Raw genomic sequence first — 47,652 nt, forward strand, 5'->3', positions numbered from 1 at the left:
GCGGGCCTCTCCGGTCGTTCTCGCCGCCCACCCCCGCCTCGGGGGACCCATGGGGTTTTGGGCAGTGCTGGAGGCACCGATGGTTTTTACCTTCCAACCGCCACTTTTAGCTGGACTGTCAGGATATGTCGCGGAGATGACATCCGCCCTGCTCGGTGCGGATCTTGGCCTCCCCACCACCCATATTGACGATCACGCGGCGTATATCGGCTCGTGGCTTGCGGTGCTCCGCGAGGATTCCCGTGCGATCATGACGGCTGCGGCAAAAGCCGAATCTGCTGCGGGCTATCTGCTCCGCGCGACCGGCCTCGCCGCCTCGGAGACAGCCGAGGAAAAGATCCGTGCCGCGGCATGATCGCGCGCGGCTCCCGTTCCGACCTCGCCGCCTACCGGCGGATCGTCATGGAGTTCAGTGGCGGCAAGGACAGCCTCGCCACGCTCCTGATGCTCCTCGACCTCGGCGTCCCCCAGAACTCCATCGACCTGCCGGTGCGCTGGTGAAGCCTTGCCCTCAAGATCGACGTCCTCGCAGGTGCGATCCGCAACTAGGCCGGTTTCACGACGGAGCACCCTGATCAACCCCGCATCGCCGTCAGAGGAGAGGGAGCCTTCGGCCTATTGAGCGCACCATAGCGCTCGAAAAGGAGGTCTTTGTGCACTTTGACACGCTCTATCGCCATAATCAGGCGCTATGCCCTTCAGGCTTGGAAACCCTGCCGGCGGCTTTCCACGCACTCAACGCAGCGATCGATGACTGCCAGCGATCGGGAAAGGCGCTCGCAAGCGACGCCGCCGTCCTGCTCCTCATTCGGAACCTGGCCGATATCGCCGACCGTGATGCTCCGAGCCTGACCGATCTTCGGCGCCGCTGCCGCGAAGATCGCTTAGCGGTCATCGCAGCGCCAGCCCTGCTCGATATTGCGGGAAACGATATCACCACCGATATGCCGGCCAAGCGCACGTTCCATTACCAGGCACGCCGCGCGCTTGCCCGGCTGCTCGCAGCGATCGGCCTCGATCCGGATGATGCCCGGATCAACACCGTGATCCACTCAGATCTGGATGAAGGCATGACTGAGGCGCGCCATGTCGACATTGCCATCCGCGTCGTACCGCGCGGTCTGGTTCCGGGACTTGAGCTCTCCTTCCACCGCTGCCGTGACGGCCAGGACTCTGGCAGGGTCCACCGTGCTCCTATCGCCGAATTGCTGGACGCTCCGGCGTTCGCGCGTCGGCTTGCCGCCACCATCGGTGATGTAGGCGCGATCCGCCTCGCCGCCGCTGCCTGACCCCCAGAGACAGGAGATCAGCATGGCTGATTACTATTCCCAGTGCGTCGTGTCGCCGATGCTTCCTTTGGGCGACCTAACGGCCGCCGAGCGGTTGATCCTGTGCAATGTCTTCGAGTCCGAAACCGAAAACGACGAACTTTACCTGTTCGCCGAGATCGGCCGGAATTCCATGATCGACCTCGAACTGCCCGATATCGTGGCGGCACTCCCCACCAGCACCGAGAGGTCAGTCGCAGCTGATCTGCTGTTAGGTGCCATAGCCAGGTTGCCTGACGATCAAACGGTGGCGGGGATCGATCTTGACGATCGCTGGATCGACATCCTGCAGGAGATCGTGCGCCGCTCACCAACGCTGACATTCATCGCGATTGAGACAGGGTTCAACTGCTCCAAGATGCGCCCGGACGGCTTCGGTGGGTCTGCGCTCGTGATTACGGCAGACTCTATCGATGCGATGTCGACCTCCCAGTTCATCGATGAAGCGCTGGCCCTGCGGCTCGGCACCGCGACCAAACTTTCGAGCAAAGCGGGAGGGACTGATGCCTGAGATTATCAGCACCACCGTTTATCGGCTGAGCGAATTGTCCGGCGCGGCTGCCGAACACGCTCGCGATTGGTATCGGCGCTCGGCGCCCGATGACGGGTGGCAGGAGTTCGCTTTTGACGATTTCGCACAGATTTGCGCGATCCTCGGCGTCGATCTCGCAACCCACCCTGTTCGGCTCTTTGGCGGGGGAACCCGTCAGGAGCCCCGCATCTGGTATTCCGGCTTCTGCAGCCAAGGCGATGGAGCCTGCTTCGAAGGTCGCTATCACTATGCGTCCGGCGCTTCGCGCGCGATCCGGACACATGCCCCGCAGGACGCCGAGCTTCATCGGATCGCCGATGGGCTGGCAGCGATCCAGCGGCGCAATTTCTATCAGCTCACCGCCGGCATCCGCCACGAGGGCCGCTACTATCACAAATATACAATGGCGATTGCTGTCGAGCGGGAAAGTGCCACGATGCAGATCATGACCTTGGGTGCCGAGGATGTGGTCATCGAACTGCTCCGTGATCTTGCGCGCTGGCTCTACCGACAGCTCGAGCAGGAATATTGGTATCAGCTCTCGGATGCCGTCGTCGATGAGGCCATCCTGGCCAATGAATATAGCTTTACCGAGGATGGCGCCTGTTTCCCCTGATTGGAACAGGCTCTCCAATGATCGCCTGTCGATGGAGCGGTGCCCGTGCTCATCATCCGCAGCCTGCTGGCAGACTGACCCGACCCTATCGTCACGGAGTTCATCATGGCCGATCGCGTAGCCGTCGCGATCCGCATCGGCGGAGCGCTGTCCCCTGTCCTCCCTCCTGCATTTTGCGCGGCGATCGAAAGCGACGGCGCATGCATCGACTGGGAGGGGACACCGTTCGATTCCAACGTCCTTGACCAGGGCACCTTCCTTTATCTGGCCGACCTTGACGGTGCCTGGGTCAATTCGAGGCAATCGAGCGTTTCTGTGTCGATCATCATCTCCTGTTTGCCCGCTGGGCAGGCGGCTCGCCGGGTAGATTCGGCCCCAAGCGGGTCGTCTTCGATGGGATGCGCGTTCGCAGCTTTGCCGCATCGGATGACGACGAGTTCCTGATCTCGGCGGAAACGGTGCGCGGCCTCGGCAGCTTTGCGGCGGTGATGGCGCATTTCGCGGCAGCGGAGTTAGAGATACCCCCTTTGCGGATGGAGGGCAGCTACCAGGATCATAGCTAGAGCCAGTCCGTGCCAACACCTCGCCGCCAGAGGATGCCGCATATGGGCGCCCGCGAGGCGCTGGCAACCCGCGAACGGCGGGCCGAGTTGCCGTGTGCCACGGCTGCCCGCACCACCCCTTGTTCGCGGGTTTCCCTCGGCTGCGCCTCGGTGCCAGCGCCTCTTTTGCGCGCGCCCAGAGGATGGGCATCCGGCGGAGAGGCCGCCGGCACAGACAGAAAGGCTCGCTATCATGTCTACATCGCTTGCAGCCGCACTCGCGGCACTGGAGCTAGGGCACCTCGAACCTCGCGCCGAAGACTTGAGCGGCATGGCACCGCCGCCGACTGAGGCCCTGGAGCAAACCGTCACCGCCATCTGGAGCGATCTCTTCACGACGATGGGCAACACGTCGCTGGAACGCGACATCGAAGATCTGGGCTGGGGCCTAGTAAACCTCTTCCACCGGGCCGCCGCCAAGAAACACGGCCTGGTCGATCGACTGACCGACGACATCCGGCTCTTGCTCGCCGAACAGGATGGCTCCGAAATCAGCACGGCCAATCTGGAAGAGAAGATTGATCTCGCCAAGAAGGTGGAGGAATCCGCTGGCTCCTTCGAGGTCATGCGCGACATCGCGGCCGCGCACTATATTCGCGAGACTGGGAGGTCCTGGGTGCCATCATCCGGCAATCGGATATCGCTCGGTGTCACCGCCGGGATCGTCGATGGACATGCCTTCCTGCGCGCGCGCCGCGAGCGGGCGCAGAACGCCAATATGGCGCAGGGCACGCCGGTCGTGTTTGCCGGTGGCCGGCTGACCTTCGCGAACGACGAGGATATGAAGACCTTCGCCGACAACCTCCTCGCCACGCTCAACAAGGTGCGTGCCCATGTTGGTGACATGTATCTGGTCCATGGCGGCGATATGAAGGGTATCGAACGGCTTGCAGCTTCCTGGGCCGATCAGAACGGGATCCAGCAGGTGCGCTTCGGCCTCGATCGCAAGCTGGGTGACCGCGCGGGCTTTCGCCGAAACGAGCAGATGCTCTCGCTCAAGCCGCGGTTCGTCATCGCTTTCCAGGGTAATGGTGTCATCGAACGCCTCGTTATCGAGGCAAAATCGCGGAACATCCGGATCGTCGATCGCCGTGGTCCGCTGGGAGCGGCTCCGGCATCGCTGGACCCGGCTCGCAGGCAGCGAGCGCGCTGATCGGTAGCGGGCACCGCTTTGCGGTGCCCGTCTCCGCTGTACGGCACGAAGCACCAGTCAGAGAGAGGAAAGGTGGCGATGGGGTTGGTGGCCTTCGGATGATCGGAGGCCTGTCATCCAACATTATGAGGGAGATTTTTCATGGCTCACCCCGATGCGACCCCGCTTGCGCCCATAGACTGGAACATCGTCATGGCGCGACATGCCGCTTTCGAAGCCAAAAGCGCGTCGCTCGTCGCTGTGAACAAGGCTTGCCTGTTCGAGGTGCTTGCAGCTGCGGGAATATCCAGTGTGCTGGTCCAGTTCGATGGCGGCGGCGATTCCGGGCAGATCGAAAGTGTCGAGGCCTTTGCTGGTGACGCGCCCGCCGATCTGCCGGGCGTGGACGTGGCCATGATCATCCCCCTTGCCGACGGTATGGATACCAGGTCCGAAACAACACCGATCGCCGATGCGATCGAGAGCCTGGCCTTCGATCTGCTGACGGCTACCCATGCGGGGTGGGAAAATAATGACGGTGCCTATGGCGAGTTCCGGTTCGACGTCGCCGCCGGGACGATCAGCCTCGACCACAATGATCGCTACGTCGCGGTCGAATCCTACGAACATCAGTGGTGAGGAGGGCGAGATGGGACATTGCTATCACCACGCGCTTTCGTCGGTCCGTAAATGGGGCGGCTCGCCGGAAGACTATCTGCCGCTCCACCAGTGGTTCGACGAATCCAAGGCGATCACCGCCGATTATCGGCACCGGGCGCTGCGCCATCATGCCGAGGGCGTCTTCATGCTGGAGCGCTTCTTTGGCGCGACGATCACCGTGTCCTCGGGCCGGGTCGTACCCGTCCGTCTGGTCGGCGAGCAGCATGTGCTCGAGGATCTCGGCTTCATCCCGAGCTTTGCCGACTGGGTCCGGTGCATCCAGCCCAAGCCCTGGATGGGGCGCGCCCAGCCTATACATAAGCTGGTCGATCCTTTTGCGGCACCGGCGGTCAACATGGCCGACCCGGCTTCAGCGGAGACGCGCGGGTCTTCGGTACCCTGATTGTCCTTGCGCGTTCACTGCATGGCGATCGCAGGATGAAGGCCTCCCGGTATGCTCGGCGTCGCAGGCTTGAGGTTTTCCGGAGCGCGCGCGCGTACGGCACGGGCCTGAACCATCACCTTCATGCATCAAGCCGTATACTGGTCAGGTCTTGCCGCCGTGCCTTGGACAGGCAGGAGCCATCCGGTGTCCTCGACGCGGTGATCGTCAGGCTTGTGACGTGACCTGCGGATGCGTCTGGACAGTGACGCAAAAGGCAGAGGCGATCATGGCACCGCCGCGGGAACGGTGGGGCGGCCAGGGACATTGGCTGGAAGAGCGGTGTGTTCTGCACGGTTTCCTGGAGTCTCGTGTCAGCACGAAGAGATAATCCCTCCTTTTGATCTGACCCCTAAGTCGGCCGTCCGCCGCCTCCAACCCGCGAACCTTCGGGCCGAGTTGCCGTGTACCACGGCTGCCCGCACCACCCCTTGTCTCGGGGTTTCCCCTCCGGCGCTTGCGCGCCTCTCGGTGGAGGCACCGTCCTGGCCGCCTTTTTCGGGGATCAGTCGAAGGGATCATCCTTCGGCCGACAGATAAGGAAACCTCGACATGCAGAACATCGTCATCCTCGCCGGCCACGTCGGCGCCACCCCGGAAGCCCGCACCACGCAGGGCGGCACCAAAATCACCCACTTCAGCCTTGCGACCTCGCGGCCCAAGCGTGACAGCGACGGCAAGGTCATCAAGGATCGCGACGGCTACCGCGTCGAGGACACCGAATGGCACCGGATCACCTGCTTCAACGGGGTCGGCAAGACGGTGGAGGACTATGTCACCAAGGGCATGAAGGTGATGGTCCGCGGCCGGATCCACTATACGAGCTGGACTGATCAGGACGACATCAAGCGTTACGGCACCGAGATCATCGCCGACGAGGTGACCTTCCTCACCCGCGCCAAGGCTGCGAGCGGCGACCAGGGCGGCAATGACAGCTCGGTCGATGACGACGAAATTCCCTTCTGAGGCCGGCGAAGGCCCGGCGGCTCATGCCGCCGGGCCTTTTTGCTGTTTTCCGCAGCACGCTTCGAGATCGAGGAAAGATTAGGAAATGGATCTGGAAGATCGCGGCTAGGATATTGCTCTTCCGCGTCCTCTCAGCGGCAGTGGCCCGCCGCATAGCGGCGCCATCGCAGCACCGTGCCGGTCGCAATCATGGCGCAGCTGATGTCGCCGATCGCTGGCGCGGCGCACCAGGCACCGGTGCGATCTCCTTTCGCATTACCAGTCGATCGGCATTGGAGTGTCGGACCTTTGACAAGGATATGGCCTGTGGCGCTGCGCCCCTTCGCGCCGCCCAGCAACCGCACCAGCGTGTCGCGCGCGACAATCCCGCTGGCGCGCGGGCAGGGGTGTCCCGTGCGGCACGAGCCATCGATCTCTCGCGCCGCTATCCCAGCGAGCCGGATCCGTGGTCCCTCGCGGCACCAGATCGGGCCATCGCCGTCCCAGACCCTGACGGGTGTGCAAGCGAACAACTGGCCGTTGGGCACGACCGCGACGGCAAGCAGAAATACAGCGAGCATCAGCGCTCAATCCGAAACGTGGCGGGCGTCATCCTTCAGGGAAGAGCGGCAACGTATCCGACCTCGCAGCGGGCTCGTCAGCGAGGATATCGTAGCAGCGCAAACGCACTGCCAGGTGTCGCGCCAACTCCGCCGTTGCACGGCGTCGTGCAACGGTATCGCCACACCCAATATCGGTGACGAGGGCCGGTTCGGCCGTTGCGAGCGACACCTCGAGATGGAGGGCCAGGCTATCTTCATCGACTCGGAGCATGGCCACAGAATAGAACAAAGAACGAACATCTATCAAGTGTCGATATCCAGTGAGTCACCCATATAGGGGCCTGGGTAACGCCGAGCATGATTGTCTGGACATCACACGGCGTCCCCAACAGCGTGCTGATCGCCAAGCCCTTCGCGATCGGCCAGATCGTCACGGTGGTTCCGCAGTTGCTTAACCCCGTCGGACGAGCTGTCGGCGAATAGGGCAATTTGGAAGGTCTAATCCAAATATGCCGGTCAGGCAGGATCAGCCGTAGAGCCGGTCATCCCACCAGATTGGTTCGGGCAGATCGAAGCTGATTGCTTGCGCGTCGGGATGTGCGGGATTGATCAGGATGTTGCGTTCCACCCGCGCCGGGATCGAAGGCACCAGCAACAGCGCCGAGCGTTGCGCGGTGAACCAGGACTCGCCAAAGGCCTTGCAGATGTCTTCGCGCTTGCAGTCCCACCCGGAGAATTTCGCGGTCGGGAAGACTTCGTAGCTGACGCCGTTGGGGATGGTGATGCGGATATAATGCTGGTTGGGCGGCATCACCGTGTTCGCGTGGACGAGCTTTTCCAGCATCGCCGTCGAATAATGTTCTGACGTGTAGATGATCGGGCTGGCCGCGGTGTTCCACCGTCCCGGATAGAGCCGAGCGCCCTCGCTGTCATAGATCGGATGCGCGCCATCGGGATCGCCGATCCGAAAGCAGGTCAGCACGCGGTCGGTGATCTGGGCGCTCACGCCCCGCCGCCATAGGCCGCCCGTCCCAGCAGGTTGATGACGACATCGGCTCCCGGACCCGTCGCCAGCGCCACGTCGAGCGGCGGCTTGTTGTCGAGCATGGGGTGCGCGCGGCCGAGAAAATCGCGGACCTTGGCAGGATCCTTATAGATATCGAGCGCGAAGCTGAACACCTTGGCGATCCGCGCCAGCTTGTCGCCTTCCTCGCTGGTCAGGCGCTTGGATGCCGACTTCTTGCGGCGATCAAGCGTCGCCTTGGAAATCAGGCGGAACTTGAAGCGGCTGTCGCCCGGCGCGACGGTATCGGCGAGATGGTCGAGCGCGCCGACCGGCAGCCCTTCGAGAATCGAATAGCTCAGCCCCAGGCGCGTGTCGCCCTTCCGGGGCGCAACGCCAAGCAGGGTCTCGATCGTCACGGGCTGGCTCGCCATCTGCTGCTCCTGTCTCATCTGATGCAGATATATGTCTCACATGAGGAAGACACAAGCAACCGGTGATATCCGTCCGGTGGGGCCATGACCTCTTCCGGCCGACAGCTTCACCCCGCTCTTTGAGGCGCAATCCTTGGTCCGGCGTGCGGCCTAATGCGATCAACCCGTAAAGGGTCCGGTCGCTTCGCTACGGCTTTTGGCCTGCGGCAAAAAGTGATCGCGGCCACCCACCGAACACTTCGGGCGCCAGTCGAGCGGGGATGAACCCGCCGGCTTTCAAGGAGCCTCGACATGTTCACCGACATCAAGATCGCCCGCCTGAATGCGCTCGGCCTCTCCAGGACCCTCATGATCGCCACGATGGTCATCGGTATCGGCAACCACTTCGCCGTCATCACCGCCGACGAATTCGACGGCGACGTGGTCGTCATCAACGAATATGATCCGTTCAGCTGAAACCTTCTGGCGGGGGCCTCCGCCCCCGCCCATATTGTGCGAGTGCCGATTGGACGATCTTACCGAGGAAGCGAACCCGCACTTCATTCACTCGACCCTGCGGGAGCGCATCGTCGAGCATGTCTTTGTCGGTGCAGCGCTGCGTCGGCTCTGGCAACTGGGTGTGACAGACGTTGAGGTGCTACGCTCTGAATTCGACGCAGGCGGCTATGATCTGGTCATGGCCCGCGGTCGCGTAACACGCCATATCCAGTTCAAGACCAAAATCGTCGGCGGCAAGACCGATGAGGTCAAGATCAGCCTCAAGCTGATGGGCAAGCCGAGCGGATGCGTCCTCTGGATCGTGGTGACGCCGGATCTCCTCTTCGATCATTATCTGTGGTTCGGAGCAGCACCGGGCGAGCCCCTGTCGGACATCAGTGCGTTCGCCGTCGCAAAACATAGCAAGGGGACAGCAGAAGGGGAGAAGAATGAGCGGCCTAACCATCGCAAGGTCCGGATAACCAGGTTCGAAAAGGTCGCCACTTTGGACGAGATATTGCTTCGTCTGTTCGGTGATCTCGCTGATTCCAAAGATGCCTGAGCGGTCAGGGCGGCTCCGGCTGCGCCGGACCGGGCTCTAGGCGAAACGCCCCGAGCCCCGTGCCGGGTCTCGGCCCATGCGGGTGACGATCCCTGCCGTGGGCAGGCCGTCAACAGCGCCCTGGAGTGGGCAGGCCTGCGGCATTGGCGACAGGGGCTGGTCTACCAAGGGCGAGATGCGCTGGCGGGCATAGGTTAAGGCCATCGCGGAGCGCCGCGTCATCGAGCAGGATGCGCCACGGTCCATCATAGCGCCGGGCCGCAAGATAGAAGGTCGCGCCATCGCAGGCGACCATTCGGCATCGCTCCTGCCGATCGATCAACGAGGCATTCCCGCCATAGCGAGCCACAAGCTCGACCAGATCGGCGCGCATCAGGGCGCCGCAGCGGCGGCACTGGGTGCGAACCTGGATCTGCAGCCGCTGCATCGCGCCGACGCTCGATGTCCAGCGTGGCCAAAGGGTAATGATCCGGGCGGTGTCTGTCATGATCGAAAGGATAGCGAAGACCTTGGTCGCGCGTCCAGCAGCACGTCCGAAAAGTCGGCCATGACGTTCCAAATATCCTTTCACCACCGCACCGACGGTCCCTTCCTGGCTTGGCGTCCTCGCCGCGGCACTTGCCAGCGCAAGCCCGGTACCGGGCTTCTCCACATCCGTTGCGACCCTGTCGGGTGCGCGGGCGCGCTATGCCCCGGCGGTCCGGTCGCCTGTCGGAAGGCCCCGATCGGCGGGGTCTGACACAGCTTGGAAAGTCAAACGTCATGGCCGACCCCCAGAATGACAAAGTTCTATCCGCAGACCAGCGCATCGCGACCATCGCGCGGCTCAATGATGCCCTGCGCCAGTCCATCCATAACCCGGGCGTCAACCAGGTGGTCATGACCGCCGGGGTCGCCGACCTGATCGGCGATATCAGCCTGTTTCGCGGGTTCCAGCGCCGCGCTGAACTGCTGCGCACGGTGTGCGACTATGACGCCTTTGGTCCCGACGTCGATCCGCATGGGGAGCGTGATTTCGGTCGCTTCGAGTTCGCGGGCGAAGTCCTGTACTGGAAGATCGACTATTATGATCGGGCACTGACCCACGGATCGCCCGATCCAACAGACCCAAACATCACCACCCGCGTGCTGACACTGCTTCTCACCCACGAATATTGAGCTATCATGGCCCCGACCCTGTCGGGGCCACCCTTTTACTGAAAGGATTCGCAGATGAGCGAGCCTGTCATCCAAGCCCTCGACCGGCTTTTCGACCTCGCCGCGTCCGATACCGGGCAAGCGCGCCGCGCCGCCAACTTCCTGCTCGCCTGGTGGAATGCGCAGGACAATGGCGGGTTCGATCTCGCTGACCTGTTCGGCGTCGACCATGCGGTCGCCGCCGACATGGCCGTCGTGTTCGTCTATCTGGGCGGTCATCACGGCGCGATCTACCCCGACCAACTCGGTTACGAGGACAAAATCGTGGCGCTGGTCCACCAGTGGCGTCTTCACGAGACCGCTGACTGACGTACCCGTTCGCAGCGCTGATCGCTTCGCGCCCGCCTTGCTGGCGCCGCTGGGTTGACGAAACTTCCCACGCTCAATGTCGAGTCCAGCCATCCCCCTGATCGGGGGGATGGCCGAAAAGTCTGCTTGAGCAGACTGTCGGCGGTGCCGCCTGACGTCCATTGGACCTTGCTCTCCGGCACGAGAGGGGAGGCTGCGCGGCTTGAGGGGCCGCGTCTTGCAGCGCGGTGCGGGGACAAATCGGTGTCCCTGGAACATGCCAAGGAGACCCGTCGTGGCCGACTATTTTTCCCGCCATCCCGACCATGCGTTCGTATTCGCATTCGTCTGCTTCGCGATCACCGTTTACCTGTTTCGCTATGTCGGCCCGGGCATCGGCGGCGGTGGCGATTGGTCGTCGCGCGACCATTATGAGCGCAATCTGCGCGATGGTCCCCACGATTATGAATCGTGAAGGCGCTGTGCCCATGAAGACGATCGTCGTCAGCCTGCTCAAGGGCGGGGTCGGCAAGACCTTTCTCGCCACGCATCTCGCCTGGTATCTGGCTGAACCAAGCGGCAATCGCGTCGCCTTTCTCGACCTTGATCCGCAGGGCAGTTCCACACGCCGGCTTGCCAGCGAGCGAACCGGGTGGTTTTCGGCGGACCTGTTCGATCCCGAGGCGCGGCTCGAGCTTACCGATGCGCCCGGCATCACGGTCTTCGCTGCCGATCCGCGCCTGCAGATGGTCAAGGCGGCCGCGGATGTCCGCGATTTCCTTGGCCGGTTCCCTGCGCTTGGTGCCCATTTCGACCATGTTGTCATCGACACCGGACCCAAATGGGACGAGCTGACCTTGAGTGCGATGGCGGTAGCCGACGCAGTGATCGCGCCGGTTCAGGTCGCCGAGGATTCGATCGAATGCGCCAAGATGCTACTTACCGCGCTCAAAAAGGCGGAGGGCGCGCGAGGCGGGCGCAAGGTTGATTTTCTCGGGCTGTTGCCCTCTATGGTCAATCCTTTCGACCGACGCGAAATGGACAATGCGGTCAAGCTCGCCCGCGCGGTTGGCGAGAAACTGATGTTTCCTGCCTTCATCAAGGCGCGGCCGACCTACAAGCATTCGGCCGAACAGCATCATCCGGTCTGGCGCGAAACCGGCAGCGGCGCAAAGGCGGCTGCGGACGAAATCCGGCCGATCCTGGCGGAGATCGTTCGCCGGATGGACGTTCGCCCTCTGAGTGCGGCGTGATGGGCAAGTTCGATCAGCGCGCCGAAGAGTTCGGACTGCTTGTCGGTCTACACGACAGCGCTCGGCGCGTCGAGGATCTGCCGCTCGACTGGATCATGGCCGATCCCGAAAATCCGCGGCGCGTGTTCGACGAGACGGAACTCAAGGATCTTGCTGCCTCGATCGCCGCGCGCGGCGTCCTGCAGCCGATCATCGTCGCCCCGAAAAATGGTGACGGCCTTCACGTCATTCGCGTCGGTGAGCGGCGCTTTCGGGCATCGCGCCTTGCCGGGCGCGAGACCATCCCGGCGATCGTGATAGCGGTGGTGAACCGCGCCGACACGCTCGCCGATCAGATCGTCGAGAATGACCAGCGCGCGGGTCTGACCCCCCATGATCTGGCGACCGGGATCGAACGGATGCTGGGTGCCGGCGTCACCCAGGCGGAGATCGCCCGCGCGCTCGGCCGCTCGAAGCAGTTCGTATCGCTCTATGCCGCCTGTGCCGACATGGCGCCCTGGCTGCGTGCCGCGATCGACCAGATGCCGATCCGGTTGCTCTACGACCTGCACCGGGCTGCCCGCGTTCATGGCGACGCGGTGCGCGCCTATGTCGGGGGGCTTGGCGATGAGAGCGTGACCCTGGCTGAAGGCGGCCGGTTTATCGCGGGACTCAAGGCATCCGAGACTCTGCCCGACGCCGGTTTGCGCAACGTGCCCGCGTTCTCGAACGCGCAGGGCACCGAGCGCGCTGCACCGAGCCGACCAGTTCGTGCCGGTGTCGGCCTGCGTTCGATGTTCGGCACGGAGTTTTCTTCGCAGCCCCAGCCCCTTGATGCGGTTCGGGTGACGGTGGACGGACGGACAGGACGTCTGGTCCTGCCCGAGCGGGTCCGGGTGATGTTCGACGACGGCGAGGAGATCGAGGCGTCCGTTGCGGACATTGCCGTGGGGTAGGCCATCGGAAGGGCAGGGCTTGCACCCACTCACCCCCTTACTCCGCGTAGAAACGATCGAGCTTTTCAGATAATTTTGACAGCCGCGCCCCTTCTTCAGGGGTGCGGCTGTCTTCATTTTTCCAGGACAGAGGGGATTGTTTCGTTCGGGCATTCTTCTTTCTGGAGATGCCAGGTCAGGTTGGAACGCTTGGCGTGAAGAGGGCCGGAGTCTGTTCAAGCAGACTATCAGATGAGTGGTGTTAGGTGAGGGCCGGATAGGCTTGGCGCCGTCAATGTATGACAATAGTCTTGCGGACATGGCCGTCTTCAACGTCCGTCTGCCCGATGATCTCGCGGCGCGCTTCGATGCTAAGGCGACTGCGGCCGGCGGTCGCTCAGCGCTCCTGCGCAAGCTGATCGACGGTGCGCTTGAAGACGCCGGGGCCGCGACGGCACCGCCTCGGACGCGCACGACTGACCGGCTGCACCTTCGGCTCCTGCGCGAGGATATTGTCCAGCTCGATGCGGCGGCTGATGCGCGTGGCCTCAAACGGACCGAGTGGTTGGTGATGCTGTTGCGCCGACGGTTGCACGCGACGTCGCCGCCGCCGCGCGCAGACCGGGTGGTGATCGCGCAGTCCTGGCGCGAGCTCAACCGGATCGGCATCAATCTCAACCAGGCGGTCCATGCCCTGCATGCCGCAACCATGGTGGACTCGCGTCTCGACCTGGCGCGCGAGGCCGCGCGGGTCGCTTCCTTCCGGGATGAGGTGGCCGATCAGTTGCGCGTGCTTGGCCGCGCTCTCAAGGGTGACATGGCCTATTGGGATACGGCTGATGAATGAGGATGACGACGGCGTCCTGCCGCTTCCCAGCCTGATGGAAGCCTGGCGACCGCCGACCGGAGGCAAGCGCAGCCTGCGCGGGGGGACACTACGGATCCGTTCGGGCGGCAAGGGCAGGGGCGGGAGCAATGCTGCGCCGGTGCTGTCGCCTGCCGAGGCGCGGGCCAAGCTCGAGCGGATCGTGCGCAAGGCCCCTGAGGTCATGGTCAAGATCTCCGGTAAGCAGCGTGGCGCCAGGCATCTTGCCGAGCATTTCGGCTATATCTCGCGGCACGGGAAGCTCGAAGTCCGCAGCAGCGAGGGCGAGATCATCACCGATGAAAAGCGGTTGAAGGCGATTGCCGCCGACTGGGACATGCTCGATGAGGCGATGAATCATCATGGCAAGGACCGGCCGACCTCGATGTCGATGGTCTTGTCGATGCCCGGCGGTACGACCGATGCCGCGACTATCCATGATGCCGTCCAGGCGTTCGCGCGCGTCGAGTTCGAAGGGCAATTCAGCTATATGGTGGCGCTCCACACCGACACCGCTCACCCCCATGTTCATCTGACCGTTGCGACCCAGGGTGCCGATGGGACTCGGTTTAATCCGCGCAAGGCCGACCTCCATCATTGGCGTGAGAGCTTCGCCCATGAATTGCGCCAGCGCGGCATTTCCGCCGAAGCGACGCCGCGCCGCGCGCGCGGCCATGTGCAGAAGCGGGTGCGTTCGCCGGCGCACCATCTGGAGGCCCGGACAGCGGGGCAGGGGAGGGAGTTGGAACTCAATCGGCTGATCGAAGAGCGCGCGCAGGAGTTTGCACGATCACAGAATCCGGAGCGTCGGGTGGAGGATGTGTTGGCGCTGGGCCGACAGAAGCAGATCCGGGGGGCCTACGCAGATGCCGCGTCCGCGCTGGCGGCGACCGGGAAGGCCGAGGATCGCGCGCTGGCCAAGGATATCGCCGTGTTTGTGGCCGATATGCCGGCGGCGGTGTCGCGGCGATTGGAGCGGGCGCGGGAGATCATGATCGCCGATCGGGCGGAGGGTTCGGTGGGCAGTCGTTCTCGCGAAGCCGATGGAGATGTTGGTGAAGGCCAAACGCCGATGCCGATTGAACGAAAGCCTCGGGACCGCGATCGTTAGAAAGTGACTTTAGTAAAGGCATTGCCGCTCGTGATGCGGTGAAACGCTATGCGCGCCGCAGTGAGCTCGCTAAGTCAATCCTCAAGGGAATCGGGGCAAAAGGCGAGGCATGAAAATATCTCTGGTGAATGCGGCATCGACGGCGCGCAAACTTTCAGCGCTCATTCGCAAGCATGACAGTATTTCGATTGCGGTTGCCTGGGGCGGCATCACGGAAGTCGCTCAGACGCTCCTTGCCCATAGCGAAAAGTTCGAGTCCGTTCTCCTGGGTGTCGACTTCTCTGCAACCGAGGCCGCGCTCGTCGATTGCCTCGTTGATGTTCCCAACGCCTATGTCGCGAAGAATCGCCTGGGCTGCTTCCATCCTAAGATCTTTTACTTCGAGACGGGGGACAAGGCGGAGGCGATCGTCGGCAGTGCCAACTTCACCAAGGGCGGGCTGGGCCCGAATTTCGAGGCCGGTGTGCATGCGAAGGGAGCGACCGACAATCCTTTCTTCGTACAGGTCCGCAGCCAGATCAAAGCCTACGCGCCGCTCCGCCTCCCCATCACGCCGGAGCTTGCCGAGAGCTACAGGCGCCAGGCCAAGGCGGCTGCAGGCAAGCCGAGGCCGAAGAGTCCGATCCTGCCGGACGATCGCAAAGAGTGGGCACGGGTCAACTCGCCGCTCGCCACGATGGAATGGCCCGAATTCGTGAAGCTCGCCCGTCGCGATGAATATCATGACTTCGAGAAGCGCATGAAGCTCGTGCGGGCCATCCAGCAGATCTTCTCGCGCACTCCCTCCTTCGCGAAGGTCTCGGCTGCCGAGGCCAAGGGCATCGCTGGGGTACTCGGCAAGAATGAGGCCGAAGCCGTGGGTCTGGCCGATCTTGACTGGGGCTGGTTCGGCTCGATGGGCGGTGCCGGCACCTTTGCCGAGCTGATCGGTCTCGAAGACGGCGCACTTGCCGCCGCGCTCGATGCGATCCCGCGCCGTGGTGACGTGACCGAGGCACAGTTCAACGACTACGTCGCGGCCTTCACGGCCGCCTTTTCGAAATCCTCCCGAGTGGCGCGGCTGGCACCGGCCACCCGGTTGCTCGCCATGAAGCGACCCGATGTCTTCGTCTGCGTGAACGGTGGCAACACCCCGGGCCTCGCCGAGGCGCTCTCCTTCGCGCCGACGACGATCAAGCTCGAAAACTATTGGGGCCGCGTGATCGAGTCCATCAGGCAGGCGCCCTGGTACACGGCCGAGCGGCCCACCGGGCGCGACACCGAGCTCTGGGACGCGCGCGCCGCCATGCTCGACGCCATCTATTATCGGCCGACCAACTGATGAGCGGCGTTCCCGAAGCCGGGAGCGGGCTGGCGCGCTGGTTCGGCAGTTTTGCTGATCTGAGCCTTGCTGACCAGCGTGCGGTCGCCGAACTCGTCAAAGCAGGCGGTGCCATTCAGGGCAGCGTCGAGGACATCATGCCGAGGCTTCGTCGGACCAGAATTATGGCCCTGCTGCGCGAAGGTGAGAGGGGCCGCATCGTTGGCGCCGGCGCTCTCAAGGTACCGCTGCGGCGCTATCGCCAAGGCCGGTTCGCCAACGCGGGTGCATCGATCGCCGGCTTCGAGGAGGCACCCGAGCTTGGATATGTCGTCGTCCATAGAGATCGGCGCGGCCAAATGCTCTCTGGCGATCTCGTCGAGGCGATTGCCGCGGCAATCCATGAACCCGCTTTCGCCACGACCGACAGCAACACCATGCGCAATAGCCTTGAAAGGTCGGGCTTCATGAGGGTGGGGACAGACTGGCAGGGCAGCAAGGGCACCCTATCGCTGTGGGTCATTGATCCGGGCCGCGTCATGCTCAAGGGAAGGCTGAACGTGACGCAGATCCACGGTCCGAACTCCAGCCATCGCTGATCTGCGGCCTAGCGACCGTGACACCGTTTGTATTTCTGCCCTGAGCCGCAAGGGCAGCGCTCATTCCGGCCAACCTTCTTGTGTTGCTCAACGGACGGCGTTGCGCCTCTCCGCTGGTCGAACAGCGCTTGGAGCGGCGGAGGAATATCGACACGACGCTGGGGAGGCCCTCCATAGCGCCGGACATCACTGATGATCTGCTTCTGGTCCTGAAAGGCAGCGCGATGGTTGGGATCCATCGCTTCCTCATAGGGACGAAGGCGCTCGACCTCATGGGTTGCCGCCTGATGATCGCCGCAGTAGGCCAGCACCACCGCATAGAGCGCTCGCAGTTCGAGCACGTCGGAGGTGAGGCCGATGGCTTGGATGACCGGGAAGATGTTGCGTTCGATGGTGTACCGGGCGGACTCGAAGTCATTCACCCAAACAAGTTCGTCGACCAGGTCCATCCCGACGCGAACGAAGGATGAGTATGCCTGCGCGAGTTCGTAGAATTTCATCGCATGAATGCGTGCCATGGTGGAGCGCTGGCTCTTCCGGCCGGCTGCCTGCGCGAGGAGATCGAGCGTGTCAGCCAGATGTTTGAGCTGATCGGTATTATCACAGCCCTTGGGAAGGAGCGGCCGCAGCTGCGGTGGATTACGGCCCATGACATCCGCTGGTGTTAACCCCAGCACGTCGTAATATTCTTCCACCAACTTGCCCGCTTCGGCGACGGCTGTCGTGTTGTCTCCCAGCTTGAAAAAGGCGAGAGCCCGATTGTAGCGGAATACGCGCATATGCTCGGCCTTGGCGGGCACCCGGCCTTCGACGAGCCCAAGCATTTCCTGAACCCCGGCCGCATCACCGACCATGGACTTGAGCAGCATGCGCTTCATGCCCCAAGCAAGCCACTCATCCTCACCGAGATCATACTCGTCGAGAAGAGCTTTCATCGCATCGATACGGGCCTCGCCGGGCTCGAATTGCCCTGTGCGAAGATCGTTGAAGACAAGGCCATCGAGCGCCCAAAGCCGGATTCCGGCTTCACCATCGACATCGGCGGCGATCGCCAGCAGGTAGGGTTCAATCTCAGGCCAGACGCCCATTTCATGAAAAAGCTCGTCAGTCGCGAACTGGACCAGGATCATCGCATCCCCCAGTTGACCGAACAGACGAATGAGAAGGCCGAGCTTTCCGATGCTCCAGTCTTGCCGGATTGAGCGAATGATGATGCCGCGAAGAACCTCTTGCACCTTCTTCTCAAGGTCAGGACCGCGCGCCGCCAACTCGGCTTTGCCAAGCATCCTCACAGCGTCGTGGATCTTGATGCCCGTCATGCCAAACAGCTCGAGCGCCCCGGTAGAGGGTAGGGCTCGCAGGCGGGCAGCTGCACCCTTCGCATCAATACCACACGTCTCTTGCAGCAGCTGGGTCGCCTCGTCCTTGGAGAGGGCGACATCGGCAACGCTCAGTAGGGCAATGGCTTCGCGCGCGTCGGCGGGGAGACCGTCGAACGCCCTTTTCAGAATAATTTCCTGCGCCGTTTCGACAATGTGCGTCTGTGCCTCTACATCCTCGCAGAAGGCGCGGATCGCTCCGCCATAGTCACGCGCGGCGACGGCTGCCGCGTTGAGGACATAGAAGGGCAGGCCGCCCGTCAGCCGCGAAAGGCGCTCGCAGTCCGCGAAATTCACAAGGCAGCCAGCATCGTGCGCGGCCGCAGCAATCGTATCCTCATCCCAGCCGTTGAGCGCTTCGGCCTGGATGTTGAATCTGGCCTCAAGCGCAGCGATCCATGGGCCAGGCTGGCAGAGGAGCAGCAGACGCAAGTGCGGCGCGCGGCCGACGATGGCCTCAATGTCAGAGGCAGGGATGCGATGGGCGTTGTCGATGACAACGTCGGCATGCAGGCCCTCCTGGCCGAGCGTGACGCTCAAGGTCCCCAGCATGTCGAGACCACTGGCGCCCGGCAGCAGAATCTCACCGAGCTTGCCGCTCGAACGCCCGTACATCCTCCCGGCGACTTCACGCGCGACGGCAGAGGCAAGCGCAGCACCGGGCATCTCGACGACATCGATATAGGTGACAGGGAGGGGGGCATGCTGCGCGGCTTCTGCGACCCAGGCTGTCTTGCCGGCACCGGAAAGCCCTGCGATGATGCGGACTGGCTTCTCTGCCAGCAGCGCTGGCTCGTTCATCTGCGCGCGGTAGACTGGTGGGGGTGCTGGCAACTCCTGCATCTGAACGACAAGCTGCTCGAACAGGCCGGGCAGTTCTGCCCGTGAGAAGCTGTGATCCTTGCGTGGTGGCGATCCAGCCGATGCGAGCATGACGAGGCTCGCCAGCTTCCAGGTCAGTGTCTCGGGCCGTAGCAGCGCGAACGGGAGCTGGCCCGCGAGTTCCGAGCAGACCGATATGGCGTCAGCAAGATCGCGTGGCGGACAGGGCAAGCAAGACCGGGTCGGCTCAGGACCGTCGGGCCAGTGCAACTCGACATCTTCCGGCCAATCGGACGTGGCAATCTGCTTTTCCAAGGGATCGTTCGGCGCAGCATTGGAAGCGATCACGAAACTCGGGTTGCCCGGACGAGCTCCCTTGCGATGCTCCTCCCTGATTTCCTCGAAACGCTCCAGTGCGCCCGAAATGTCGCCCGCAGCGAGTTTACCGTTACGCGTCTTGACCTGAACATAGATCCGCCGGTCGGGCAGGACGATCTCAATGTCTTCGTCGCCTTCGACGACGATCCGCTCCACCCCGGCTGCTCCCGCAAGCAGCAGGCATGCCGCGCAATACAGGTGCTGATAGAGGAAGCCGCGGTGGACTGCCTCGATCCGAATGAGTTGCCTTTCGTCGATGACCGAAATGCCATCACCGGGAAAAATTTCGCCGCTGGAAGTCGCGGCCTCTGAATCTTCGGCCAAGCGAACCTCGCGATCGAACAGATGGTCAGCGGAGATTAGCGCATGACCCCGATCATGTCACGATCCCACGGGATTGTTGCGTCTTAGTCCCATTTTCAAACCTACTATTTTCGCAAAGCTATTTCCTTCCGTTTGGTCTTCGCGCTGGCCTTCAGTCACCGCAGTTTTTCATCGGCTGTCTTTCAAAGCCTCCTCTCTGTCCTACTTCGCACAGCAAAGGAGAACGCCGTGAATGGGTTAGACCGACACCTTGCGATATCTGTCGCCGCGCACAAAACCAGCCGCCAAGCACCACTCGCGCGTGAGGCCGGCGCCCGTGTTGTTCGAATAGGCGCCAGCGTTTGCCCGGAATCGCAAAAATGATGGCCATGAGGCAGGGCAGGGGTGATTGGTCTTGACGTGGACCATCGCCTTTTCGCCGTTCCGGATGTCCGTTATCGGCTTTACCGAATAATATTCCCCCCAGTCATTGGTCTCCTCAAGCACAAGGTGCGTGACGGTGTGGCGGCTTGAGGGGCGTCGATCCACGACGAGTTTCGCGGCCGCAAGATGGTCCTCTCTGCGGTCCCAATCTCGGAAATAGACGTTCGAGGCGCAGCCAAGGACCTGCAAGGCGTTGAGCGCTGCGATATCGGCAGGCTTCGCTGCGTCGATCCAGCGCTCGCGCCCATCGTAGCTGTAGACGGCGCCGTCATATAGGATCCCGCAAAGCTGCGAGTTCAGCGGCAAGACGAAAATCGCGCCGGCCGATTTCACTCCGAAGCCATTCAATGCCTTGTGCCGGCGTTGGAGATGCAGTCGGTTGGTCAGGATCGCGGGGTTGTCCGACGTAACGAAGGGCATATCCGTGTGATTGCGGACCAAGCAAAGTTTCAGATCATCGACGATCTTCATGGTCTCATTGAAGTGCAGCATCGCTGCCTGCACGGCTGCCAATATAGCCTCTCGCATCGGCGGCATCGGGATGTCGGAGCCCGGCACGTCCTGCAGCGCCAGAACCATTTCGCTCGCGGCTCGTGAAGCGGATTCAGTTCTAAGATACTGGAGATAGGCAAAGCGCTTCAGCACGATGTTTACTCGGCCATCGACGGTTGGGTGGCCATCCTCAAGCAGCCGGACCACTTCGCCATAATTGTTCTCGACGAAATTTATCGCACTCTCGAGCTTTGGGTCTCGTCCGTAGAAATAGTCGCTCGAACACTGGTTTTTAACCGGGGCATTCGGGATGGGCTTCATCTGGCGCAGATTGATCAGACTGATCGCCAGATTCTCGCCGTCGAGGCTGAACGGCCGCAGATGAACCTTCGGTACGAAATGTTGGTTTTTGTTGAACGCCATTTCTCCGCTCGCCGCTATTCAGACTGATATGAGTAGCACGGCATAGGTATCCGAGCCTATTCTGGTAAATCGGCATCGCGTAGAACGCGCATAACCTCGCGAAATACCCCTTCGAATGGTGGCAGATCGCTCATCTGCTGCTGCAACCGTCCAGTCCACAGTGTGCTCAGACGCTTCTCTTTGGCGGCGATTGCGGCGGCTATGCCGTTGGGCATGCGTTCCCGAAGGGCGAGCTTCTGGCTGAACTCGGCGAGATATTCCGCCGGTCGGATGTCCCGCTCCTCGAGCAGATTCCACAGGTCGTAGAGATCTCGTGGCTCGGTGCGGGCCTTGTCTGAAAGGGCCGCAAGTTTCTCGACGAATATCTCTGCCAGGCTGTAGGCCAGGATGGTCGGCCCTTCCGGCAGGTCAGCAAATTCCTCGAAGGTCCGGAGGATCGGGCGATCGGCCAACGGAAAGCAAAACACCTCATTGATCGTGATATCGACTTTCACGTCGCTGCGCGCGGGCAGGGGGCCTTTGTAGCTCAGATAGAAGGTGTGGGTGTTCTGATGACCATGCCGGTCGGGCCTGTCATAGGCCATGTTGATACCTGACGCTGCCTCGACGATGGCAAAGATCTCGTCCAGGCCGGAGAGGATAGTGTCCAGCTCGATCGGCTTGATCAGCGAGAAATCGAGATCTTCGGAGAAGCGGTAATTTTCGAACCAGCAGCGGCGCAGTGCCGTCCCGCCCTTGAAGGCGAGAAATTCGCGCAAAGGATGCTGGGCCAGACCGGTCAGGAACCAGGCCAGGCAGTAGTCGCGTTCGATCACCGCCTCAGGCACGCGGCGGCCGCGCGGCTTGAGAAGGCCGTTGGCGATACGGGAAAGATCGCGCTGGGGGATCATCAACTGCTCCGGATTATATCGAGTTCGTCGGGCTCGACGTTGAGTCGGATGCGCCATCGTGCCAGCATCCGGCCCTCATTGGGAAACAACGGATCGAGACGCTGGTAGGTCGGGGTCAGCCGCGCGCGCAATGGCTCCAATGCGGCTGCGTCGGCCAGCCCGTAAAATTCCAGCAGATAGCCTAGGCGGCGGATGACCGCGCCAACGCCGAGGTGAAGCGCATAGTCGATCATCAGTTCGACCCGCAGCGTGTCGCGCTTCATCCAGAGTCCCTTGGCGACCTCTGTGACGCCACCGACATATTGCGGATGGTCGAGACCATCGATGATGGTTCGCTCGGGATCGCTGACCCGGACCCGCTCTTCGGACGTAATCCAGATCTCGGTTATGCCGAAGAAATCCTGCGGTTTGACGTCGACGAAGCGGAACTCATACCCGTGAATGTGCTGCGGGCGCAGCCGTTTGGCGCAGGAGACGATGATGGCCAACTGCGGTTGGGTGACCATGCGGTGCAGTTCGAGGGCGCTCCCGTGAGAGATGAAGTAGTCAGCGTCGCCAACCAGCGTTCTTGCGATGAGGTAGGGATCGCTCACATGCTCGGTGTCGCGGCCCCGCTCGAAGGGCACCAGATTGTAAAGGCCGGGCTTGAGGCGCGTGACGATGCCGCGCGCTTCGGTGTTCGCGACGAGACTGCGTGCCGATGACGGGCTCAGACCTGTGATCTCCGTGACGTCAGCGAGCGAAAAGATCGGCTGACGGCGTTCGTTAAGTTCGACGATCAGCTGGGCGGCCCGAGGTCCAAGCGTCTTGAGATTATATCCTTCGCGCAATTTGAGCCTCGTTGAGCGATGTTCGGCACGGTCGATATAACAGTAATTATATTATCTGGCAAGATTGCCGCGCTATATGGGACGGTTCGCGCGCATAGTATATCCGACAGGTTCAAGTTGCACCGCTGGTGGTTTACCAATCACGATAAATGTTCGTCCAAGCCGAACAAATTTGCCTGTTCTTAAACTAAGAGGCGATCGCCGGACCCGTTTGTCGCAGAGGGGCTACGGCACAAAAGACTGATTCTCAGTCACCGAGAGCGGCTGCGTTCCTGGGGCTTGGGCTCGCGACCGGGACGACGGATGGGGGGCGTAGCTGGGTCACGGCCGCGAACCACATCCTGCCTGACGCTGGGGGAGGCGTCCTTGACCATTGCCGGTCGGATATTGCGTCCCGCCGCGATATGCGCATCGAGCTGTGTGCGGGCAACTGTCATCACCCGCGCAACCGCCTCGGGATTGTCGAACAACGTCCGTCGGATCACTGCCTCTATCACGCGCATCTGGCTGTCGGCCGCGCGATCATTCTGCGTGGTGCCACGATCGCCGCGCCGCGCACCCGGCCGTTCCAAACCACTGGCGTCGCTCTCGCGGCCCGTCCCAGTTGAACCACGGACGACATCGACGTCGCGGGCTGCCATGGGCGCAATCGTATTGCGGCTCGTCTCTCCGCGCAGCCGGTCAAGCTCCTGGAGATCGCGATCGTTGGGCTTGTAGCCACGTACCTCCAGCCCCTTTTGACTGGCCTCGATCCAGACCGATCGCCGAAATTCTTCCGATCCCGTGACGTGAATCCGATCCCAATTGCGGTGTTGTGCGATGGCCACCAGATCCTTGACGACCTCCTGGCTCTCTGTCGCCGTGACCAGGCGGCGACCTTGATCGCGAAACGCGGGATCCTTCGCTTGCGCCGTCGTAAAAAAGGCGGGTTCGCCCGACCATTTCGCCTTGTCGGTATAATAGCGCTTCCGCACGCTATCCGGCACATCGCCCGCCTCGAGGGAATGCACCTTGGGCTCCTTTCGCGACGTCCCCATAGCCCCGTCACGGCCAGGTGCTTCTTCGATGGGGTCATCCTTTTGCCTAACCGGCGAGCGTTTATCCGTCGAAGCCGACCCAGGAGCTGGCGCTTTGCGCCGCTCGTCGTCAATGCCAACGCTATTATTACGGGTACGGGTTGTACCCGGTTGCTTGCGATCATTCTCTGCCATGGTCATGCCTCGCTGTTACTAACGCTTCTGATGGGTCGTGGTCCTCGTCGGGCTCGGCGGCCGCGCGCCCGGTCATTGCCATCACGAAGGCGATCGCCGCCTTCTCGTCACCGGGCGGTGGTAGTTCCTCGAGTTTCCCCAGGACGAGCATGTCGTCGGTGATCTCGCCGCCACAATAGACTTCGTCGTGGGTCAGCATGCGGGTCATGACGGGCTCTTCCTCGACGGGTGGCGGGGGGAGGAGCGCTGCCTTCTTTGCCTCGATCGCCTGGGCGAGCACATCGGAGGGGCCGCCGCCGCTGTTCGGCGGAGATGTCGACTTCGACTGCGGAATGGTTATCGGCCGCGGCGCCACCTTGGGCGGATCGGAGATCCTCCTAATAAAGCGCTTTGACCGGAAATACTCGATTTTGCGCGCACGGACGGGCGGAATGCCGCCGCGCATCAGCAGAAGTTCGCCTTTGGGCATCTGCATCAGTTCCTGGGGCATCATCAGCGCGCGGCGTTGGTCTGATTCCGATACGCTGCGGTTGGCGAGCAAGCCATGAATCGTCCGGCTCTTCGATTTGACGTTCATTGTGAAAAAGCCGAGCCGCTCGGAAAGTTCGTTGGCGACCTTCAGCTCCTTGGGCGTGAACACGATCTCCAGCCCGCAATTGGCGATGATCTCGTCGGTGACATCCGCGCCATAGATGCCGCGGGGTTGCGATCGGCTCTGGATGACTGGCAACAGGCGAAGCCCGTAGCCGGCAACGTAGGAAAAGGCCGAGGCGATGACCGGCGCCTTGCCGAGGCGGGCGAACTCGTCAAGCAGAATGAGCACCGGCACGCGACCGCCATTCTCGGGCAGTTCCCGCGTATTGAGATCGATCAGCTGCTGGAGGAAGAGGTTATAGACGGGCGCAATGCGGTCGATATTGTCGGGCGAGACCCCAAGATAGATCGATATCCGCTCGCGCCGGACCTGACGCAGATCAAAATCGGTCTCCGACGTCGCGGCATCGACATAGGGGTTGAGCCAGAGATTGAGCTTCGAGGTGATCGTCTGCTTGACGCCCGAAAATGTGTTGTCCGACGCGGAGGTGAAGTCACTCAAAGCCGATACGCAGGCCTGACTTAGCCGCTGGCCGCGCTTCTGCGCCTCTTCGACGACCTTGGGGAGTTCAACCTTGGGATCACCCGCTGTCAGACGGCGGTAGATTTCGCCGATCGTGAAGGGGAGGGCGGGGTTAGCCGCGATAAGGGCGCCGACGCCAACAAAGGCCGCGCGCGCCGCTTCCGCCCAGAACGGATCGGCCTTGTCAGGGGCCGGAAACAGCATTCCGCCGATCTTCTGAAGTTCATTGATCACATCGGTGTCGTCGAGCCGATCGATGAAGCTCAAGGGATTGTAGCGGGCGCTTCGCCCTTCAGGATCAAGCGGATCGAACAGATAGACCGCCTGGCCATGCCGCGCGCGAAAACCAGCGGTGATGTCCCAATTTTCGCGCTTCACGTCGAGCACCACCACCGAGTCTGCCCAGCTCAGAAGATTGGGGATCACCACCCCGACGCCCTTGCCAGCGCGCGTCGGTGCCTCGAGTAGGACATGCTCAGTGCCGCCGAAAACAAGGTAACGGCCACCTTTCTGACCGACGATGATCCCACTGTTGCTGCGCAGATGTTCGCGCCGGATTTCGCTTTCACGCGCGAACCTGGCCTCGCCGTGGAGAGAGCGCCCTTGCTTCAGGATGACGAGCAGGATGACGAAAGCGATGGCGCCGCTGGCCAACGCGCCGCGCTCCAGCCACAGATGAAGCAGCGGATCGCCGCGATAATACCAGAGCCAGGCAGGTATCGCCGAGATCTGCATGCGCGGGCCGATCTGGTTCAGACCGACGAGGGCCACCATCACCGCGCACAAGGCGCATGCCAAAAAGGTCACCGCGAGCATCCCCGCGACAATCGCAAATTTAGTGAGCGGTTGTGCGTCCGACAGCCGGATCAAAATACACCTCCTCAACTTCGAATTTTCCGGCGCGCTTGCGGGTCTGGACGACGACGTCGACGAGCATGTGCAACAGCCCACGAATATCGTCGCGGGCGAGATCGCGTCCGCCCTCGGATTCTTTCACCAGCAACGTCAGCTGCTCGAACGCGCCCATGGCTGAACCGGCATGGACCGTCGTGATCGATCCGGGATGACCCGAATTCACGTTGCGCAGGTAGAAGAAGGCGGTGCCGTCGCGCAGCTCCTGCAAGAGGATGCGATCGGGCCGCATGCGGAGCGCACTTTCGAGCAATTGCTTGGGGCCGACCTTCGCCAAACCCTGACGTTCGCTCGAATAGACCATATGCACGACATTGCGATGCTCGACGACGAGCTCACGCGTGTCCTCGATCGTGAGCAGCCGCTCGTCAGGCGGGATCAACTGGATCAACGCCTTGGCGAAGGTGGTCTTGCCCGACCCGGTCGCGCCGCTCACCAGGATGTTCTTGCGGGCGGCAACGGCGGTCTTGAAGAAAGCCGGCCAGTCACCCGAATCGCGCTGCGCAACCAATTGCGCATCGACCTCGCCAAGACCGCGGGCAGCCGAGCGCGTGGCGGTGAACAAACCGGTCTGCGCGAGTTGGTCGATCGCGAGATTGACGCGCGAGGGCTTGCGCACCGTGAACGATGGCGACCCGTTCGGGGTTACCGATGGAATGACGATCTGGCACCGCTCTCCGCCCGGCAAGATCGTCGAGCAGATCGGCGTCTCGGCGTTGACGTCCTGCCGGGTGAAGCTCGCGGCGGCGACGGCCAGCGTCGCCAGCCACTCGCTGTCGAGTTCGGCGACGCTATGCCAATGCCAACCGCGATGATCCTCGATGCCGACTTCGCCGGGCTTGTTGATGACAAGCTCCGTCACCTCGACCGGCTCCAGCAGCGGCAGGATCGGGGCGAGATAATGGCGCAGGACGGCGGTGTCGCTCATCCTCAGCGCCGCAACTCGAGATTATAGACGTCGGCGAAATTGAAGTCCTTCGCGACGAAGATTCCGACCTCCTCACCCTGGTTCTTCTTCAGCACCGGACGGATGTTGATGCTGTTCTGGAGCGCGATACTTGCCCCCTCGCTCGGGGTCCGGGTCGTGTTGTTGAAGTTGTTGCTCCCGCCGGAGACGGACTGTCCGGCGATATAGGCGGCGTCGTCGACCAGCGAGAGCAGCAGTGCGCTACCGAACCGCGCCCAGAAGAAGGTGTCCACGGACCCGGCGATGCCTGCGCGGCCAAGGGCGTCCGACCCCGGCGAAGCCAGGTCGATGCGCACACCCTGCGGCGTGACGGCGCGCGTCCACAACACGAACAGGCGGTTCTGCCCTTGCTGGATGCCGCCATGATACTCGCCAAGGACTTTGGTGCCCTTCTCCATCAGCACGACGCGGCCATTCTCTGAATAGACGTCGCGCGGGATCAGGCACGAAGTGTACCCTGGCTGCGCCGAATTCATGGCGGTCTGAAGAATGCAGGGGATCAGCGTGCCGGCGGTGACGAGATAGTTGCGATTGGGCAGCATCGACGCGCGAGCCTCGCCAATGGCCGAACTCTGACGAAGTGCATCAAGCGCGTTGGGCGCGCTGCGGACGGCTGAATCGGTCGAGCCGTCGCCAGCTATGCCCGCATTGCCGGTATCGGAGCCAGCGCCGTTGGAACTCGCTGGAGCCTGGAGCGCGTCGCGGCCGCCATAGGCGATCAAGGTCGAACGACGTGCCTGATCGGCCAGGTTCTGGTGCGTGTTCTGCGGTGCCGCCGCTGGCTGCACTCCGGGTTGTATTGCCGGTACGATCTGTCCATCTGGGCCAACGGTTGGCGGAGGATTGAGGACTGGCGCGTTGGGATCGGCACCCACGGCGCCGAGCGGCTTGGGTTTGGCTGCGACAGCATCATAAGCGACCGTTTCGCGCGCCGCGAGATCCGGCCGATTGGCCATTGCCTCGGGCTTCCCCATCAAACTCGAGCTGGTCTTGTTCGGTCCCGAGTTGACCCACAAAATGCCGAGCACCATCGCCGTCCCGGCGAAAATCAGGGCGGTATTCCGCTTTGCCGGTGTCATCCCCCCGATCGGATCGATGCCGCGCTCGCGAATGATCTCGTCGCGTTCAGGTGTTGGATCGCCCTGCGGGCGGTGAGGGGCCTCGGCCGGAGTCTCGTCCATCGCACTCACTCCTTCGGGTCTTGTATGGTGCGCTCGACATGCGGCGATGCGGTGTTGGTGCCGTGATCGACGCCATAAGGTGTCGGCGCGAGATTATAGACGCACAGCACCTCCCGGTTCCGGCGTAGGCGCAGTTGAGCCGCCACGGCGTGGACGACCACGAATTCGTCCCGGACGTCGAAGGGGACCAACGATTCCGAGCCGTCCGGTCGCACGAGATAGATCGCCGGGATTTCATGGTTGCCGGGGAAACGCAGGACCGTGAACTGGCCATTGTCGGAGATTTCCGACGGCTGAAGGTGGCTCGCACCCTGGACCTTGTAGTTCAAATTGCGCGGTCCATCGATGACGCCGTGGTCAAGGGCGCCCCGAACGGCACTCGCCTGCAGCGCGGCGACGCGCTGCGCCTCCTGCGTGGCGCGCATGCGCGCGGCACGATCGGCTTCATCGCGCGGGTAGCGAAACCGAACCTGGAAGAATGTGTCACGGCTCCCGCTGCCGATCGGTCCCCGGCGCGCGGTCAGTTCGAAGGCGTAGTTGCGCAATTCGCCCCCGCGATTGGTCGTGACGATGAGGTTGGTCGCTCCCGCCCGCTCGCGGGGTTTCAGGAAAAGGATATGACCGGCAACCGCCACTTCCCATGAGACGGTGTCGCCGAGCGCGACATGTTCGATCGTCTCATCGGCCCCGAGCACCACCTGGGTCGCCGTCCGGAATGTGCCGACGATGCGGTAGACCTGGGTCTCCTGATACTCGACGAACTTCACGCGCGGATCGGCCGGCCCACCGCGCGGGGTGTCCTCCGCGAGGGCGGGTGCCGCCATTATGGCGAGCAGGCTCGCGATGGAGAGAAGGCGCTTCACCGCACTACCTCTGGGTCGGCGCGGTAATTCTCGACCTGGAACCCCAATGGGTTGCGATAGCGGTCGCCCTCCGCCATCGGCGCGTTCGTGTACCGGAAGGTGACGGTCGCGATCCAGTCGCTGCTCTGGGTGTCGGTGTCGGTCTGCACCGTCCGCGTGAAGCGGACGTTGGCCACACGATCGTTGATGAAGGCGATGTTGCGCACGCGGGCCTGGACGACCGCACCCTTGCCCCAGACGACCTGTGGGCTCGCGGCGTTGTTCGAGCTGAAAAACCGGCCCCAGCGCTGTTGCTCGCCTGGTTCGGACAGAATTGTGACAGCGCGAAAATTCTCTTCGGCCGCCGCCGGCAACCAGCTTTCCCGTGTCCGGACATATTGCGCGAGGAAGAATTTCGTGACCGCCTCGTCATAGCGCATCGGTTTCTGGGTGAGGGTGGTCTGCACATCGACCGCGCCTGTCGTCTGATTGACGCGAATAATGTACGGCATGACCGTCTTCAGCGGGGCAAGGCCCGCGAGTGCGAAGCCCTCCGCAGTCGCGGCAAGGAGCCCCAGGCCGGCCACGACCCAGGCGATACGTTCGGATCGTAACGATTTGCGCTGACGGTCCTGATCCCAGGATCGGGCATGCCCGAAATAGAGTTCGGCGTCCTTGGCCGGCACACCTTCGGTCTGGCTCCGCATGATCAGCAACTCCCAAAGGTGCCGGGGGTCGTTCGCGCGGACGTTTTCTCGGGAACGGGCGGGGGCGGTGTGCCGGCATCGACTGGCTTTTTGATCTGCGGCACGGGCGGCGGGGCAGGGGGTGTCACAATTGCCGGGAGCGGCGAGCCTGGCAGCACGCTCCCGTGGATGTTCACCTCGCGCAGATGTTTGCCGTTGCAGACGGGTAGTTTCTTTGGCCCCGATGCCCCTTGGGCGAGTGACGGGATCAGTGCAATGACGACGGCTGATCGCCGGAGCGCCCGGACTATCGTGGTTGGTCTCGTCAAAGGGTCTTCCTTCCTCATGCGCGGCTCACCGAACCGCCCTGCTGAGCGGCCTTTTCGAGATTACGACTGTTGCGCGAGATGCGACGTTGCTGGAACGGCGCCGCCACGGTTCCCCATGCCGAGCCGGCGAAAGCGCCGACACCGGCCGAAGCCCCGCCGGCTATGCCGGTTGCGATCGAGGGGGCCTGAAAGAAGAAGATCGTTCCCAAAAAGATATAGACGGCGAACAGTACCGCACCCAGAGCCGCATCTCCGACACCTTCCGATGCAGTGATCGCGGTCGCACCAAGGTCAGTAATCAGGGCCGTAATGGCGATGATCACGGCCATCAGAACGATGAAGTTGAACGCCTGCCCGAGCCAACCGTGGAACAGTCTGCGCGTGGTCTCAAAGAGAGAAAGCGCGATAAAGATCGGTCCGAGCGCGATGATGATGGCAAGCGCCACCTTGGCAAAAACCGTAATTGAGAACCCGATGGCCGCAGACAAACCGGCAAGTGCTTTTAGGCCGAGGCTCAGGACGTACAGAACCAACTTATAGGGATTTATATCGCTGTACGTCGCAGCTTCGGTCTCGATCCTTGCGATGATGACGTCGCACTGACTGAAATAGTCATCGAACACATTGCCAACGCTCGTGACCGTGTGCCCCGCCAAAGCCTGCGAGATCGCATCGGGCATGCCGTGGAAAAGCGGATTGGTCACCCATTCCGTGTAGGCGACCGTCGTGGCCGCTACGTAGAGCAGGCAGAGTTTCACCATCCGGTAGACAAGCTCGCCCCAAGGCTCGCTGACGATGCCCCGCATCACCATATAGCCGAACAGCGCGATATAGATGACCAAGCCAAGCGCGAGTGGGCCGCGCACAACCTCGATGACATTGTTCAGGCGCTCGTTGAGGAACATGTCGAGCTTGCCGTCGATGTTCGTGTAAAGAGTGGTGAAGAGTCCGTCGGCCATCTCATCTTCCCATCACGGTCAATGGGCCGCCGACAGCGAGCGCAGCTTCTGACTGAGCGTCTTCACACTCTCTGCGTTCGAGCATTCCTGTGCGTCGCGATGCGTGCCATCGGCGCACGCCTTCAGGACTTCCGCGAGTTCTTGCGGATGAGCTTTGAGGTAATCCTTTCCGCGGGCGGGCGGTTGGCACGCCACCAGGAACGCCGGGACCAAAAGCGCGAATGTCTTGAAGATGGTTGCCTTCATTGATGGAGGCTCCCAAGCTTACTTGCTAAGATTTGCTCGCTCTCCTGCTGCGATCGAATGCGCTGCTCCGCCTGCTGCCTCATTGAAAGAGCCTGGAGTTGCACTGCATCGTTCTGGATATGGGCATTTTCCACCTCGACACGGGCTTGAATATCTATCACGTCCTTTGCGTCAGATGCGGTGTCCAGCGACGAGCGCAGTTCCTCGAGACCCGTCGTTCGCTGGGCGGTGACGCCATATGCTGCCTCGGCAATGGCCGCGTCGCGCGCCGCCATGTTGCCATTGCGAGAGATGGAATCGCGGTTCGACCGCTCGAAAGCGGTCGCGTCAGGGCGAAGCGCGGGAAGATCGACCCGGTAATTGGTGCGAATCCGATCTGCGGAAGATCCCAGATTGCCGAGGCCTGTCGTGTCCGAAGACATGAGGCGCTGAATGTCCCGTGCCTCGCTCGGCAAGAGGTGGCGAACGGCGTCGGTGTTCAGGGAAGAGGCAATCTGATTGACGTTCGTCAGCTTGTTGACGCTGTTGAACATGTCGGTGGCTTGGGAAATTTGCTGCTTCCCCTGTTCGATCATCGACAGGGTGTTCTTCACCGTCGAGACCGTCTGCAGAAACGTGCTGGAATCATAGACCGGGATGCCCTGCGCGAAGGCCGGCACGGAGATTGCCAATCCGCCGACAATCGCGAGCGCTCGTATTGCTTTCATGACCTTATCCTTTCCTTCTGGTGGTGGCGCGGCGGCGCTCGTGAAAGACGGGCAGCCAGTGGCTGGGATTGTCGCCATGTTCGCGGCGAACCTGATCGAGGATTCCGACGGTTTCGGTGGTGCCCGAGAGGACGGCCAGCTCGTCGGACAGGCCGCCGAGATCAAGTTCCACCACGATGGAATCGTGACCCTGTTTGACCAGAAACCGCCGACTTTCGGGGATCAGATCGTTTCTGATGAGCTTGAACTCGGCACTGGTGAGGCCGAGTCCATCGATATAATCGACCTCTCGTCCGTGGGGGTTGGGCAAGAGGATCTTGGTGGCGACCTGTTCCATAATGCTATGAGAGATGTCCGATCGCAGAGCGTCAGCCGGACTTTGCGTCCCGAACACCAGAAAGGCATTCTGCTTCCGGTAGGTCTTCAGGCCATCCTGCGCGAAGGCGCGGAAGGCATCATCGCCCAGCGCCTTCCAGAACTCGTCGATGTCGATCACGAGGCGACGGCCATCAAGCAGGGCATCGATCCGGTGGAACATGTACATCATCAGCGGCGTGCGGATCTCGGGATTGTCGAGGAAATCCGTCATGTCGAAACCGATGAACCTAGCCTCGAGGGTCAGCTCGTCCCTGTCATTGTCAAACACCCAGCCGAGTGCACCGCCGCGCGACCATTTTTCAAGCCGCGCGCCTATCCCTTCCGGATCGCGCTGTCCGAGCAACTGACGAAGCGCGAGAATTGACCGCTCCTCCGGGGGAAGGCGTCCGATCGAGAGGATGCCCTCGTCGATCATCCGCTCCTGCGTGACGCCGAGCTGGGTGCCCGATGGGGTCACCAGATGACGGATCAGCCTGCCGAGGAAGACGATGTTGCCCGGGGTCTGCTCAAGCGCGCGCAGCGGCGCAAACCCGGTCGGCACCCCATTGCGCAGCGCCAGATAGGTGCCGCCGGATGACCGCACATATATCTCGGCCCCTCGGTCCTTGTCGATGAAGATCTGCTGCGCGCCGGTTTTCTCCAGCTGCGCCATCAGGAAATTCTGGACGACGGTTTTGCCGCCGCCCGACGGGCCAATGATCAGCGTGTGGCCAAGGTCGTTCACATGGAAGTTGAAATAGAAGGGCGACTGGGCCGCGGTCTTCATCAACGCGATCGCGGCGCCCCAATGATTGCCATCGGGCTTGCCGGCCGGGAAAGTGTGGAACGGGGAAAGCGCGGCAAAATTGCGTGACGTGATCGCCGCTGGCCGCGCACGCCACGCGAAGTTGCCGGGAAGCTGCGACCAGAAGGCGGCCTCCAGCGCCGGACCCTCCCGAGCGGCCACCAGACCCGCGTCGGCGAGCGCCGCCCGGGCGGTCGAGAGATTTTCGGCCAGGCGCTTTTGATTTTCACCGAAAACCGCAAGCGAGAAATGATGCTCGCCCAGGACGAACCGATTGCTCTGCAGATCGTCGGCCGCGTCGGCCAGCTCAAGCGCCTGACTCGCAGCGGCATCCTCCGTCGAGGCCATCTGGTTCTGACGCCGGCGCAAGCGCTCCGAGGCCCGCGCTTTGCCCATGAACGCGAACGACTGCGTCACGACGAACGCGAAGTCCTGGCTGAGGAGCGCGTTCATCTGACCTGGCCTGGTCATGGCCGGATATTCGCGAATGCCGAAAAGGCCGACGAACCGGCTCGTGTCATGCGCCCGCACCTCGACTGTCTCGCGGCCGAAGATCACCCGTTCCCCATAAATGGCGGAACCGAGGTGGCCGCGGACCAGCGGCACCCTGCCTGCGCGGCCCATCATCACCAGTTCGAGCACCTCGAGCGGCTGCGAAAACATCAGGCCATTGTGCTCGTACAGGTGCAGGCGTCGGGGCCGGCAGCGTGCGAGGAGCTTCTCGATGTCACGCGCCTTATCCTCGAAGCGCGCAAGCTCGTCCTCGTCGACTTCGGCCCCCTGCTTGCGCGCCGATGCCAGACGTCGAAGGAGCACGCCGGTACGATCAGCCGATCCAACGGACGGGCGCATTATTAGCGTCAGGTAGAGCTCGTTGACGAACATGCGCTTGGCGGTCACCCGCGCGCGGTATTTTGCATCGAGATCGGCCGCAAAGGCCGAGCGAAACTCGCCTTCGGGATAATCCGTGATTGGTCGGCGGACGATATGGGTCCAGATCGCCAGACGGTCGTCGGCGATATTGCGCAGCGTGCCGTTGAGCTTTTCGTGCCAGTCGTTGAGATGGATTGGGTCGGCCGTCTCGAATGCAAGACCGTCGAGCTTGAACATCATCATGAGGTCGCGCCCGTCGAGCGCAATGATGTTGTCGTCGATATGACGCGCATAGGGGAGATAGCGCACGGGGTCGGCCTCTTGTCTGAGGATCCGCCACGGCGTCCGGGCGGCAGCGCCGCCCAACGAGTTGGCCCGGCTAGCCATGCGCGAATCCCCGGCGTTTCGCGCCATCGATCGGCAGGGGGGAGTAGGAGCTACCGCCCCACCATCCCCGATTGCGGCAGCGTGCCTTTGTCATTGTCCAGAGCCAGAGGAGGCGGAAGGCGTTCGCGTCGTGCCGCACGATCAGCCGGGCGATGGCCAGAAAGGCCCCGGCTAGCGCAAAGGCATAAAGCGGGTTGCCGGTGATGATGAGCGTCAAGCACGCCGCCAGCGCGATCGGCAGCGATGCTTCGATCGGAACGCCCAACCACATCGTTGGCCGGGTCACGGCCAGGAAGAGCGTCTCCTCCCTGAGTTTTTCGTCATCCATTCCAGCGCACTCACGCGCCGCCAGTGATGGTATCGACGATCCACTGCGCGCTGAACACGATGAAGATGCCGACGATGACGGTGACCAGGAGCCCCAGGCTCGCTCGTCCGGTGAAGAACATGAAACCCACGATGACGACCGCGATCACCGCGATGGTTTTCGCAAAAGTGCCGGTCAGCCAGGTCTTTATGTTCTCCGCCATCGAGGTGATGCCATCGGCTGATTGGGCATGGGCCGGATCGGTGAGCAGGAGCGACACCACAACGACCGCGACAAACAGTGCCAGATATTGCGCGAAACTGCGCCGGCGCGGCGTCAACCATATCTTGGAATTGGTCGCTAAGGCAGTCATTCGGCTTGTCCTTTCGGTGAACTGTTGGATGCTCCCCCAAAGACCATCAATGATGCCGTCTGCGCCCCCGCAGCGGTGTCCCATGCCTCTTGAACGCGCGGCGAGCGATCACCCGCCGAAGGCTTCGTAACTGTGGGTTCCGGCGTCACTGGCGCGGGCAAAGCGGCGGGTTCTGGTATAGCTTCACGCCTGATCGCTGGCACGACGATACTCGACGACGCGTAGACGCGGCTGACATAGCCGTTTCCGAACCCGCGCGAACGACTGCCCGTATTGTACATCGACATGGCGGTCGCGATGGCCACCTCTGCAGAAGGACTGGAGCGCGCAACGCTCAGATAGTTGGAAGCCAGCACGCGTGCGGCGGCAGCGAGATTACGGCAGGGATCGAAGGCGTCATCGACCGACAGGCCAAGCCACCTGAGATTTGCGCTGTTGATTTGTCCCAGACCCAGGTCGATGTTGTAGCCGCGGGCGATCAGCGATCGAGCGACTGCGGCGGCCGACACCCGATCGCCGGGATTGGGTGCGGCAACCCCCTTCGCATTCACGCCGATGGCGTAGGGGTTGAAATGACTTTCGGTGTGGACGACCGACACAAGCGTTTCGACCGCAACCGTTGGTGCGCATTGCTGCGCCAGTCCGACCACGGTTGCGAGCTCGAGGATCACTGTGGTGTGGTCCCTTGTTCACTGGGAGACGCTGGCAAGCTTTCGATATTTGCAAGCGAATAGGATTGCTGCCGCCCGTCGGTGAACGTCATCACCACCCGGCGCCGGGAAGCGGAATCGCGATCATAAACCTTGGTCTTCGCAACGCCACCACCGGAGCAGCCGGGGAATGAACCGCCTAATGCCAGACGCTCCCAGAGCTTCACCATAGGCGGCACGCAGGCGGGGTACTGGGTCGCACCGCCCGGGTTCGAGAGGCAAAGCAAAACCTGGCAGCCTAGATCGTTGGCGGCCGCAGGAGCCGCCTGGGCAGACATCGCCACGATCGGAACGGCAAGGGCAAGGCGCAGGCGCTGCATCTGATTTCTCCGCTTTTCAGCGCCGCTGCATTAAAAATGCGCCGACTACTCTCCGTTGAAAATCACCTCTCTTTTGAACCCGGCCCGGCGTTATCGGCAATCCCCCCACAAGGGGGGAGCGCGCTGGAATCAGTTTTCGCTGGATGCGGCTCGGACCCGGCGTTGTTCTTCAACAAATTCCTCAAGTGCTGCCGTTTGATCTGGACGTAAGGCATCGATCGCGCCGAGATGCTCGGAGCGTTCCTCGCCCAGCAGAAGAGATGGGCATCGTCCCTCGTAGTTCCCCAAATTGGGCCGATGCTGCTGGTATCCGACCAAAGCGGCCAAATCTGGAGAGAATGTCCGTGCTACCTCGGGTGGATAGACCAACCACTGGTTTTCATATGGTTTCAGCCATCCGAGGCAATAGCTCACGATCATGCCTTGACGCACACCCGGTGACTGGTTGCCGCCAGCACCATGAAGGGTCGAGCCGAGGAAGATGATTGCAGATCCTGGACTGCATTCCACTGCCACCGGCTCCTCGGGAGGTTCAGGTGTAAGCGCATTTGCGGCGTGGCTGCGTGGCCAGATCAGCGTCGTGCCATTGTCATGTCGATATTCGGTGAACGGCCACATAACGTTGAGGAGATATTCGACCTCGCCAGTTTGGCCCCGCCACATATCCTGATCGCGGTGGGGAAATTGCGGCAGTGCGCCGGGATGCAGCTCGAGAGCTTGAGCGAGATTGAGCTGGATTGTGTCGCACCAAGGACTGAGCACAGCTTGCGCGATCGCCATGATCTGGGGATGCTGGATGAACGCCGACACATGGTTCGATCGTTTGAGCAGACTGCCGAACCTCTTGGTGCGGCTGCCGTAGAAACCGCCTTCGCAAAACGGCGTTGCCTCGAAGTGCGGAGCCAGATCTCTCGCCAGCAACTGGACAATATCGCGGGGCATGATGTCTTGAAGCACGCAGAAGCCTTCGCGCATCAGTGTTTCATAAATTGACCCGTGGGCCTCGATCTCGTCTACAGGTAGCGGCTTGGTAGCCATGCGATGTCTCCCGAATTTCATGCTGCGGCGCAATCAAGATCCATCAGATGGATCTGCGCGAAGATGCCGGATTGACGCAGGAGGTTGGGGGTATCCGGGCCAATATTGATCTGCATGGCCGATAGGCCGCGGGGATCGTTGTTGTCCGGCAATCCCAGCGGAAGGCATTCCCATCCGAACGCGAGGATCTGTTGGAACCATGCCCATTCGGCAACGCCGGTATAGGTCAGGATGCCATTGCTGAGGGCGTATTCGACCAAGGCAGAGACGAGGCGATTGCGCGTGGCGAGCCGCTCGCGAGCCTTCAGGCGGCGCGCCAGGCAGAAGCGGGTTATTTCGCGAACAGTCGGGCCGGTGGGCGGTACGCGATTGCACAGATTGGGGAAGATAGTGTCGAGGATGTGCGGCCGGTCGGTCTGGAGCAGACGGGCAGAGCCGGTATGCTCACCGGTGTCATCGGTGATGACGATATAGACGGCTTCATCATCATCGAATTGATCGATCTCGTAGCGACGGGCCAGAACGGGAATGTCCCAGCCAAGTAGATCAACGAACACACGTTTGCGCTCTTCAAACATTGATCTGAATACACGGCCACTCAGGGCCTGTTCGATGCCATGTCCTGTAACCACCATCATCACCTCCATTTGTAAGGCGATCATTCGATCAGCTTGTCATGATCTGCGTTATCCCCAGAACTGGGGAGGGATCGTCAGCGCAGGATGTCGGTGAAGCTAATGGCACCGTCGAAGAGCGCGCGAATGGCGAGCATCGTGCGTTTGGTTACCCCGTAGCGGTCGCGTGCATCCTTGAGATGCTGCGTTACGGTTTCAGCACCGACTCCGAGTATTTTGGCGATTTCCCAATCGGTTTTACCCCGCGCGACCAGCGCGACGCATTCTATTTGACGCTCGGTGAGTTGCGGCGCGGCCGCGATGGGAGCTATCGTGGCGCGCGCTATCTTGCGTGCGGCTTCGAATGCGAAACTGCCGACAAGCTGGACAAGCGGTAGTTGCTCTTCGTCGAGATCCTCGCCCTCGCGCATGGCAAATGAACAGGAACCGTTTACCTCGCCAGGGACGTGTGCAGGGATCGTGAATCCGTCGCCAAGACCCGCGGATCGAGCCGCTGCCAATACCGCGTGGTCACGCGGATGGAGTGAGATCATAGCCTCCACCTTCGACCAAGCGAACCCCATGGTGGTCGTATGACTTGCACGATGGATCGGGTCAGCGGCGTACAATCGGCCCTCCTCGAACGCATCAACCCAATCTCGCGGATAGTTGACAAGGCGAACGGCTGTGCTTCCCGGGTTCAATAAGTCAATGTGATGCACGAGCGCGAAATAGCGGAAACCCATGGCTGCCGTGATTCCTTCGACAGCGTGTAGGAGTGCGCAAGGGGTCGAAGCAGCGCGGGCCACAGTGCAGAACGCCTGCACTTCGGCAAGGGTGATCATAGGCCGCCGATCTACTGGCTACACGAGAGCCTCAATATTGAGATGTCCGTCGCGGACAGCGCGAAGCACAAGTTGGGTCCGACGGCGGACGCCATAACGTCGGCGCGCGCCCTCGACATATTCGTGCACAGTGTCACGGCTCAGACCCAGAATCTGTCCGATCTCCCAGTCGCTTTTCCCCTGTGCCACCAGATCAATGCAGTCGATTTGGCGTGGGCTGAGCGCTATTGGCACGTTTGCCAGTTCATCGGTACCAAGAAGGGTTCGAGCCTGGTCGAACGCGACCGTGCCAATCAATCGGGCAGAGAGAAGGTCCGGGCTTGAAATCTTGTCATCGCCTCGACGCGCTATGGTGAACATCGCGTCGGGCTCGTCGCGCATCCTGATCGGCATGGTGAACCCAGATGCCAGTCCATGTGCGCGACCCCGTTCAAGGATCGAACGCTGGCGAGCATTGGGCGAGATATAATCTTCTAGATGATCCCAAGTGAGCCCGGAGACGGTCTTGGCGCAGGCGATGTGGACCGGATCGTCAAGATGGAGGCGCGCGTCTATCACCTCCTCGACCCAGCGCGCCGGATAGGTGGTTAACAGCAGGGCTTTGCGGGTGGTACTTTTCAGGTCGACATTGTGCACCAATGCGAACCAGCGGAATCCGAACTGACGCACAATCGCATCGAGCAAGGATTTTAGCTGATCGAGCGTCGTCGCCTGGCGGCATTCGGCTTCGAATGCGGTGATATCGCCCAAGCGACCGGCATCTTCCATATTGCTCATAGTGCGAACGGTTCGCATTCCGATTGCGGGTTCGTCCAGTCGCCGTTCGGCGAAGCCATTGAAAAACAAGACCGGATGCGTTCTGATGTCAGCTCCCCGCAACATATGCACAGGTCGTCCTAGGCGGGAGCTGCCCGGTGCCATGATGAAAGGGCACGCGTGACACTTTACCTCCGGGCAAAGTGTCACAGCCGACAAAATGATGAAATTTGCGGCCAAAGGGGATTCACTTCACCCCCCGTATGTGCTTGATTCAATCCTGTTATGTTGCACAATCCAATCATCGGTGACGGCCGCCAGCAACTGGATATGCCGTCCTTGTTGGAGATGCTTGCGCGGTCCTCGTCTCGGCCGCGCTACGCCTTTATGGTGCTCAACCTGATTGCGCAGGTTTCCCGTTCCGACGGCAGCGCTGGGCCGTTGGTAGCCAAGGGCGGCAGCCTCATTCCCTTGCGTGACTGGCTTTGTGATGCACTGACGCCGATGGGGCAGCGCGACCCCCGGCGCGTCGCCCTGGAAGAGCGGATACGCAGCGATCTGGCAATGTCCGGCGCGTTGCCGATCGATGGGGATCAGGCCACGGCTATGGTGGAAGACGCCATCCGTGAGCAGGTACGAGCTTCAGGCAAGACGAATGTGAGCCGGGCGGTGTCTGAGCTGGTGCGCGCTGGCTTGCTCAAGCGGCACTATCAGGGCTATTGCGTTGATCATCATAATCGCGGTGCACGACGCCAGGCCGTCTATATCTTGGCAGGCAGCGCGCGCGGCTTGATCGGCGGCAGACAAGAGCAGCCGAGAGCCGTTCCGAGACAGGCAGAACTCGCATTCTGATCGCTCCGGAATAGTGGATATTTAACATAATTACTATTATCAAGCCAAATTAGCGCAGTGGATCGAGCTTAGATCGAACGGCAGATTTCAGTCTGTCTCCACCCCCATTTTGTAACGAATTGGCAGGGTCTTCAATCCTTGAACCCAGCGCGATTTGGTCAAGCGTGGCTCACCAGCCATTTCCAGTGATCCCACCCGCGCGACGAATTCCTCAAGGAAGAAGCGTAGTTCTTGCCGGGCAAGCATATTGCCGAGACACTGGTGGACGCCAAAGCCAAATGATACGTGCTTGATCGGCTTGCGGTTGGGCCGAAATTCGAATGGCGCTTCGAATGCCTCCTCGTCACGATTGGCAGATGCGTAGCTGACATACATCCAGTCACCACGCGCGATCTTGCGTCCGCGCAATTCGGTATCGACTGATGCACAGCGCATGAAGTGTTTTGCGGGCGTTACCCAACGTAGCGCTTCCTCCACGAAGACCGGAATAATCGATGGATCAGCGCGGAGCGTTTCAAGATGTTCTGGATACTCGCACAATATCTGCACAGCCCCAGCTAGTGATGACGCTGTAGTATGATGGCCCGCGGTGGCGAAGCTGAGATAATGCCCCAACGCCCGTTCCGAACTCATAAGCTGACCGTTCACGCGGCCGTTTGCGATCAGCGTCGCCACGTCATCGCGAGGGTCCGCCACGCGACTGGCAGTTAGTGCTGCAAAATAATCTTCCATTGGCTGGAACGCCGCGCGCATCTGCTCAGCCTGCTGCGCCGGGGTTAAAGTCAGGGCGTCGGCGTTGATTTCATCATCGTCACCACTGAATAGTGCTTCGGTTATTTTCACCATCAGTGGCTCATCCTGAGGGGGCACACCCATGAAGTCCATCATAACGCGGAGCGGGAAAGCAAGCGCGATTTCCTTTACAAAATCGCACTGTCCTCCGGCGGCGGCCATGCGATCAACATGCGTACGCGCGATTGCGCGGACGCGCGGCTCCATCGCCTTCATGCCTTGGTTCTGGAAGAGTGGCGTAAAAAGTTTGCGAATAGCCCCGTGCTCTGGTTCGTCGGTGCCAGTCAGGCTTTGGAATGGAAAGTCCGCCCCGCCGTTGATCTCACGCATCCGCTCGATCTGTTCTGTCGCGCCAAGCACGAAAGGCTTACCGGTCGAATCGTAGATATCATTCCGCCTCGTTACCTCCAGCACGTCGGCATGCTTGGTGACTACCCAGAATGGCATGTAACCTTCTACCCGCGCCAGTCCGAGCGGGTTGTTCGCGCGCAGCCACGCGAACATTTGTCCGATCGCCGCAGGATTGGTGAAGGCGGTGGGGTTGATGATCGTCTCGCCGATATGCGGCGGCAGTTCGAACTCGTCCGATATCGTCGCGACAGTCGACATACCCTCTCTCCCATTTTTGCTTTTGATGTTTTCCACCGCGCTTAACCAGCGAATCAGTTCGGCGATAAGAGATGATGACGCGTTTCACCGCTATTGTAAATCGCTTCAATAGTGGTTGGCGACATGCTTGCCTGTCTGGCTGGTAGCTGCCAGACTGAAATTTTATCCCTTGGTTTTTCGGGAAATGGACTGTGACTGACGCAAAGGACACTCGCAGAGTTCGCGCCGCTCGCCTCTCCAGGGAGGCCCGCGCTGAACAACTCCAAGCCGCAGCCCTTCGCGTCCTCGCCGAAAACGGGATTGGTCACACCAATCATAGCTTGGTCGCGGCCGCTGCAGGGGTTTCCGTTCCAACCGTCTTTTTCTATTACAGGACTCATGCGGAGTTGACCTGTCTCGTCCTCGACAATGTCGCCGCGCAAATCCTGGATGAGATCGTCCGTCCTGGAGCGGACCGCGCCGACCCAGCCGAGGCAATCGAATGGATGCTCCTACGCTTCGCCGCGTTTATCGATGAGGATCGCGATTCGGCGCGCGTCTGGCTAGACTGGAGTACGGCGATCCGCAGCGAAACCTGGCCACGCTACCTAACGTTTCTCAGCACGGCGCGCCAATTGATCGCAGGTATGATCCAAGGAAATGTTGAGCTGGCCGATGTCATCATCGGCCTCGCCCACATGACTGGCCATATGAAGTTCACGCACGTCTCGGATGATGTCGTTGCCCGGACGATCCATAGGCTCGTCGACGGCTATCTGGCTTCTTCACCAGATGCCTGACGATCGGCTCAGCAGCTACAACACATAGCTTTCTTCCGGCACAGCTCGTCAGTCTTCACGCCAACCTCGTGCTCATACAGTACCCCTTGATCTGATCCTCGATAAAATGGCCTCGACGCATCGCCCGTCTCCATCTGACGAGCTACCTTACGAATGTCATGAATTCTGCGGAGCAGGTCAGTTGGGCAGCGTGTGGGAGCTTGAAATCCCTGAACCGTTGTCATGGAAAACTTGTATCATATTGATTATGCTGCCTTTTTGGTATGGCGTGAGAGGTATAGGGGAAGGTTATTGCTGGCAAGCCAACTTGTTATTTCCCAGATGGTCCTGCCTGTTCCATCCTTGGCACCAATAGATCAGACATCGAGTTGGACAGCGAAATCGCACGTCGAGCCAACTCATCGGTGTTTGTGGAAATAAAACGGCACGCAATTCGTCGATGCCGCAAAGGAGGGAGATCCTAGTGAACCAGGCCAAGACTCTGCGTGAATTGTCACGCGCATGTTCTCTGATCCCGATGCTGCTTGCAGCGCCGGCTTGGGCACAATCGGATACTCCCGCTCAAGCGGCTCCTCAGGAAAGCTCGACGGAGCAAAGCGGAATCGCTGATATTGTCGTTACGGCCAACCGTCGTAGCGAAAACCTGCAGCGCGTTCCTGCAACGGTCGCTGCAATTACCGGAGACGCCCTGCAGGCGCGCGGAATTGTCTCGGCTTCCGATCTGGGCGGATCGCTGCCCAACGTACGGGTCAATTCGCCCTTCTCGCAGACCCAGCCGAACTTCACGATCCGCGGCATCGGTGTCGCCAATGAGTTCAACTCCAACGCTCAGTCGCCGATCGGTGTGTACTTCGACGAAGTATATCAGGGGTTCCGGCCCAGTCATGGCGCAGCCTTGTACGATCTCGAGCGGATCGAGGTTCTGAAAGGGCCACAGGGGACGTTGTACGGACGCAATACCACCGGGGGCGCAATCAACCTGATCAGCCGTCGACCGGATCTTAAGGGTAGCAATGGCTACGTTACGGGCAGCTATGGCAATTATGACGCCTACATGCTCCAAGGTGCCGTGGAGCAAACGCTCGTGGAGGATAAGCTTGGTGTCCGCCTTGCGATGACGCGGACCAAGCGCAACGGCTTCATCAAAAATGCGGGTCCTGAGAACGGCTTTCCAGGCGTCGCGGGAAACAAGGATTTCCAAGCGGAAGATAACATCGCCGGCCGAGCAACGCTTCGTTATAAGCCAACGGATAACCTCGATATCACGTTACGCGGATATTTCGCCTACAGCGATCCTATTGGATCGGGCGGTGTTCCCTATCTTATCGGACCGGGGCAGACGGACCTAGTGGGATATAGCCGGGCGAACTTGGGGCGTCGCGAAGTTATCACGCCTGGACAAGGAAAGTTCATCACCAAATCCCAGGGCGTGCAGGCGCGTATCGACTGGACGCTGGGAGACGTCGTGGTTACCTCCGTCAGCGGTTACGATAAGGACAATTATAACCTTAGCTTCGATTTCGATGGATCGCCTACATCGATTGGTCAGTATCGGGACAGCCGCTCGAGCTTTTACGGCCTCAATCAGGATATTCACCTCACATATGATGGAAATGGATTCAATCTGATTGCAGGCATCTATGCTGGAAAGCAGCGAGTGCGGACCTTCCAGGATCTGTTATATTTCGGTTTTCTCAATGACTTTGCCGGACCGAACCAGTTCAATCCAGGAGGGCTGTTCTTCAGTGGTCCTGGCGCTCCCCCCGCTACAGCCGTCAGCACGGCGTCCGGTTACACGCAGAAGCAAACGTCATTCGCTGCCTACGCCGAAGCCAAGATCGACGTTACAGACAAGTTCAACGTCACGATTGGTGGACGTATCACCCGCGACAAGGTCACATTCACCGATTATTATTCCCTGCTTCGCGACAGTAGCTTCAATCCTGCCCTTTATGCCTATACTTCTGGTCGCACCATGCCGGGCATCGGTATCCTGACTGGCGCACTGTCTCCTGAACTTGAGCAGACTGCGACAAAGCCGACGGGGCGGATCATTCTGAGTTACGATGTAACCGATAGCAGCCTTTTTTACGCAAGCTACAGTCGCGGCTATCGGTCGGGCTCCTATAATGGCAGTTCGCCCGTCGCTAGCCCGAATGGCGTCGGACCGGAATATGTCGATGCGTTCGAAGCTGGATTTAAGTCGAGATTCTTGGACAATCGCCTCCAACTTAACGGCGCGATATTTTACAGCAAATATAGCGGCCAGCAAGTTCAGGAAGTTGCCAACGGTGCCGCCTTCATTCGATCGCTGGATGGCCGTCTCTATGGCGGCGAACTTGAACTGACCGCTCAGCCAGTCGATGACTTTCGCGTAGTCGCCGCGATCGGTTACCTCAATACTCGCTATAAAGGTGACCAGTTCTTGGCTCCCGGCGATCCCCGTGCGACTGACCCGCGCGGCGTAGCGCTGGGCGGTAATGAATTCCCCTTCGCACCGCAGGTGACTGCATCAATCGCGCCAGAGTGGACAGTTCTTCACACGGCAAATGATTCCAAATTGATCCTTTCGGCAGAGGCCCAATATCAATCTCGCCAGTGGTTCGATTTCTTCAATGACCGTCAGGCAGTTGGTCCGATCCGTAATGGTCAGAAGGCCTACACATTGGTTAATGGCCGCATTTCTTATGCTGCTGAGCATTATACGATTGCCGGGTTTGTCAAAAATGCGTTCAATAAATATTACGGGGCCTATGCGATTAACACAGAGTCCTTCGGCGGCAACTTCTTCGTGCCTGGACCTCCACGCACCTATGGCATAGAAGCAACTTTCAGATTCTAACGGTTCACTGAGTTGGCCGGCTGCCAGTCCAGTTAAAGGGGGGCTTATGCGGCGCTATAGGGTCAACCCGTCTGGCGGTATCTTGCTAGAGAACGTCGCTCCAAAACCGGTTGGTCCCGACGAGGTGCGCGTTCGAATGCGAGCGGTCTCCCTCAACTTTCGAGACCATCTTATCGCCCAGGGTGCCTATCCGCTCCCAGTTAAAGCGGACCTTATTCCCGCTTCGGACGGCGCTGGGGAGGTGGTAGAGGTCGGATCGGCGGTGGGAACAGTAAGGGTAGGAGACCGCGTGGCGACGGCCTTCTTCCCTGACTGGAGTGACGGGGAAATCAATCCGCCAGCCGTCGCCAAGTCGCTCGGCGGTTCAGTCGATGGCGTACTAGCCGAAGAGGTGGTGCTACCGAACAACGCGTTGCTTCCCGTTTCGGACTGCCTCACATTCGAACAGGCAGCGACACTGCCCTGCGCTGGCGTAACCGCTTGGAATGCGATCGAACAGGTGGGGCGTGTCGCTCCAGGAGACGTTGTCCTGCTCCAAGGCACTGGTGGAGTATCAACTTTTGCCCTTCAGTTTGCGAAGCTCGCTGGCGCTACTGTAATCCAAATCTCGAGTTCGGACAAAAAGCTTCAGATCGCTCGATCACGCGGGGCGGACCATCTCATAAACTACACTGTTACGCCTGCTTGGGATGTGGAGGCTCTCCGACTCACCGGTGGCCGAGGAGTTGATTTAGTGGTTGAGATCGGTGGTGCAGCAACGCTTGAAAGATCAATAAGAGCGGTGCGGATGGGCGGCCGCATCGCGGGCATCGGATTGGCCGGTGGCTTGGGCAAGATCGATCCTTTACCAATCTTGACTGGTGTGGTCCAGCTGACAGGTATCCTTGTCGGCAATCATCAGATGTACCGGGCAATGGTGCGGGCAATGGTGATATCCGGCATTGAGCCAGTGATCGGGCGCATCTTCGGATTTGAGAAAGCCACCGTAGCGCTAGACCATATTGTCCATGGAGACTCTGGCAAGATCGTGATCCGGATCTGATGCCGCATTCGCTCAACTACAACGCCCTAAATGGTAAGGTGATACTAATTACCGGGGCCTGCGGTGATATTGGCCGAGCCTCGATCCGCCTGCTGACTGATAGAGGTGCCAGAGTCATCGCCATCGACAAAGTGGATGCGCCAACATCAGACGATGTAGCTGATCCCGCAATCACTTGGTTGAGAGGAGACGTCACAGATGAAGCATCTGTCTCGGGATTTGTCGCCGAAGCCTTGAAGATCGCAGGACAGATTGACGTGCTTGTCAACAACGCGGGGATTGAAGGTCCAGTTGGTCCCATAACTGACCTGAGCATCGATGATTTCACCAAGGTATTCGCTGTCAACGTGCGCGGCGTGTTCCTCTGCATGAAGTATGTAATCCCAATAATGAAGGCAGCCGGAGGTGGCAGCATCATCAACATGGCCAGCACCGCTGGCCTGTCTGGGACGCCTGGGGCGTCGGCATATATAGCAAGCAAACACGCAGTCATAGGACTGACCCGCGCTGGTGCTGCCGAATGGGCAGGTAGTGGTGTACGTGTAAACTGCCTAGCGCCTGGACCGATCGATGGCAGGATGATGGAATCAATCATGGGTCGGCTGGACGCAGTGGGAAATGTTGTTCGGGAACGCATTCCTTCGGGCCGCTTCGGATCGCCGGATGAGGTCGCTAGCGTCATCGCCTTCCTGGCTTCAGATGATGCCCGGCATATGCATGGCACCGTAATTCCGGTGGATGGCGGTCGAACGGCCGTTTGATGGATCACACATCGTTGATGGTAGGTGGCGCATTGGAGCCTGCCACGATACCGGACAGATTGGAGATAGGCAGGTGATCGAGTTTTTCACGATGGGATCGCCCAGCCCCCGCAAAGTTTCGATCATGCTGGAAGAGACAGGGCTGCCTTATGTCTGGCATTGGGTGAACGTGTATGCTGGCGACCATCTTAAGCCGGATTATCTCGTCAAAAATCCGAACGGTCGGCTGCCGGCGCTGATTGATCAAGATGGGCCGGACGGTCCCCTGTTTTTGTGGGAGTCGACAGCGATCCTTCTGTACCTCGCGGAGAAGACCAGCCTGCTGCTGCCTGCATCAGGTGCTGCTCGATACGAGGTGCTCAAATGGGCGACCTTTCAGGCGACCCACGCTCCATATCTTGGGAATGCGCATTGGTATCGGCTGTTCGCGCCGCACGCCGAGCGCTACTCGATCGATCGCTTTGCCGAAGAGGCAGGCCGCATTTACAGGCTCTTGGATGACACGCTGGCTAACCGTCCATATGAGGATCAGCGTGCAATAGGCACCCCCTTCGTGGGGTGATCGGCGTGCAAAAAGGACCCCTTCATCCCGGGGATTTAGTTGGCCGACTGGTTTTGATCAGTTGGCGAGAACGGGATGTTGATCGTG

General features: G+C 60.9%; 55 protein-coding genes. 28 read left to right on the plus strand and 27 right to left on the minus strand.

From position 1 onward, the window contains the following. From ENE74_RS16420 to ENE74_RS16460, 10 genes are all read left to right on the plus strand, one after another. A partial coding sequence (locus ENE74_RS16420) for a zincin-like metallopeptidase domain-containing protein (RefSeq protein ID WP_241242062.1) occupies window positions 1–355 on the plus strand: 355 nt, incomplete at its 5' end. Further along, window positions 352–501 (plus strand): hypothetical protein, encoded by a 150-nt coding sequence (locus tag ENE74_RS16425; protein ID WP_206517751.1) that lies wholly within the window; start codon window positions 352–354, stop codon window positions 499–501. The genes ENE74_RS16420 and ENE74_RS16425, both read left to right, overlap by 4 nt. A 152-nt stretch (window positions 502–653) precedes the next feature. Further along, window positions 654–1,289, plus strand: a complete 636-nt coding sequence (locus ENE74_RS16430) for a hypothetical protein (RefSeq protein ID WP_127691969.1) — start codon at window positions 654–656, stop codon at window positions 1,287–1,289. A 22-nt stretch (window positions 1,290–1,311) separates the two neighbouring features. Further along, complete coding sequence (locus ENE74_RS16435) at window positions 1,312–1,839, plus strand: hypothetical protein (protein WP_127691970.1); 528 nt, start codon at window positions 1,312–1,314, stop codon at window positions 1,837–1,839. Continuing rightward, the gene (locus tag ENE74_RS16440; protein WP_478403542.1) at window positions 1,769–2,476 is read left to right on the plus strand and encodes an antitoxin of toxin-antitoxin stability system; all 708 of its coding nucleotides are present in this window, start codon (window positions 1,769–1,771) and stop codon (window positions 2,474–2,476) included. Before ENE74_RS16435 ends, ENE74_RS16440 begins: the two co-directional genes overlap by 71 nt. Window positions 2,477–2,874: 398 nt before the next feature. Further along, complete coding sequence (locus tag ENE74_RS18335) at window positions 2,875–3,039, plus strand: hypothetical protein (protein WP_164847529.1); 165 nt, start codon at window positions 2,875–2,877, stop codon at window positions 3,037–3,039. 232 nt (window positions 3,040–3,271) lie between these two features. Beyond that, the gene (locus tag ENE74_RS16445; RefSeq protein ID WP_127692009.1) at window positions 3,272–4,231 is read left to right on the plus strand and encodes a DUF2493 domain-containing protein; all 960 of its coding nucleotides are present in this window, start codon (window positions 3,272–3,274) and stop codon (window positions 4,229–4,231) included. Between the two features lie 141 nt (window positions 4,232–4,372). Next, on the plus strand, window positions 4,373–4,849 hold the full coding sequence (locus ENE74_RS16450; protein WP_127691971.1) for a DUF6878 family protein: 477 nt from the start codon (window positions 4,373–4,375) through the stop codon (window positions 4,847–4,849). A 10-nt stretch (window positions 4,850–4,859) separates the two neighbouring features. Continuing rightward, a complete protein-coding gene (locus ENE74_RS16455; protein ID WP_127691972.1) occupies window positions 4,860–5,273 on the plus strand; it encodes a DUF6915 family protein in 414 nt (137 codons plus the stop codon). Between the two features lie 591 nt (window positions 5,274–5,864). Beyond that, entirely contained in the window at window positions 5,865–6,278 is a 414-nt protein-coding gene (locus ENE74_RS16460; protein WP_127691973.1) for a single-stranded DNA-binding protein, read from the plus strand. Between the two features lie 131 nt (window positions 6,279–6,409). On the opposite strand, the gene ENE74_RS16465 is transcribed toward ENE74_RS16460, so the two are convergent. Beyond that, window positions 6,410–6,838 (minus strand): thermonuclease family protein, encoded by a 429-nt coding sequence (locus tag ENE74_RS16465; RefSeq protein ID WP_127691974.1) that lies wholly within the window; start codon window positions 6,836–6,838, stop codon window positions 6,410–6,412. A 339-nt stretch (window positions 6,839–7,177) separates the two neighbouring features. Here ENE74_RS16465 and ENE74_RS18680 point away from each other — a divergent pair, with 339 nt between their 5' ends. Beyond that, window positions 7,178–7,303 (plus strand): hypothetical protein, encoded by a 126-nt coding sequence (locus ENE74_RS18680; RefSeq protein WP_277601386.1) that lies wholly within the window; start codon window positions 7,178–7,180, stop codon window positions 7,301–7,303. Between the two features lie 43 nt (window positions 7,304–7,346). Here the strand turns inward: ENE74_RS18680 and ENE74_RS16470 are convergent, their stop codons facing one another. Next, a complete protein-coding gene (locus tag ENE74_RS16470; RefSeq protein ID WP_127691975.1) occupies window positions 7,347–7,826 on the minus strand; it encodes an RES family NAD+ phosphorylase in 480 nt (159 codons plus the stop codon). After that, on the minus strand, window positions 7,823–8,257 hold the full coding sequence (locus ENE74_RS16475; protein WP_088184983.1) for an antitoxin Xre-like helix-turn-helix domain-containing protein: 435 nt from the start codon (window positions 8,255–8,257) through the stop codon (window positions 7,823–7,825). The genes ENE74_RS16470 and ENE74_RS16475 overlap by 4 nt, the downstream gene beginning before the upstream one ends. A 291-nt stretch (window positions 8,258–8,548) precedes the next feature. Here ENE74_RS16475 and ENE74_RS18340 point away from each other — a divergent pair, with 291 nt between their 5' ends. Both ENE74_RS18340 and ENE74_RS16480 read left to right on the plus strand, forming a co-directional pair. Beyond that, a complete protein-coding gene (locus ENE74_RS18340; protein WP_164847530.1) occupies window positions 8,549–8,713 on the plus strand; it encodes a hypothetical protein in 165 nt (54 codons plus the stop codon). Window positions 8,714–8,762: 49 nt separating this feature from the next. Beyond that, a complete protein-coding gene (locus ENE74_RS16480) occupies window positions 8,763–9,296 on the plus strand; it encodes a hypothetical protein (protein WP_127691976.1) in 534 nt (177 codons plus the stop codon). A gap of 109 nt (window positions 9,297–9,405) precedes the next feature. Here ENE74_RS16480 and ENE74_RS16485 read toward each other — a convergent pair whose 3' ends face one another. Next, window positions 9,406–9,783, minus strand: a complete 378-nt coding sequence (locus ENE74_RS16485; protein ID WP_127691977.1) for a hypothetical protein — start codon at window positions 9,781–9,783, stop codon at window positions 9,406–9,408. Between the two features lie 275 nt (window positions 9,784–10,058). Between ENE74_RS16485 and ENE74_RS16490 the strand changes: the two genes are divergently transcribed. From ENE74_RS16490 to ENE74_RS16530, 9 genes are all read left to right on the plus strand, one after another. Next, a complete protein-coding gene (locus ENE74_RS16490) occupies window positions 10,059–10,454 on the plus strand; it encodes a DUF3768 domain-containing protein (RefSeq protein WP_127691978.1) in 396 nt (131 codons plus the stop codon). A gap of 54 nt (window positions 10,455–10,508) precedes the next feature. After that, a complete protein-coding gene (locus ENE74_RS16495; RefSeq protein WP_127691979.1) occupies window positions 10,509–10,802 on the plus strand; it encodes a DUF7673 family protein in 294 nt (97 codons plus the stop codon). Between the two features lie 274 nt (window positions 10,803–11,076). Continuing rightward, the gene (locus ENE74_RS16500) at window positions 11,077–11,256 is read left to right on the plus strand and encodes a hypothetical protein (RefSeq protein ID WP_066532566.1); all 180 of its coding nucleotides are present in this window, start codon (window positions 11,077–11,079) and stop codon (window positions 11,254–11,256) included. A 13-nt stretch (window positions 11,257–11,269) separates the two neighbouring features. Continuing rightward, complete coding sequence (locus ENE74_RS16505) at window positions 11,270–12,034, plus strand: ParA family protein (RefSeq protein WP_127691980.1); 765 nt, start codon at window positions 11,270–11,272, stop codon at window positions 12,032–12,034. Then, a complete protein-coding gene (locus tag ENE74_RS16510; protein ID WP_127692010.1) occupies window positions 12,034–12,969 on the plus strand; it encodes a ParB/RepB/Spo0J family partition protein in 936 nt (311 codons plus the stop codon). Before ENE74_RS16505 ends, ENE74_RS16510 begins: the two co-directional genes overlap by 1 nt. A 274-nt stretch (window positions 12,970–13,243) precedes the next feature. Further along, window positions 13,244–13,795: a hypothetical protein gene (locus tag ENE74_RS16515; protein WP_127691981.1), complete on the plus strand. Its 552-nt coding sequence runs from the start codon at window positions 13,244–13,246 to the stop codon at window positions 13,793–13,795. After that, window positions 13,788–14,924, plus strand: a complete 1,137-nt coding sequence (locus tag ENE74_RS16520; RefSeq protein ID WP_241242063.1) for a relaxase/mobilization nuclease domain-containing protein — start codon at window positions 13,788–13,790, stop codon at window positions 14,922–14,924. The genes ENE74_RS16515 and ENE74_RS16520 overlap by 8 nt, the downstream gene beginning before the upstream one ends. A 109-nt stretch (window positions 14,925–15,033) precedes the next feature. After that, entirely contained in the window at window positions 15,034–16,245 is a 1,212-nt protein-coding gene (locus ENE74_RS16525) for a phospholipase D family protein (protein ID WP_127691982.1), read from the plus strand. After that, window positions 16,245–16,823, plus strand: coding sequence for a hypothetical protein (locus ENE74_RS16530; RefSeq protein WP_127691983.1), 579 nt, complete (start codon window positions 16,245–16,247; stop codon window positions 16,821–16,823). The genes ENE74_RS16525 and ENE74_RS16530 overlap by 1 nt, the downstream gene beginning before the upstream one ends. Before the next feature lie 8 nt (window positions 16,824–16,831). On the opposite strand, the gene ENE74_RS16535 is transcribed toward ENE74_RS16530, so the two are convergent. From ENE74_RS16535 to ENE74_RS16645, 22 genes are all read right to left on the minus strand, one after another. Beyond that, a complete protein-coding gene (locus ENE74_RS16535; RefSeq protein ID WP_206517752.1) occupies window positions 16,832–19,726 on the minus strand; it encodes an SEC-C metal-binding domain-containing protein in 2,895 nt (964 codons plus the stop codon). Window positions 19,727–19,963: 237 nt separating this feature from the next. Then, window positions 19,964–21,064, minus strand: coding sequence for a DUF4238 domain-containing protein (locus ENE74_RS16540; RefSeq protein WP_127691984.1), 1,101 nt, complete (start codon window positions 21,062–21,064; stop codon window positions 19,964–19,966). A 56-nt stretch (window positions 21,065–21,120) separates the two neighbouring features. Beyond that, the gene (locus tag ENE74_RS16545) at window positions 21,121–21,954 is read right to left on the minus strand and encodes a nucleotidyl transferase AbiEii/AbiGii toxin family protein (RefSeq protein WP_127691985.1); all 834 of its coding nucleotides are present in this window, start codon (window positions 21,952–21,954) and stop codon (window positions 21,121–21,123) included. Further along, a complete protein-coding gene (locus ENE74_RS16550; protein ID WP_127691986.1) occupies window positions 21,954–22,784 on the minus strand; it encodes a type IV toxin-antitoxin system AbiEi family antitoxin domain-containing protein in 831 nt (276 codons plus the stop codon). Before ENE74_RS16550 ends, ENE74_RS16545 begins: the two co-directional genes overlap by 1 nt. A gap of 251 nt (window positions 22,785–23,035) precedes the next feature. Beyond that, window positions 23,036–23,794, minus strand: coding sequence for an LPD7 domain-containing protein (locus ENE74_RS16555; RefSeq protein WP_127691987.1), 759 nt, complete (start codon window positions 23,792–23,794; stop codon window positions 23,036–23,038). Window positions 23,795–23,981: 187 nt separating this feature from the next. Next, on the minus strand, window positions 23,982–25,928 hold the full coding sequence (locus tag ENE74_RS16560; protein ID WP_127692012.1) for a type IV secretory system conjugative DNA transfer family protein: 1,947 nt from the start codon (window positions 25,926–25,928) through the stop codon (window positions 23,982–23,984). Window positions 25,929–25,947: 19 nt separating this feature from the next. Further along, complete coding sequence (gene virB11, locus ENE74_RS16565) at window positions 25,948–26,952, minus strand: P-type DNA transfer ATPase VirB11 (protein ID WP_127691988.1); 1,005 nt, start codon at window positions 26,950–26,952, stop codon at window positions 25,948–25,950. Window positions 26,953–26,954: 2 nt separating this feature from the next. Then, entirely contained in the window at window positions 26,955–28,172 is a 1,218-nt protein-coding gene (gene virB10 / locus ENE74_RS16570) for a type IV secretion system protein VirB10 (protein WP_127691989.1), read from the minus strand. Window positions 28,173–28,177: 5 nt separating this feature from the next. After that, window positions 28,178–29,035, minus strand: a complete 858-nt coding sequence (gene virB9 / locus ENE74_RS16575; protein ID WP_127691990.1) for a P-type conjugative transfer protein VirB9 — start codon at window positions 29,033–29,035, stop codon at window positions 28,178–28,180. Continuing rightward, window positions 29,032–29,721, minus strand: a complete 690-nt coding sequence (locus tag ENE74_RS16580; protein ID WP_127691991.1) for a VirB8 family type IV secretion system protein — start codon at window positions 29,719–29,721, stop codon at window positions 29,032–29,034. The genes virB9 and ENE74_RS16580 overlap by 4 nt, the downstream gene beginning before the upstream one ends. Before the next feature lie 322 nt (window positions 29,722–30,043). Next, entirely contained in the window at window positions 30,044–30,988 is a 945-nt protein-coding gene (locus tag ENE74_RS16590; RefSeq protein ID WP_066532508.1) for a TrbL/VirB6 family protein, read from the minus strand. A gap of 18 nt (window positions 30,989–31,006) precedes the next feature. After that, window positions 31,007–31,234, minus strand: a complete 228-nt coding sequence (locus ENE74_RS16595; protein WP_127691993.1) for an EexN family lipoprotein — start codon at window positions 31,232–31,234, stop codon at window positions 31,007–31,009. Continuing rightward, window positions 31,231–31,941, minus strand: coding sequence for a TrbJ/VirB5 family protein (locus ENE74_RS16600; RefSeq protein ID WP_127691994.1), 711 nt, complete (start codon window positions 31,939–31,941; stop codon window positions 31,231–31,233). Before ENE74_RS16600 ends, ENE74_RS16595 begins: the two co-directional genes overlap by 4 nt. Before the next feature lie 4 nt (window positions 31,942–31,945). Next, a complete protein-coding gene (locus ENE74_RS16605) occupies window positions 31,946–34,363 on the minus strand; it encodes a VirB4 family type IV secretion/conjugal transfer ATPase (RefSeq protein WP_127691995.1) in 2,418 nt (805 codons plus the stop codon). Continuing rightward, entirely contained in the window at window positions 34,356–34,691 is a 336-nt protein-coding gene (locus ENE74_RS16610; protein ID WP_056769051.1) for a VirB3 family type IV secretion system protein, read from the minus strand. The genes ENE74_RS16605 and ENE74_RS16610 overlap by 8 nt, the downstream gene beginning before the upstream one ends. Window positions 34,692–34,701: 10 nt before the next feature. Beyond that, window positions 34,702–35,043: a TrbC/VirB2 family protein gene (locus ENE74_RS16615; RefSeq protein WP_127691996.1), complete on the minus strand. Its 342-nt coding sequence runs from the start codon at window positions 35,041–35,043 to the stop codon at window positions 34,702–34,704. Next, a complete protein-coding gene (locus ENE74_RS16620) occupies window positions 35,040–35,714 on the minus strand; it encodes a lytic transglycosylase domain-containing protein (protein ID WP_127691997.1) in 675 nt (224 codons plus the stop codon). Before ENE74_RS16620 ends, ENE74_RS16615 begins: the two co-directional genes overlap by 4 nt. Then, window positions 35,711–36,073 carry a hypothetical protein gene (locus tag ENE74_RS16625; protein WP_127691998.1) on the minus strand — a complete coding sequence of 121 codons (363 nt, stop codon included), beginning with the start codon at window positions 36,071–36,073 and terminating at the stop codon, window positions 35,711–35,713. The genes ENE74_RS16620 and ENE74_RS16625 overlap by 4 nt, the downstream gene beginning before the upstream one ends. Window positions 36,074–36,202: 129 nt before the next feature. Then, on the minus strand, window positions 36,203–37,111 hold the full coding sequence (locus ENE74_RS16630; protein WP_164847532.1) for a phytanoyl-CoA dioxygenase family protein: 909 nt from the start codon (window positions 37,109–37,111) through the stop codon (window positions 36,203–36,205). A gap of 17 nt (window positions 37,112–37,128) precedes the next feature. Beyond that, the gene (locus tag ENE74_RS16635; protein WP_241242065.1) at window positions 37,129–37,773 is read right to left on the minus strand and encodes an acyl-homoserine-lactone synthase; all 645 of its coding nucleotides are present in this window, start codon (window positions 37,771–37,773) and stop codon (window positions 37,129–37,131) included. 50 nt (window positions 37,774–37,823) lie between these two features. Beyond that, entirely contained in the window at window positions 37,824–38,570 is a 747-nt protein-coding gene (locus ENE74_RS16640; RefSeq protein ID WP_127691999.1) for a LuxR family transcriptional regulator, read from the minus strand. Window positions 38,571–38,588: 18 nt separating this feature from the next. Beyond that, window positions 38,589–39,347: a helix-turn-helix transcriptional regulator gene (locus ENE74_RS16645; protein WP_127692014.1), complete on the minus strand. Its 759-nt coding sequence runs from the start codon at window positions 39,345–39,347 to the stop codon at window positions 38,589–38,591. A gap of 264 nt (window positions 39,348–39,611) precedes the next feature. Here ENE74_RS16645 and ENE74_RS16650 point away from each other — a divergent pair, with 264 nt between their 5' ends. Then, entirely contained in the window at window positions 39,612–40,178 is a 567-nt protein-coding gene (locus ENE74_RS16650; RefSeq protein ID WP_127692000.1) for a hypothetical protein, read from the plus strand. An 87-nt stretch (window positions 40,179–40,265) separates the two neighbouring features. Here the strand turns inward: ENE74_RS16650 and ENE74_RS16655 are convergent, their stop codons facing one another. Then, the gene (locus ENE74_RS16655; protein ID WP_164847533.1) at window positions 40,266–41,615 is read right to left on the minus strand and encodes a cytochrome P450; all 1,350 of its coding nucleotides are present in this window, start codon (window positions 41,613–41,615) and stop codon (window positions 40,266–40,268) included. A 155-nt stretch (window positions 41,616–41,770) separates the two neighbouring features. On the opposite strand from ENE74_RS16655, the gene ENE74_RS16660 reads away from it, so the two are divergent. The 5 genes from ENE74_RS16660 (at window position 41,771) to ENE74_RS16680 (ending at window position 47,565) form a co-directional block, all read left to right on the plus strand. Next, complete coding sequence (locus tag ENE74_RS16660) at window positions 41,771–42,358, plus strand: TetR/AcrR family transcriptional regulator (RefSeq protein ID WP_164847534.1); 588 nt, start codon at window positions 41,771–41,773, stop codon at window positions 42,356–42,358. Between the two features lie 463 nt (window positions 42,359–42,821). Then, a complete protein-coding gene (locus ENE74_RS16665; RefSeq protein ID WP_164847535.1) occupies window positions 42,822–45,200 on the plus strand; it encodes a TonB-dependent receptor in 2,379 nt (792 codons plus the stop codon). 46 nt (window positions 45,201–45,246) lie between these two features. Further along, window positions 45,247–46,242 (plus strand): zinc-dependent alcohol dehydrogenase family protein, encoded by a 996-nt coding sequence (locus tag ENE74_RS16670; protein WP_127692004.1) that lies wholly within the window; start codon window positions 45,247–45,249, stop codon window positions 46,240–46,242. Beyond that, the gene (locus ENE74_RS16675; RefSeq protein ID WP_127692005.1) at window positions 46,242–47,003 is read left to right on the plus strand and encodes an SDR family NAD(P)-dependent oxidoreductase; all 762 of its coding nucleotides are present in this window, start codon (window positions 46,242–46,244) and stop codon (window positions 47,001–47,003) included. The genes ENE74_RS16670 and ENE74_RS16675 overlap by 1 nt, the downstream gene beginning before the upstream one ends. Window positions 47,004–47,076: 73 nt before the next feature. Then, window positions 47,077–47,565 (plus strand): glutathione S-transferase family protein, encoded by a 489-nt coding sequence (locus ENE74_RS16680; RefSeq protein ID WP_127692006.1) that lies wholly within the window; start codon window positions 47,077–47,079, stop codon window positions 47,563–47,565. Window positions 47,566–47,652 lie beyond the last annotated feature (87 nt).

It is taken from the genome of Sphingobium algorifonticola (assembly GCF_004005485.1).
Classification (GTDB): domain Bacteria; phylum Pseudomonadota; class Alphaproteobacteria; order Sphingomonadales; family Sphingomonadaceae; genus Sphingobium; species Sphingobium algorifonticola.

Bases quoted from the DNA above. Each gene is read 5' to 3' on its own strand.
- ENE74_RS16475 (WP_088184983.1), bottom strand. From the start codon at position 8,257: ATGGCGAGCCAGCCCGTGACGATCGAGACCCTGCTTGGCGTTGCGCCC.
- ENE74_RS16455 (WP_127691972.1), top strand. From the start codon at position 4,860: ATGGGACATTGCTATCACCACGCGCTTTCGTCGGTCCGTAAATGGGGC.
- ENE74_RS16610 (WP_056769051.1), bottom strand. From the start codon at position 34,691: ATGGATGACGAAAAACTCAGGGAGGAGACGCTCTTCCTGGCCGTGACC.
- ENE74_RS16650 (WP_127692000.1), top strand. From the start codon at position 39,612: ATGTTGCACAATCCAATCATCGGTGACGGCCGCCAGCAACTGGATATG.
- ENE74_RS16580 (WP_127691991.1), bottom strand. From the start codon at position 29,721: ATGCGGAGCCAGACCGAAGGTGTGCCGGCCAAGGACGCCGAACTCTAT.
- ENE74_RS16435 (WP_127691970.1), top strand. From the start codon at position 1,312: ATGGCTGATTACTATTCCCAGTGCGTCGTGTCGCCGATGCTTCCTTTG.
- ENE74_RS16615 (WP_127691996.1), bottom strand. From the start codon at position 35,043: ATGACTGCCTTAGCGACCAATTCCAAGATATGGTTGACGCCGCGCCGG.
- ENE74_RS16460 (WP_127691973.1), top strand. From the start codon at position 5,865: ATGCAGAACATCGTCATCCTCGCCGGCCACGTCGGCGCCACCCCGGAA.
- ENE74_RS16425 (WP_206517751.1), top strand. From the start codon at position 352: ATGATCGCGCGCGGCTCCCGTTCCGACCTCGCCGCCTACCGGCGGATC.
- ENE74_RS16595 (WP_127691993.1), bottom strand. From the start codon at position 31,234: ATGAAGGCAACCATCTTCAAGACATTCGCGCTTTTGGTCCCGGCGTTC.
- ENE74_RS16485 (WP_127691977.1), bottom strand. From the start codon at position 9,783: ATGACAGACACCGCCCGGATCATTACCCTTTGGCCACGCTGGACATCG.
- ENE74_RS16545 (WP_127691985.1), bottom strand. From the start codon at position 21,954: ATGATCCCCCAGCGCGATCTTTCCCGTATCGCCAACGGCCTTCTCAAG.
- ENE74_RS16630 (WP_164847532.1), bottom strand. From the start codon at position 37,111: ATGGCTACCAAGCCGCTACCTGTAGACGAGATCGAGGCCCACGGGTCA.
- ENE74_RS16670 (WP_127692004.1), top strand. From the start codon at position 45,247: ATGCGGCGCTATAGGGTCAACCCGTCTGGCGGTATCTTGCTAGAGAAC.
- virB11 (WP_127691988.1), bottom strand. From the start codon at position 26,952: ATGAGCGACACCGCCGTCCTGCGCCATTATCTCGCCCCGATCCTGCCG.
- ENE74_RS16505 (WP_127691980.1), top strand. From the start codon at position 11,270: ATGAAGACGATCGTCGTCAGCCTGCTCAAGGGCGGGGTCGGCAAGACC.
- ENE74_RS16540 (WP_127691984.1), bottom strand. From the start codon at position 21,064: ATGGCGTTCAACAAAAACCAACATTTCGTACCGAAGGTTCATCTGCGG.
- ENE74_RS16605 (WP_127691995.1), bottom strand. From the start codon at position 34,363: ATGGCTAGCCGGGCCAACTCGTTGGGCGGCGCTGCCGCCCGGACGCCG.
- ENE74_RS18340 (WP_164847530.1), top strand. From the start codon at position 8,549: ATGTTCACCGACATCAAGATCGCCCGCCTGAATGCGCTCGGCCTCTCC.
- ENE74_RS16445 (WP_127692009.1), top strand. From the start codon at position 3,272: ATGTCTACATCGCTTGCAGCCGCACTCGCGGCACTGGAGCTAGGGCAC.
- ENE74_RS18335 (WP_164847529.1), top strand. From the start codon at position 2,875: ATGCGCGTTCGCAGCTTTGCCGCATCGGATGACGACGAGTTCCTGATC.
- ENE74_RS16440 (WP_478403542.1), top strand. From the start codon at position 1,769: ATGAAGCGCTGGCCCTGCGGCTCGGCACCGCGACCAAACTTTCGAGCA.
- ENE74_RS16645 (WP_127692014.1), bottom strand. From the start codon at position 39,347: ATGAGCAATATGGAAGATGCCGGTCGCTTGGGCGATATCACCGCATTC.
- ENE74_RS16510 (WP_127692010.1), top strand. From the start codon at position 12,034: ATGGGCAAGTTCGATCAGCGCGCCGAAGAGTTCGGACTGCTTGTCGGT.
- ENE74_RS16625 (WP_127691998.1), bottom strand. From the start codon at position 36,073: ATGCAGCGCCTGCGCCTTGCCCTTGCCGTTCCGATCGTGGCGATGTCT.
- ENE74_RS18680 (WP_277601386.1), top strand. From the start codon at position 7,178: ATGATTGTCTGGACATCACACGGCGTCCCCAACAGCGTGCTGATCGCC.
- ENE74_RS16640 (WP_127691999.1), bottom strand. From the start codon at position 38,570: ATGATCACCCTTGCCGAAGTGCAGGCGTTCTGCACTGTGGCCCGCGCT.
- ENE74_RS16525 (WP_127691982.1), top strand. From the start codon at position 15,034: ATGAAAATATCTCTGGTGAATGCGGCATCGACGGCGCGCAAACTTTCA.
- ENE74_RS16530 (WP_127691983.1), top strand. From the start codon at position 16,245: ATGAGCGGCGTTCCCGAAGCCGGGAGCGGGCTGGCGCGCTGGTTCGGC.
- ENE74_RS16675 (WP_127692005.1), top strand. From the start codon at position 46,242: ATGCCGCATTCGCTCAACTACAACGCCCTAAATGGTAAGGTGATACTA.
- ENE74_RS16560 (WP_127692012.1), bottom strand. From the start codon at position 25,928: ATGCTCGCGGTGACCTTTTTGGCATGCGCCTTGTGCGCGGTGATGGTG.
- ENE74_RS16520 (WP_241242063.1), top strand. From the start codon at position 13,788: ATGAATGAGGATGACGACGGCGTCCTGCCGCTTCCCAGCCTGATGGAA.
- ENE74_RS16495 (WP_127691979.1), top strand. From the start codon at position 10,509: ATGAGCGAGCCTGTCATCCAAGCCCTCGACCGGCTTTTCGACCTCGCC.
- ENE74_RS16490 (WP_127691978.1), top strand. From the start codon at position 10,059: ATGGCCGACCCCCAGAATGACAAAGTTCTATCCGCAGACCAGCGCATC.
- ENE74_RS16590 (WP_066532508.1), bottom strand. From the start codon at position 30,988: ATGGCCGACGGACTCTTCACCACTCTTTACACGAACATCGACGGCAAG.
- ENE74_RS16450 (WP_127691971.1), top strand. From the start codon at position 4,373: ATGGCTCACCCCGATGCGACCCCGCTTGCGCCCATAGACTGGAACATC.
- virB10 (WP_127691989.1), bottom strand. From the start codon at position 28,172: ATGGACGAGACTCCGGCCGAGGCCCCTCACCGCCCGCAGGGCGATCCA.
- ENE74_RS16600 (WP_127691994.1), bottom strand. From the start codon at position 31,941: ATGAAAGCAATACGAGCGCTCGCGATTGTCGGCGGATTGGCAATCTCC.
- ENE74_RS16465 (WP_127691974.1), bottom strand. From the start codon at position 6,838: ATGCTCGCTGTATTTCTGCTTGCCGTCGCGGTCGTGCCCAACGGCCAG.
- ENE74_RS16635 (WP_241242065.1), bottom strand. From the start codon at position 37,773: ATGATCGCCTTACAAATGGAGGTGATGATGGTGGTTACAGGACATGGC.
- ENE74_RS16515 (WP_127691981.1), top strand. From the start codon at position 13,244: ATGTATGACAATAGTCTTGCGGACATGGCCGTCTTCAACGTCCGTCTG.